At 49.5% G+C, this 57671-nt stretch carries 45 protein-coding genes, 1 tRNA gene and 1 pseudogene (1 of these 47 cut by a window edge); 23 read left to right on the top strand and 24 right to left on the bottom strand.

Annotation, left to right across the window (positions count from 1 at the left end):
- Positions 1-391, bottom strand: partial view of a 1,4-dihydroxy-2-naphthoate octaprenyltransferase gene (menA, locus tag HMPREF0645_RS01910; protein ID WP_007173130.1) — the 5' end (the start) only. The gene continues 521 nt to the left of window position 1, outside the view; only the first 391 of its 912 coding nucleotides appear in the window; its start codon is at positions 389-391; the stop codon falls past the left edge of the window.
- Between the two features lie 68 nt (positions 392-459).
- Here menA and HMPREF0645_RS01905 point away from each other — a divergent pair, with 68 nt between their 5' ends.
- Complete coding sequence (locus tag HMPREF0645_RS01905) at positions 460-1089, top strand: HD domain-containing protein (RefSeq protein WP_007173129.1); 630 nt, start codon at positions 460-462, stop codon at positions 1087-1089.
- A gap of 481 nt (positions 1090-1570) precedes the next feature.
- On the opposite strand, the gene HMPREF0645_RS01895 is transcribed toward HMPREF0645_RS01905, so the two are convergent.
- The 9 genes from HMPREF0645_RS01895 to HMPREF0645_RS01855 form a co-directional block, all read right to left on the bottom strand.
- Complete coding sequence (locus HMPREF0645_RS01895) at positions 1571-2839, bottom strand: hypothetical protein (protein ID WP_007173128.1); 1269 nt, start codon at positions 2837-2839, stop codon at positions 1571-1573.
- A 27-nt stretch (positions 2840-2866) separates the two neighbouring features.
- Entirely contained in the window at positions 2867-3076 is a 210-nt protein-coding gene (locus HMPREF0645_RS01890) for a hypothetical protein (protein ID WP_007173127.1), read from the bottom strand.
- A gap of 36 nt (positions 3077-3112) precedes the next feature.
- The gene (locus HMPREF0645_RS01885; RefSeq protein WP_007173126.1) at positions 3113-4498 is read right to left on the bottom strand and encodes a RagB/SusD family nutrient uptake outer membrane protein; all 1386 of its coding nucleotides are present in this window, start codon (positions 4496-4498) and stop codon (positions 3113-3115) included.
- Positions 4499-4558: 60 nt separating this feature from the next.
- Entirely contained in the window at positions 4559-7870 is a 3312-nt protein-coding gene (locus HMPREF0645_RS01880; protein ID WP_007173125.1) for a SusC/RagA family TonB-linked outer membrane protein, read from the bottom strand.
- 52 nt (positions 7871-7922) lie between these two features.
- Entirely contained in the window at positions 7923-10175 is a 2253-nt protein-coding gene (locus HMPREF0645_RS01875) for a S9 family peptidase (protein WP_044123220.1), read from the bottom strand.
- Between the two features lie 16 nt (positions 10176-10191).
- Positions 10192-11733, bottom strand: coding sequence for a S8 family serine peptidase (locus tag HMPREF0645_RS01870; protein WP_007173123.1), 1542 nt, complete (start codon positions 11731-11733; stop codon positions 10192-10194).
- A gap of 175 nt (positions 11734-11908) precedes the next feature.
- Complete coding sequence (locus tag HMPREF0645_RS01865) at positions 11909-13144, bottom strand: type IX secretion system plug protein (protein WP_044123132.1); 1236 nt, start codon at positions 13142-13144, stop codon at positions 11909-11911.
- A gap of 32 nt (positions 13145-13176) precedes the next feature.
- On the bottom strand, positions 13177-14664 hold the full coding sequence (gene xylE / locus HMPREF0645_RS01860; RefSeq protein WP_007173121.1) for a D-xylose transporter XylE: 1488 nt from the start codon (positions 14662-14664) through the stop codon (positions 13177-13179).
- Positions 14665-14808: 144 nt separating this feature from the next.
- Positions 14809-16944, bottom strand: coding sequence for a M3 family metallopeptidase (locus HMPREF0645_RS01855; protein ID WP_007173120.1), 2136 nt, complete (start codon positions 16942-16944; stop codon positions 14809-14811).
- 413 nt (positions 16945-17357) lie between these two features.
- Between HMPREF0645_RS01855 and HMPREF0645_RS01845 the strand changes: the two genes are divergently transcribed.
- From HMPREF0645_RS01845 to rodA, 6 genes are all read left to right on the top strand, one after another.
- Positions 17358-17954 (top strand): hypothetical protein, encoded by a 597-nt coding sequence (locus HMPREF0645_RS01845; protein WP_007173118.1) that lies wholly within the window; start codon positions 17358-17360, stop codon positions 17952-17954.
- Between the two features lie 193 nt (positions 17955-18147).
- A complete protein-coding gene (locus HMPREF0645_RS01840; protein ID WP_007173117.1) occupies positions 18148-19170 on the top strand; it encodes a rod shape-determining protein in 1023 nt (340 codons plus the stop codon).
- A gap of 141 nt (positions 19171-19311) precedes the next feature.
- Positions 19312-20178: a rod shape-determining protein MreC gene (gene mreC / locus HMPREF0645_RS01835; protein ID WP_007173116.1), complete on the top strand. Its 867-nt coding sequence runs from the start codon at positions 19312-19314 to the stop codon at positions 20176-20178.
- A gap of 2 nt (positions 20179-20180) precedes the next feature.
- Positions 20181-20681, top strand: coding sequence for a rod shape-determining protein MreD (gene mreD, locus HMPREF0645_RS01830; protein WP_007173115.1), 501 nt, complete (start codon positions 20181-20183; stop codon positions 20679-20681).
- Positions 20682-22532, top strand: a complete 1851-nt coding sequence (locus tag HMPREF0645_RS01825) for a penicillin-binding transpeptidase domain-containing protein (RefSeq protein ID WP_007173114.1) — start codon at positions 20682-20684, stop codon at positions 22530-22532.
- Positions 22513-23982, top strand: coding sequence for a rod shape-determining protein RodA (rodA, locus tag HMPREF0645_RS01820; RefSeq protein WP_007173113.1), 1470 nt, complete (start codon positions 22513-22515; stop codon positions 23980-23982). The genes HMPREF0645_RS01825 and rodA overlap by 20 nt, the downstream gene beginning before the upstream one ends.
- A gap of 48 nt (positions 23983-24030) precedes the next feature.
- On the opposite strand, the gene HMPREF0645_RS01815 is transcribed toward rodA, so the two are convergent.
- From HMPREF0645_RS01815 to HMPREF0645_RS01805, 3 genes are read right to left on the bottom strand one after another with little or no spacing between them, the layout of a single operon-like run.
- A complete protein-coding gene (locus HMPREF0645_RS01815) occupies positions 24031-24492 on the bottom strand; it encodes a gliding motility lipoprotein GldH (protein ID WP_007173112.1) in 462 nt (153 codons plus the stop codon).
- Positions 24489-25814 (bottom strand): PSP1 domain-containing protein, encoded by a 1326-nt coding sequence (locus HMPREF0645_RS01810; protein ID WP_007173111.1) that lies wholly within the window; start codon positions 25812-25814, stop codon positions 24489-24491. Before HMPREF0645_RS01810 ends, HMPREF0645_RS01815 begins: the two co-directional genes overlap by 4 nt.
- Position 25815: 1 nt before the next feature.
- Positions 25816-26961, bottom strand: a complete 1146-nt coding sequence (locus HMPREF0645_RS01805) for a DNA polymerase III subunit (protein WP_007173110.1) — start codon at positions 26959-26961, stop codon at positions 25816-25818.
- Between the two features lie 839 nt (positions 26962-27800).
- On the opposite strand from HMPREF0645_RS01805, the gene HMPREF0645_RS01800 reads away from it, so the two are divergent.
- From HMPREF0645_RS01800 to tsaA, 4 genes are all read left to right on the top strand, one after another.
- A complete protein-coding gene (locus HMPREF0645_RS01800) occupies positions 27801-28436 on the top strand; it encodes a hypothetical protein (protein WP_007173107.1) in 636 nt (211 codons plus the stop codon).
- Between the two features lie 74 nt (positions 28437-28510).
- On the top strand, positions 28511-30298 hold the full coding sequence (locus HMPREF0645_RS01795; protein WP_007173106.1) for an LTA synthase family protein: 1788 nt from the start codon (positions 28511-28513) through the stop codon (positions 30296-30298).
- Positions 30298-30996: a phosphatase PAP2 family protein gene (locus HMPREF0645_RS01790; RefSeq protein WP_007173105.1), complete on the top strand. Its 699-nt coding sequence runs from the start codon at positions 30298-30300 to the stop codon at positions 30994-30996. Before HMPREF0645_RS01795 ends, HMPREF0645_RS01790 begins: the two co-directional genes overlap by 1 nt.
- A gap of 19 nt (positions 30997-31015) precedes the next feature.
- Positions 31016-31723 (top strand): tRNA (N6-threonylcarbamoyladenosine(37)-N6)-methyltransferase TrmO, encoded by a 708-nt coding sequence (gene tsaA / locus HMPREF0645_RS01785; protein WP_007173104.1) that lies wholly within the window; start codon positions 31016-31018, stop codon positions 31721-31723.
- On the opposite strand, the gene tatC is transcribed toward tsaA, so the two are convergent.
- The 6 genes from tatC to HMPREF0645_RS01750 all read right to left on the bottom strand — a co-directional run bounded on the left by tatC (position 31652) and on the right by HMPREF0645_RS01750 (position 38267).
- Entirely contained in the window at positions 31652-32452 is an 801-nt protein-coding gene (gene tatC / locus HMPREF0645_RS01780) for a twin-arginine translocase subunit TatC (RefSeq protein ID WP_007173103.1), read from the bottom strand. The two genes, tsaA and tatC, sit on opposite strands and share 72 nt — an antisense overlap.
- Before the next feature lie 22 nt (positions 32453-32474).
- Complete coding sequence (locus HMPREF0645_RS01775) at positions 32475-32702, bottom strand: Sec-independent protein translocase subunit TatA/TatB (RefSeq protein WP_007173102.1); 228 nt, start codon at positions 32700-32702, stop codon at positions 32475-32477.
- Between the two features lie 50 nt (positions 32703-32752).
- Positions 32753-34147 carry a glycoside hydrolase family 28 protein gene (locus tag HMPREF0645_RS01770; protein WP_007173101.1) on the bottom strand — a complete coding sequence of 465 codons (1395 nt, stop codon included), beginning with the start codon at positions 34145-34147 and terminating at the stop codon, positions 32753-32755.
- A gap of 152 nt (positions 34148-34299) precedes the next feature.
- Positions 34300-35472, bottom strand: coding sequence for a double zinc ribbon domain-containing protein (locus HMPREF0645_RS01765; protein WP_007173100.1), 1173 nt, complete (start codon positions 35470-35472; stop codon positions 34300-34302).
- A 41-nt stretch (positions 35473-35513) separates the two neighbouring features.
- On the bottom strand, positions 35514-36233 hold the full coding sequence (locus tag HMPREF0645_RS01760; protein WP_007173099.1) for a glycoside hydrolase family 25 protein: 720 nt from the start codon (positions 36231-36233) through the stop codon (positions 35514-35516).
- 696 nt (positions 36234-36929) lie between these two features.
- Positions 36930-38267, bottom strand: coding sequence for an NADP-specific glutamate dehydrogenase (locus HMPREF0645_RS01750; protein WP_007173095.1), 1338 nt, complete (start codon positions 38265-38267; stop codon positions 36930-36932).
- A 645-nt stretch (positions 38268-38912) separates the two neighbouring features.
- On the opposite strand from HMPREF0645_RS01750, the gene ftsY reads away from it, so the two are divergent.
- From ftsY to HMPREF0645_RS01730, 4 genes are read left to right on the top strand one after another with little or no spacing between them, the layout of a single operon-like run.
- Entirely contained in the window at positions 38913-39860 is a 948-nt protein-coding gene (ftsY, locus tag HMPREF0645_RS01745) for a signal recognition particle-docking protein FtsY (RefSeq protein WP_007173092.1), read from the top strand.
- 7 nt (positions 39861-39867) lie between these two features.
- Positions 39868-41199 carry a 30S ribosomal protein S12 methylthiotransferase RimO gene (rimO, locus tag HMPREF0645_RS01740; RefSeq protein WP_007173091.1) on the top strand — a complete coding sequence of 444 codons (1332 nt, stop codon included), beginning with the start codon at positions 39868-39870 and terminating at the stop codon, positions 41197-41199.
- Complete coding sequence (locus HMPREF0645_RS01735) at positions 41196-41474, top strand: HU family DNA-binding protein (RefSeq protein ID WP_007173090.1); 279 nt, start codon at positions 41196-41198, stop codon at positions 41472-41474. The genes rimO and HMPREF0645_RS01735 overlap by 4 nt, the downstream gene beginning before the upstream one ends.
- 14 nt (positions 41475-41488) lie before the next feature.
- On the top strand, positions 41489-42973 hold the full coding sequence (locus tag HMPREF0645_RS01730) for an HU family DNA-binding protein (RefSeq protein ID WP_007173089.1): 1485 nt from the start codon (positions 41489-41491) through the stop codon (positions 42971-42973).
- A 52-nt stretch (positions 42974-43025) separates the two neighbouring features.
- Here the strand turns inward: HMPREF0645_RS01730 and prmA are convergent, their stop codons facing one another.
- Positions 43026-43892 carry a 50S ribosomal protein L11 methyltransferase gene (prmA, locus tag HMPREF0645_RS01725; protein WP_007173088.1) on the bottom strand — a complete coding sequence of 289 codons (867 nt, stop codon included), beginning with the start codon at positions 43890-43892 and terminating at the stop codon, positions 43026-43028.
- A 177-nt stretch (positions 43893-44069) separates the two neighbouring features.
- Between prmA and HMPREF0645_RS13130 the strand changes: the two genes are divergently transcribed.
- Both HMPREF0645_RS13130 and HMPREF0645_RS01710 read left to right on the top strand, forming a co-directional pair.
- Positions 44070-45071: a hypothetical protein gene (locus HMPREF0645_RS13130; RefSeq protein ID WP_007173087.1), complete on the top strand. Its 1002-nt coding sequence runs from the start codon at positions 44070-44072 to the stop codon at positions 45069-45071.
- Between the two features lie 31 nt (positions 45072-45102).
- Complete coding sequence (locus HMPREF0645_RS01710; RefSeq protein ID WP_044123219.1) at positions 45103-46662, top strand: OmpP1/FadL family transporter; 1560 nt, start codon at positions 45103-45105, stop codon at positions 46660-46662.
- Positions 46663-47419: 757 nt separating this feature from the next.
- Here the strand turns inward: HMPREF0645_RS01710 and HMPREF0645_RS01700 are convergent.
- The 4 genes from HMPREF0645_RS01700 to HMPREF0645_RS01685 form a co-directional block, all read right to left on the bottom strand.
- A tRNA-Pro gene (locus HMPREF0645_RS01700) sits at positions 47420-47492 on the bottom strand.
- Positions 47493-47669: 177 nt separating this feature from the next.
- Positions 47670-48491, bottom strand: coding sequence for a TatD family hydrolase (locus HMPREF0645_RS01695; protein ID WP_007173083.1), 822 nt, complete (start codon positions 48489-48491; stop codon positions 47670-47672).
- Position 48492: 1 nt separating this feature from the next.
- Positions 48493-49467, bottom strand: coding sequence for a polyprenyl synthetase family protein (locus tag HMPREF0645_RS01690; protein ID WP_044123127.1), 975 nt, complete (start codon positions 49465-49467; stop codon positions 48493-48495).
- Between the two features lie 41 nt (positions 49468-49508).
- The gene (locus tag HMPREF0645_RS01685; RefSeq protein WP_007173081.1) at positions 49509-50213 is read right to left on the bottom strand and encodes an energy transducer TonB; all 705 of its coding nucleotides are present in this window, start codon (positions 50211-50213) and stop codon (positions 49509-49511) included.
- 107 nt (positions 50214-50320) lie between these two features.
- On the opposite strand from HMPREF0645_RS01685, the gene porQ reads away from it, so the two are divergent.
- The 6 genes and pseudogenes from porQ (at position 50321) to HMPREF0645_RS01655 (ending at position 57559) form a co-directional block, all read left to right on the top strand.
- Positions 50321-51271 carry a type IX secretion system protein PorQ gene (gene porQ / locus HMPREF0645_RS01680; protein WP_007173080.1) on the top strand — a complete coding sequence of 317 codons (951 nt, stop codon included), beginning with the start codon at positions 50321-50323 and terminating at the stop codon, positions 51269-51271.
- Between the two features lie 21 nt (positions 51272-51292).
- A complete protein-coding gene (cmk, locus tag HMPREF0645_RS01675) occupies positions 51293-51985 on the top strand; it encodes a (d)CMP kinase (RefSeq protein ID WP_007173079.1) in 693 nt (230 codons plus the stop codon).
- Positions 51986-52412: 427 nt separating this feature from the next.
- Complete coding sequence (dnaK, locus tag HMPREF0645_RS01670) at positions 52413-54353, top strand: molecular chaperone DnaK (protein WP_007173077.1); 1941 nt, start codon at positions 52413-52415, stop codon at positions 54351-54353.
- A 339-nt stretch (positions 54354-54692) separates the two neighbouring features.
- Positions 54693-55106, top strand: a pseudogene (locus HMPREF0645_RS01665) (site-specific integrase); the annotation flags it as partial.
- A gap of 80 nt (positions 55107-55186) precedes the next feature.
- On the top strand, positions 55187-57205 hold the full coding sequence (locus tag HMPREF0645_RS01660; protein WP_007173074.1) for an ATP-binding protein: 2019 nt from the start codon (positions 55187-55189) through the stop codon (positions 57203-57205).
- Positions 57206-57286: 81 nt separating this feature from the next.
- Positions 57287-57559, top strand: coding sequence for a hypothetical protein (locus tag HMPREF0645_RS01655; RefSeq protein ID WP_007173073.1), 273 nt, complete (start codon positions 57287-57289; stop codon positions 57557-57559).
- The last annotated feature ends 112 nt before the right edge of the window (positions 57560-57671 follow it).

The raw sequence follows: 57671 nt of genomic DNA, 5'->3' as shown, positions 1-57671 counted from the left end.
CTCCCACCACAATCATTTCCCATCCGCCAATCCATGCGAGTGGCAATCCGACGATACAGCCCAGTCCCGTGGTCACGGCCAATGCGCGTTTCATGGCCACGGGCGTAATCCATCCCATCGTGCACGCCCGGAGCGGACCCAGACGCGTGGCCAGGTCGTCGTTGCCCCGCTGATAATCAAAATAATCGTTCACGAAGTTTGCATCTATCTGCATGATAAATGCAAACAAAAAACACAACACGCAAGGCACCCACCTGACCTGTCCGTCCGAGATCGTCCAAGCCAGTGCTGCACCAATCATCACCGGCACGGCGGCTCCCATCAGTGTTTTGGGGCGCGCGGCCAGCACCCATGCCTGTATCGAATTGGTTTTCACATGAGATTCGTCCATAATTACTTGCAAAAGTAGACATTATTTGGTATATTTGCAAGTGCAGTTCATTTTTTAATACCCGCTCCATGGAAGTCAGTCTCGACTTAATGTCGTTCGTTGAAACGACCATTCTTCCCAAATACAACTCGTTCGACAGTTCTCACGGCTTGGTGCATGTACAGCGTGTCATAGCCAACTCGCTCGTGCTGTCGCGCCAGCTGGGTGCTGATGCCAACATGGCATACGTCATCGCAGCCTACCACGACCTCGGTATGAGTGGCCCGCGTGCCATTCACCACATCACGGGTGGCAAGATTCTTGCGAGCGATCGTCGACTGACCAAATGGTTCTCGCCCGAACAAATCAATATCATGAAAGAGGCTGTGGAGGACCATCGCGCCTCGGCATCTCACGCACCCCGCAGCATTTATGGCAAGATTGTGGCCGAAGCCGACCGCGACCTGCAACCCGACGTGGTGTTCGAGCGCGCCATAGCGTATGGTTTGGAACGATATCCCGAACTGGATCAGCAACAACAATGGGAGCGTTTCAGCAAGCACATGGACGAGAAATACAGTGTTAACGGCTATATCAAGTTGTGGATACCCAACTCACCCAACGAGAAATATCTGAAAGAGGTGCGCGAAATCATCGCAGACCGGGCACGTCTTCGTGCTGTTTTCGAGCAAATCTACCCACGGCTTCGGTCTGTATAACGGCTTATTGTCTGCACGTGAGATTTTCAGCAGCTGATGATAAGCAATACTGGATGTACGAAAAAAATACCATTTTTCGGCCTGTTATTTTTGGAGCATCCAGCGGAAAATGCGCCATGTTTTTGACAGTATTTCCAGTTGTGATCATGGGAAAAAATCAAAGGGGTTGCGACGACGGTCTTATCGCCTGGCGGTTAAGGCTTAGAGGCGACGTGGATGAAGCCTACACGTGCTGTGATTAAGCTTTGGTCGCCATGCCATTCGATACCTCATGGCGGACGATAAAACGGTCTTTATCAATGCTTTTTTATTAAAAAGCTGATTGTCAGCAGTTTATAATTTCTCCCTATTTTCCCGTATTTCCGGCCAACAGGTTCTTATTTTAAAATAAACGAAATACAGCGGGGTGTTTGTCAAAAAAAAGTGGAAACAATGTTGGTTGTTTCCACTTGATGAATAGGGTTCTATCCGATTTGTCTGCTTATTCCTTGCGCGTGAATGCGATACGGATAGGGGCATCGAGCATGGCTGGATCGCCACCACTGTAGGCCATTGACTCGTACACCTCTTTCCACGACATGCCCCAGTCGCCGATAGTAGTGTCGGTGGGTTTATATTCATAAAGCGTCATCACGAGTTCCTCTTGATTGGTATTCTCATTGCTGCGCATGAAGAAGCCTACGCGATAGCTGCCGATGGTCTTGTCGACTGGAGAAATATTGAGATTGACATTGTCTATTTTCAGCACGGTGAGATCCACTTTTCTTCCACTTTCTTCCTGCATTCGTTCGGTTCGCGTACCGATGTTGGTGGCGGTGCCGGCAGCGGTGAAATAGTTTTTCAGCTTACCGGTGAAGTTCGGTGTGAACTGGTAGTTCTTGCCGTCGCCTTTGAGCGTAAACTCGTCGCCCTCAGGAGTACCATCTACGAGAATGGTGGCTGCGATGCCCCAAGATTGTTCCCACCAAGTGTTGTTGATAACACTTGAAAACACCCACGTGCCAGAAAGGTCTGCATCTCCCATGATATTGATGGTCAGGGTGGGGTTGTTTCCGGGTATCATCGACTCGTTCTTGCTCAGTCCCAGCACAATTTTGTCGTGTCCTTCGCGCTTTTTCAGGAATTTTACCGTCACCTGTCCTTCGTCTTTTCCGGCTGGGAAAATGGCTTTTTTGCCATTCACAAACTCAAAGTCGGTGCCCTCCACGGCGGTGGAAGCAGCGTCTACGTCCACATCGAGCGCTGTGGTATCGGGGAAGGCAAACTTGGAGCCGGTAGCGGTTTCCAGTTTGATGTCGAAACTTTTGACGATGGCCAGTTTGTCGTGGCTGTTGGCAAAGCTGTACACATTGGGGCCGATGAGCACCACTTGGGTGTAGTCCATGAGTCCCAACCGAACACCGTCGGTGTTGGCCAAGGTCATGGTGGCGCTTCTCGACTTGCTCACTGCCTTGCGTGTGACGGTGATTTCGGCTGCGGACTCGCCTGCCTTGAACTCAAACTGCTGGGCTGAAACGGTGAGTTCGCCGGCGCCCTCACCGGTGAGGGTGAAGGGCACGGTGAGGTTGGTTTCGGCGGGTGAGGAGGAGACGAGGCGCACGGTGGTGACGGCTCCCACGGAATTATCGACCGTGTAGGCGTTCTGCGCGAATCCCACAATGAACTTGGGCATGTCGTCTTCTTTGTCGGAACATGATGTGATCCCCGCGAGGGTCAGCACCATGGCGAAAAATATAAAGAGTTTTTTCATGATTCGTAATTTTTATGAACGAATGAACTATCGTGGTACATTGTTGTAATACTCGTCTCGAATGTCGCTCACCTGCTTCTGTTCTTGGTCATTGAGCAAGGTGGGATCGGGCAGACGGTAGGAGGCGGAGGCTGTGCTGAAGCCCTCGAGGGACACCACCTCGTCCGAATTGTCGCATGAGGTGAACATCGCTGTGGCCAAGCAAGCGCTGAAGGCCAAGTATATCATTTTTTTCATAATGCGTAGGATTGAATGGTTGTTGTGTATGAGAAATTAATAGTTGAGCTCGGTGTAACCCGGGTTCTGAACCATGCCCTCGGTGATGCGGATGTCGCTCTCGGGAATGGGCAGGGTGTACATGTAGTGCAGGTTGGTGTATTTGCGGCCGTTGTAGGGCACCCAATACTCCGGTCCGCCGTTGCGCTTGAGCTCAAAGAAGCGGTCGCCCTCGAGGAAAAACTCCTTGTGGCGCTCGTTGAGGATGGTGGCCAGCAGTGCTGTCATGGGTTTTCCGTCGCAGTCGGTGGTGAGCAGGGTTGCCTGGGGTGCTGCGGGCAGGGTTTCGCGGGTGTAGGGTTTTACGCCGTCGATGCGATGGGCGCGCAACTCATTGAGCGACTGCAGAGCCTCGTCCTGTTTGCCGAGATGATAGAAGCTTTCGGCCTCCATGAACTTGAACTCGGCGGCGCGCATTCCGCAGTAGATGGGCTTGATAGCCTGGCGCTTGCGGTTGATGCTGATGGCATAGCGCACATCGGTGGTATCCTCTCCATTTTGGAAACAGTCGATAAACCGTTTGCTGACGGGACGGAATTTTATACTGCTGTTGGTGGCGTTGTAATCATCCTCTGCGCTCTGTGCCGCGAGACGATAGACCATGATGAGGTGATTGTTCATCGGTGTGTAGGGCTTGGCAATCATCTCCTTATAGGCGTCGCCCGAGAGCAGCGGGTGGCTCTTGAGCAGTTCCTGAGCCAAGGGCAGGCACTTGTCCCACTGCTCGGTCCAGAAGTAGAGACGTGCCAGATAGCCTTTGGTCACGTTTTCAGTGAATCGATAAAGTTCGTCGGAGCATTTGTAGCTGAGCGACTTCTGCAAGTCGGTTTCGATGAAGTTGATGGTGGCCTGCATGCTGCTGCGGATGGGTCGGGCCTCCATGTCGAAGCGGTCGACCAGCGGCATGCCCGGTTGACTGTCGTAGCTGCCCTTGACCGGGGCTTCACAATAGAGGCGAAGGAGCTGGTAATAGCACACGGCGCGCAGGGCGTAGGCGGCGGCCAGCACGTTGTTGGTCGTCTTGGTGCCTTCGTCGGTCATGTTGTTGATGACGATATTGCAGTCGCGAATTACCTCGTACAGGGCGGCATAGCCCCCCGATAGGTTCCCCATATAATAGGATAGCGTCCGACCCGGTTGCTCGGTGAGGCAGGTTTCAAAGTCGTTGCAGCCGGCCATGTCGAAGTCGATAACCCGCTTGGCATTGTAAATGATAAAATCTTGTTCGCCAACATCGATATCGTTGAGGTGGGTATGGATGAGTGCTGAAAACTCTTCCGGGGTCTTGGGTATGACCTTGCCATAGGGCTTCACGTCGAGATAATCGTCACACGAAGTGAGCAACAGGGTGATGGCACAGGCCAAAAATATGATTTTTTTCATAATCGTTTTCTTGTTTGTTGTCTTCGCCGGTCTCCCTCGGGGGAGTGGGGCGGTGTGAAATTAAAGTCCTACAGACACCCCAAAGGTGAACTGTCGTGCCAACGGATAAACGGCTCCCGGGGTTTCGGGGTCGATGCCGCTATAGTTGGTGATGGTGAAGATATTGTTCATCGTGAACGATACGGAGAGTGACCCCAAGCCCCAGCGCTTGATGAGGCTTTCATCGAAGTTATAGCTCAGTGCGAGAGAACTCAGTTTGAAGTAGGACACGTTTTCGAGCATCGACGCATTGTTGATGACAGACGACAGTGTCATATAGTTTTTCAGTCCGATAAACTCGCCGTAGGCATCGATGATGCGCGGATTGGCATCGGTGCGCGGGTTGGCCGGTGTCCATCGGTCGGTGGCGTCGGTGCGTACGTTGAGGTGGTTCACATACAGGTCATTGATCTGTGCCGGTGGCGTTTCCACCTTTGTTGCGTTGTTGATGTTGGTATAATTCACAGGCGACTTGATGTTGTTCAGCATCTTTCCGTTGATGGAGTAGCTACCGCCGAGTCCAAGAGTAAGTTGCTTATAGCCTACACTCAGGCTGTATCCACCGTTCCATGGCGCATTGCTCGTGCCGAGATAGAACAGGTAGTTGGAGTAGTAGTTGCGGTCGGCAGCGGTCTCAAACACAGCGTCGGGTCGGCGTTCGAAGGTGTAAACCCCCAGTTGTGGGTCGATGTCCTGCAGCTTTCCGCTGAAGATACTACCGAGGGGATAACCCTTGTGAACGCCTGCAGACAATCCGCTCACCGGCGAATTGTAGTCCACCAACTTGTTGTAGTTGTAGGCAATGTTGGCACTGGCCGATCCTCTCCAGTCCTTGGTCTTGAGGAAGATGCCCGTTAGCGAGAGCTCCATACCTGTGTTCTCTAGCGTTGTCGTGTTGTAGACCTGACTTGAGAAACCGGTTGTGTAGGGCACTTTGACACTCGACACGGCATCGGTGGTACGTCGGTTGTACACCTCGCCCGTGAAATGCAACCGCTCATTGAAGAAGCCGGCATCCAACGAGAGTTTCCAGTCGCGTGTCTTCTCCCAACGCAGTTTGGGGTTGGGAGCATTCTTCAGCCATCCCATGCGGAAATAATCGTTATCGGTGCGTCGGTAGGCGTTGTGATAATTCATGATAAGTTCCGGCGAAACGCTCTTGTTGATGTTACCTGTGTAGCCGAAAGAGCCTCGCAGCGACAGGCTGCTCATCCACGTCTTGAGCGGTTGGAAGAACTCCTCCTGATCGACATTCCATGCCAGTCCGAGCGAACCCGTGGGGTTGAACTGCTCATCGCTACCAAAGTTGTTACTGCCATCGGTGCGCGCAGTGAGGCTCAGGATATAACGTTTGAGCAACACATAGTCGAGAGAGAAATAGAATGAGGCAAAGCGGTCTTCAATGATGCTCTGTCCCGAGAGTCCGTCGACAATGCGGGCATACTTCTGCAACTTTTGGAAATCGATATTTGTGCCCTCGCGGTACACGGGAATGGCCGAGTTGCCCGATACGGGATCGTATCCGTAGCGCTTGGTGAAGAGGCTCTTGGCATACTGCCCACGAACCTCCGAACCGAGGAGTGCACTGAAGTAATGAATGTCGTTGAAGGTATTGAAATAGTGCAACTGTCCGCGCAGGTTGTAGCTACGGTTGTAGGTAGAGCTCTGCGTGATGTTGCTGTAGGTACGCTTTGAGGTGAAGGTGTCGTCGAACGGTCGATCCTGCCATGCGGCAAGGGTTCCCCTGTCGTTAAAATTATCGGTGTTGTTGGTCACATAACTGTAGGATGCCAGTCCCTCAAAGCTGAAGTTTTCGAGAATATTGACACTCAGGTTTCCGATAAGCGTAAGACTGAAATTATTGTCCTTCACCGATGTGTTGTTGATTTCGCGCATGACATTGAAGCCATTTTCAGGCAGCGGAAGGTCCACTGCACCGTTGGCCGAGCGTATGGTGTAGTAGGTTTGGTCGGGCGAATAACTGCCGTCGTTGTTGTAAGGACGCTCGTAAGGATTGGCAAAGTAAGCATACTTGAAGGGGTCTACACTGCCTGAGCTACCACGCGACTGTTGCCATCCCATGTCGGCGGAGAGTCCCATTTTGACTCTATTATTGGGCTTGACGTCTATTTTCGACGATATGCTGTATCGGTCGTATTGGGTTTTCTTCACCAATCCGTTGTTGTTGCTGTAGCCGAGGCTGATATAATAGGTGCTCTTCTCCGATCCGCCCGACATCGAGAGGTTGTGGCTCTGCGATAGCGAGTTGCGGAACAGCTCGTCAAACCAGTTGGTGGAGTGCTGTCCGAGCTTTTCGATCTCGGCATCTTGCTCGGCTTTTGACATTCCGGCATACTTGCCGTAGCCCGATCGAATCATACCCACAACGCCGATAACGGGGTATCGACCTTTGGTCTCGAAGCCCGGTTTGGAAAATTCGTCCCATAATTCCTGTTCCCAAGCCAGTTTCTGTTTGGAATCCATGAGGTTGGCATCACGGGGTGGCGAAGTGGTGATCGAGAGGTTGGTGGAGTAGTTGATGCTCATTTTGCCCTGCTTACCGCGTTTGGTGGTCACCACGATGACACCGCCGGCAGCGCGTGAACCATAAATGGCCGCAGCCGAAGCATCTTTCAACACCGTGACGCTTTCAATGTCGTTGGGATTGATACCCGATATGCCGTTGGCAAAGATGTTGCTGAAATCACCAGCCCTCACCTGGTTGCTCGATATGGTGGGCAGGTCTTTCTGCAAGGGCACACCGTCTACTACCCACAGCGGGTCGGCGTTACCGGTAATGGTATTGGTGCCTCGAATTCGAATCTTGGCCGTCTCGCCGGGGCGCCCTGAGAGTGCTTTCACATCCATGCCGGCCACTTTGCCCTGCAACAGCATGTCGATGTTGGCCAGCGGCATGTTTTTCAAATCTTTCTCGGTGATGGTGGCTACCGATCCGGTGATGCGACGTTTGGTGTTGCGCTGATAGCCGTTCACCACTACCTGGTCGAGCGTTGTCTCGTCGTTTTCCAGCACGAAGTTGCCTTCTAAGGGTTTGTTTACTTTCACTGTGCGCGGTTGGAAACCGAGATAAGTCACCTTGATGTTTCTGCCGCGGGGCACCCACAATGATACTTTTCCGTCCACATCAGCCACTACGCCTATTGGCTTGCCGTCCACGTTGACCGTGGCTCCGGCGAGCGGCTCACCTGAGATGTCGGTCACGGTGATGTTCACGAGCACGTCGCTGTCGCTATGCTTAGCTGTTGACTGTGCTCGAAGCTGTAGCGAGAAGACGCTCAGCAGCATCACAAAAATAACTTTTAGTGTTCGCATAAATATTGATTTGATAGGATTTTAATTAATTTCCGAAGAATGATGCATGCTCTTATCTGGCATGCTTGATGATATCCATGTCTCTTTCCGTTGGCTGCAGCAGGTTTTCCTTGAAGTAATAGCGGATGAGATTCACGTAGTAGGGACTCCAAACACCGTGGTCCTTGCCTGGCAACACCATCATATCGAAGCGCTTGTGGTGCTTGATGAGGGCGTCGGCCAGGCGCAGTGTACTGGTCCAAGGCACATTGTCGTCCACATCACCGGAGATAAGCATGAGCTTGCCCTTGAGGTTTCCGGCCAGCTGCATAGTGGTGGGAATGCTGTCTTGGGGCACCAAGCCGTGGAAAGTTTCGCCCCACCACTGTATATAGTTGTTGTTGTCGTAGTTGCCTGAGGCTGCCACGCCCACCTTATAAAAGTCGGGGTAGGTCATCATGGCTGTGGCAGTCATGAATCCTCCGCCCGAATGGCCGTAGATACCGACACGGTCGAGGTCGATGAATGGGTAACGACGAGCCAGAGATTCAATGGTATGCTTGTCGTCGGCCAGTGGATAGTCACGCAGGTTACCGTATCCATAACAGTAAAAATCGCGTCCGCGCAGTGGTCCGCTACCGCGTGGAGCCACGTTGATGACTACAAAACCCATCTCGGCCAGCGCTTGGTTGCCGTTGTCGTCGATGGTGAATCGGCGGGGCAACTGGTCGTCTTGCGGACCGGGATAGACGTTCGAGATGATGGGGTATTTCTTGGTTTTATCGAGGTTGGTAGGCAGATACATCACGCCGTAGAGGTCGGTGACGTTGTCGGCCGCCTTCACCTTCAGCAGCACGGGTGGCTGCCAACCCTTCTCGCGCAATGCCTTGTCGGACGTGCGCGCAAACTCACGTGCCCTGCCCGGATGCTCCACGTCGACAATCTGGTAGACAGGAGGCATGTCCATGCGCGAGTATGAGTCGATGGCATAACGCCCATTTGGCGAGAACTGCAACTCGTGAGTGCCGTTGCCTGGTGTCAGTAGTTGCTGTCGTCGGCCTTTCAGGTCTGCCTTATAATAATAGGTGTAGCCCGGGTCGCTGCTGTTTTCCAGTCCGTAGCCTGTGAAAATCATATACCCAGCTTTCTCATTGATATGTTCGATGCGTCCTGCCACGAGTTTGTCACCGCGCGTCACACGGTTCTTCAACTTCCCATCGACATCGTAGAGATAGTAGTTTCCACGTCCTGTGCGTTCGCTCCACCATAAGATTTCCCTTCCTCCGCGGATGAATCGGTAGCCCGAGAACGTCACGTTGAGGTGGGGTTTGCTCACCTCGGTAATCACTTCCGTGATGGTTCCCGTGGGTAGGTCAATGCGACAGAGCTGGAGCGTGTCCACGCTGCGGCTGCGTCGCGTGAACCACAGTGTGTCGTTGCTTTCGCCGTAGGCCATGGACACGGTGGGGTCAGTCATGCTGCCCTGTACTGGCAGCAGTCGTCCTTGGCGCGTGTCGGCGTTATACCAGAACAGCTTGAACCGCCGCACGCCCTTCTCATTGGGCAGCGGCATCTTCTTGGTGCGCAATTTCGGGCGGTGCCCGCTGATGGCATCGAGAATATAAAGGTCGCCCACCTCCGAGTCGTCGTATACGAAGTCGATAAACACATGGCCGTACCAGCGGCCTGAAACGTTGTTCCCATTCAGTTTCGGTTTAGCGCTATTGTAACAGTATGAAGCATTTTCCTTGCCGTCAAAGGTGATTTGCGTGGTGTCGCCCCGCCGGTTGTCTTTGATATAAAGGTTGTATTGGTCGCCCAGCATGGTGTAGAGCGAGTCGTTGGTATGGGCTGATCGACCAAAGCCTGAGCCACGTCTGCCATGCCGTTTCTCCTTGTAGTCGCGGTCTATAGCCAGTCTGCCGGTTGTGCGGTCGTACACCAAATGCTTGCCGCGACGTGTCCAATAAAGGCGAGTGGGGTTGTTGCGGCGCAGCGATACGCCGTAGAGCTTGATGTCGTCGGCCTTCATCGTCGTGTCGCCCGTGAGTTCTGCGTATTGACTCACCAGGCTGTCGTTGTTCTTAAACAATGGTTGCTTCCTGCCATCGGTTCCCATGATATGGTACAGGGTGCGTCCGTTCTTTTTCCCGCTGTAAATCAAGTATGACGACTGGTTTATCCATGAAGCATCCACCCGGCTCCGGCTGTAGGTGTCGTAGAGTGCACTTTCCGATATACGCTCCACGCGGTTCCAGTCCACCTGCTGTGCCAGGACCGATACCGAGCAAGCTGCCATCCATAGCAAAGTATATATTTTCCTCATCGGTTTCATCTCTCAGCTATTTGCCTTTGGCCATCTTCATGGCTGCACAAGCGTCCACAATTCCACCACTAACGCTCTGCAGTCCCGGCATTTTGTGTACCGTAGCCATCAGTATTTGCTTGATCTCGCAGGCCTTGAGTTTGGGGAAACAGGCGCGCAACATCGCGGCCACACCGCTCACCACAGGCGCTGCCACGCTTGTGCCGTTGGCCATGTCGGGTTTGTCACCGGGATAAAAGCCCGCAATGTATTCGCCCGGGGCATAGAGATCTATCGTTTCGGAACCGAAGTTGGAGATGCTGCTCAGGCTTCCGTCCATAGCCGAGCCTCCCACGCGGATGACATGAGCCATGGGACGTCCATGAGCATCGATGGCTGTGGGATAATAGAATGTGGAGTCGATATTGAGATGGTTGTTGCCCCCGGCCGTAATCACAAGCACATCTTTCGAGGCAGCATATTCCAAGGCAGCGTTGACCATGTCGGCACGGGGTGAGGCGTATTTGCCCAGACTGATGTTCAGCACCTTGGCTCCGTTGTCCACGGCATAACGTATGGCTGACGACACGTCCTTATCGTATTCATCGCCGTTGGGCGCACACCTCACCGTGAGCAGACGAGCGGCAGGCCAAATGCCCTCCCTGCGGCTGTCGGCACTCCTGCCGGCCACCACCGTGGCCACGAAATGACCATGGTCGTGTCCTTCGACGTTCAACGTGTTGTTGCCGTAGAAGCGGTCGTCGGCATCGTCCATGTTGTCGCCCATGAGCAGACGCTTGTCGGCATCGTGCTCAATGCCGCTGATGCGGCGAGCCATCAGCGCCAAGTCATCGTGCTGTTTTTTCACGAAGTCGGTCCACAGTGTCTTGCGGTCAGTTCGCAGCAGGTCGGCGAGAATGGTCTCAGCGTAGGCACTCCAAAGTGTGTCTGCCACCTCCTGATGCATCATTCCGCTCAGTGTCAGCGTGTCGACGGCGAGTTGAGGCTGGACGTGGAGGATGGAGTCCATCTTGTCGATGCACGCATTCTTCTGTCGGGCGTATCCATAAAAACGGATGTAGCTTGCGATGCCGGCTTTCTTCTTCATACGCAGGTAGTATTCGTATTCTTCCTCATCATCCACCTGCGGATCTTTTTCATTCACATTTTTATATTTGGGATACAGTCTCTTGAACTCTCGAAACTCCTCCGTGCCGGCACTGGTCATGTTGAACGTGCCGTCCTTGGTGCCCAGAAAGTTCCAGCCGTGTACATCGTCCACGTAGCCGTTGCCGTCATCATCCTTACCGTTGAGCTTCTCCTTTTTGTTTGTCCACAGACTTCCGGCCACCGACTGGTCGCCCGGTTCTATGCCCGAGTCAATGATTCCAACGATAATTGTTTTGCGGGGTTTTATCCTCTTATCCTTCATATATTGCTGTGCAGCAGTCACGTTGGCGCCTTTTAGCGAGTCGTTCCATTGCTTATGCCAACCGACATAAACATCCATTTTCTGTGCATAGCCCGTGAGCGGTGCACCAGCCAAAAGCAGGCCGATGACAATCTTTAAATATATCATATTGCTTGAGTAGTTTTCAAAAATCTATTCTCTCGTTCTTTTAAACAGTGTGTAAAATTACATAAAAAAGTTTTAAAAAACAAATATCCATGGTTCTTTCCGGCAATAAGCCGGGTAAAAAACCATGGTTCGTCTTTCTGAAAACAGTAGTTTGGGCCATTCAAGCGCAATGCATTCAATCTATTTTGCCATACCCCACTAATCTGTCGGTGCGCTCGCCGATGCCACGGAAATACACCAGCACCTGGTAGGCGTTCTGCGTTTGGTAGAAGTTGCCTTCCGAAGGCACCGGAACCATGCGTCCATCGGCCTGCTGCAGAAGGTATTGGTAGTTGTAATATCCTTGTTTGAGCCACACACTTGCCTCATAGCGTTGTGTGGTCTCGTTCCATTCCATTTTGTATTGCGGAAGAAAGCGGTCGTGGGTCCATGCTCCATTGAGATATACCTCGCCCGGCAGTCGCGGGGAGGCAAGGCGGAAGTGCACCATGGCATATTCCGAAAGCACGTTGTTGTCCCAGTTGTCAGCGTTGCGTATGTAAAACCCGCCATCGGCATCTTCGTCATAGACGTAGCTCGGTCGTGGCTCATCCGTCCATATCGTGGCATGATACATCTTGCCGTCCCATGTCATGCTCTCCAGCCCCATGGTGGTATGCCTCATGTCGAGCATTTCGAATTTTCGGTATTCGTTTCCCCCATTGAAAATCAAATCGCGGTTATGATTCCATATCAGTCCGTTGTTGTTGATATACTGCGGTTTGACATTCACCACGGCATTGTCCCACCTTCCGTTTTGCATCATCACCGTCTTGACCTGTACCGACGGGTCGGTCACCCTCACGCTGCCGTATCCCACTTTCACCGACAGTTGCTGATGGCGGCCGTTGATGTCGGCATCGGTGTTGGTGGTCAGTTCCATGCCCACGCTCATCCGGGGCTCCAGCACCATAAAGCAAGCCGTAAACGCCACGTTGTTTTCGTCTTCCTGATCATACACGGTAACCTTATAATTGCCCCCAATCCTGATCCTGCATCTTTCGTTGGGTAGGCTTAGACGGTAGTGCGTGTACAATTGGTTGGTGTTCAGGGATTGCTTAAAGTCGTCTATCGTGTTATCGCGAGCAAATCCCTCGCAATAATCACTCTCGAAGATTTCTTCCGACACCGTCCAATCGGCCTCGCAATGCTCCAGCTTGTAGACGTATCGGTGGTAGTCGTGCGTCAGGTCGTCGAAGGAGATGACCACGGGAGTCTGCTGCCCCAGCGTTATCACGGGCAATTCCGTCCAGTTGTCGCCCGCCACCACCTGCAGCGATGCAATACGATTGCTCACCACCTCATGACGTTGCCCACACACCGGGAAAGCCATGCATACCAATAATATGATCAGCGAAAATCTATTTCTCATTTTCCTATTATGCCACAAGCCAGGCCTGACCTCTACTTGCGGGTGTCTTCTTGGTCGGGGCGCCACAGTTTGTTCATGTCTTCGAGCGTCTTGCCCTTGGTCTCGGGCACCATCTTCCAAACAAAGATTGCTGCAATGATGCATATTGTACCATACAGTCCGTAGGTAAACCAGTGGCCAAAGTGGTCGCCTTCGCGCAGGTGCATGTTGAACATGGGGACAAACGAGCTACTCACAATCCAGTTGAAAATCCATTGGAATGCCACGGCAATGGCCACAGCCTTTCCACGGATGGTGTTGGGGAATATTTCAGCGATGAGCACCCAGCAGATGGGTCCCCAGGAGAACATGAAGCTGGCCGAATACACCATGATGGAGAGCATGGTAACCAGGCTGAGTGCTTCGTTTCCGAAGGTGATGGCCACGCCCAGGGCACCGATGGCCATTCCGATGGACCCCCAGATAAGCAGAGGTTTTCGCCCGAGTTTTTCCACCGTGAACACGGCCACCAGCGTAAACGAGATGTTGACTATACCCATGATGACGGTTTGCATCATGGGGTCTGCCATGCCCATATCCTGGAAAATGCGCGGTGCGTAGTACAGTACGGCGTTAATACCCACGGCCTGCTGAAACACACTGAGCATGATGCCGACAAAGATACAAACCCATCCGTAGGCCATCAGGCGTTCGGTCTTCTGGGTCATGGTGTTTTTGATGTCGCGTATAATATCATCGGCAACAAGGCTACCGTTGATACGTGTCAGGATATTCCGCGCACGTTCGGTTTGTCCGCTCATAACCAGATAGCGGGGAGTTTCCGGCACAAAACAGATCAGCAGCGTGAAGAGTCCGGCTGGCACGGCTTCACTGCCAAACATGTACCGCCATCCCGTGGCTATGGTCCAGGTCGAGGCTTCGGGATTCATCACCTGATTCACACCGTTCACCATTTCGATAATGGGATTGATATTGTCGCCAAGGATGATGAAGTTAATAAAGTAGACGACCAACTGTCCGAATATAATGGCAAACTGGTTGAAACTGACAAGCATGCCCCTTATGCCACTGGGAGCCACCTCTCCTATATACATGGGGCAGATGGCAGACGCCAGTCCCACACCGATGCCCCCGATGATGCGGTAGATGTTGAATGCGACAAGGAGGTTCATGGTGGGTACGCCGTGTTCGAAGAAAAGAAATTCGGGCGTCATGCTTCCCAATGCCGAGACAAAGAACAGCATACCCGCAATGATTAAGCTTTTCTTACGCCCGAGGTTGGATGCGAGCAACCCCGACAGGGCAGACCCGATGATACAGCCGATCAGCGCACTCGCACAGGTGAACCCGTGCATTCCGTTGGTATAGGTAAAGTTCTCCGAACCCATGAAGAAAGCTTGGAGCCCCTTTTCCGCACCGGAGATGACAGCCGTGTCGTATCCGAAGAGCAGACCTCCAAGGACGGCTACCATGACGATGGAGGCAAGATAGGCTTTGCTGCCTTTATTGTTTGTTGACATGATGTGTAAATTTAAGATCTTTCATACTGTGCTCGCCCAATTTATAAAAGGTCCTGCACTTCACAATCTGAAAAAGTTGTCGTGTGTGCCGGCATTTTTCAGTGTGATTCGACTTCAGGGTGGCGTTGTATTTATTGATGCGGGCTACAGTCCGCGAGCCTTGAGCAGGGCAGAAGCATCAGGCGACTGCAGTCCGGTGAACTCAGTAAAGCTCTTCATCAGGTCGCGGGTGTTGCCCCGGCTCAGAATGATGTCGCGGAAGGCCTGTCCCACCTCGGGCTTCAGTGCACCCCGCTTGGCAAAACATTGAGCGATGTTGTCGGCCAGCACTTCCGTCCACAGGTAGCTGTAGTAGCCGGCGGCATAGCCCCCTCCCCATACGTGATTGAAATAGGATGTGGAATAGCGGGGCGGAATCTGGCGGTTGAGCAGTCCGATTTCCTTCAGTACGCGGGTCTCAAACTCGCTCGCCTTGTCGGCCGAAGGAATGTTTTGGGAGGTCAGCGTATGCCAAGCCAGGTCGAGGCAGGTGGCAGCCAAGTTCTCGCCCAGTGCGTAGGCCGAGTGGAAGTTGATGGAGTTGAGCATCTTGTTCTTCAGCTCTTCGGGCATGTGGCGACCTGTTTCGGTGTGTCGGGCGAAGTTGTTGAATACTTCCGGGATTGTGGCGAACGACTCATTGAACTGCGACGGCATTTCCACGAAGTCGCGGGCGACAGCTGTTCCGCTCAGCGAGTTGTATTGGCAGTTAGACAAGAATCCGTGCAGCGCATGACCGAACTCGTGGAACAGTGTGGTTACCTCGTCCCAGGTGATGAGGGTCGGTTGTCCTTCGGGAGCCTTGGCATAGTTGCACACATTATAAATAACGGGCAACTGGTTGCGCTCGTGACTCTGTTTGGCAAAGGTGCTCATCCATGCTCCGCCGCGCTTGGTGGGGCGACGGAAGTAGTCGCAATAGAACAGTCCCATGGGCTTGCCATCTTTGTCGAACACCTCGTAGACCTTCATGTCCTTGTGGTAGGTCGGGATGTCGGTGCGCTCGTTGAACGACAGGCCGTAAACGCGGTGGGCAGCATAGAACACACCGTTGGTCAGCACGCTGTCGATGTTGAAGTAGGGCTTCACGTCGTCTTCCGAGAAGTTGAACTGTTCGTTCTTCATCTTGGCCGAATAGTAGAATCGGTCGTAGGGCTGCAGCTTAAAGTTGTTGCCCATGGTCTTACGGGCATAGGTCTCAATGGCTTGTGTTTCTGCGTCGGCCTTGGGACTGTAGGCACTGATGAGCTGCTTGAGGAAGGCATAGACGTTGTCCGAGGTTTTGGCCATGGTGCGCTCCAAGGAATACGAGGCAAAGTCCTTATAGCCCATCAGCTCCCCTTTTTCTGCGCGCAGTTTGGCCATTTCCACCACGATTGGGAATGTGTTGAACTTTCCAGAGCCGTCAGCGCGGTGTATGGAAGCTTCGAACACCCTGCGGCGCAGGTCTCGGTTTTCGAGATTCGTTAGTATGGCCTGCTGGGTGGTATTCACGATAACAATGCAATAGGGAGCCTTGCCGCCGCGACTCTCGGCATCTTTCCTGCATTGGGCAATGTCCGCATCGCTCAGTCCGGCCAACTCGTCCTTGCTGTTCACCCATACCACAGCGTTGTTGGTGGCATCGGGAAGTCTGTTGCCCCAGTCTTGCTGAAGGGCAGAGATGCGCTTGTTGATTTGCTCCATGCGGGCTTTCTTGTCGGCCGGGAGCAGTGCTCCTGAACGCACAAAGTTTTTATAGGTCTCCTCCAGCAGCTTTTTGTTCTCCCCCTGCAGGGTCGTATATTCGTGGTCGTAGACATATTTCACGCGTTCGAACAACTTGGCATTGAACGATATCTCGTTTTCCAAATCGGTCAGCAGCGGGGTGATTACCTTCTCTGTTGCAGCTATTTCGGGCGTCTTGTCGGCACTGACCAAGCCGTAGAACACGCTGGTCACGCGGTCGAGCAGCACCCCCGTGCGCTCCAAAGCCAACACAGTGTTGGCAAAGGTGGGCTTTTCCTTGTTGTCCACGATACGCTGTATTTCAGCCCTTTGCTGCCTGACGCCCTCCTTAAGGGCTGGCAGATAGTGTTCGTATTTAATCTTGCTGAAGTCGGGCGCACCATAGGGGAGCGTGCTTTTTTGCAGCAGCGGGTTGCTGTTGCCCGACTGTGCCGACGCGGAGTCTGTGCCCGTAATCATCACGGCTGAGGCCAGTGTGGCACTCAGCAGGGTTTTCTTCAAGTTGCTGTTCATTGTTTTATAGTTGTTTAAGTTTTATCATCCATGTTGCCGGATGGCCGTCAGGTTCACAGGCTCCGACACGCTTCTGTTTTCTTCATGAACCCGGCCGTCACAGGTCAAGGCCGGATGAGGGTTCACGGATAAATCGTTGCAAATATAAGAAATACTGATGAAAGCGCCAAGCAAACCTTTATTTTTTGTGCGGCGGCCGTGGTGCGTGCGTTTGGCGGCCGTCATACACGTGTCCGGCGGCCGTGAGACAGATGCCCATCGGCCGTCATACGATGCTGAACTCACGCTTGACGCATCGCAATTTAACGGCTGTTAGCTATAAATTCTATGCAAACATCGCATTCATTGTCAAAAAATTAGTAACTTTGCACTTTAGTTGCAACTTATTAATTATATAAACGTACGTGAACGATATGTCTGAAACAAAAGAAATTAAGACTGCACTGATATCCGTATTCCACAAGGACGGTTTGGAGGAGCTGCTGGCAGCACTGAACCAGGAGGGTGTGCAGTTCCTGAGCACCGGTGGCACACAAACATTTATCGAGGGTTTGGGCTATAAATGCCGGAAAGTAGAAGAAGTGACAACCTATCCCTCGATTCTCGGGGGGAGGGTGAAGACGCTGCATCCCAAGGTGTTTGGCGGGATTCTTGCTCGCCGCGACAACAAGGGCGACCAGGAGCAAATGAAGGAATACGACATTCCGTCCATCGATTTGGTCATCGTGGATCTCTATCCCTTTGAACAGACGGTGGCGAGTGGTGCCGCAGAGCAGGACATTATCGAGAAGATTGACATCGGCGGCATCTCGCTGATCCGTGCCGGTGCCAAGAACTTCAAGGATGTGGTGATTGTGCCCAGCAAGGCAGAATATGACGTGCTGCTTGACCTGCTCAAGAAGAACGGTGCCAAGACAGAACTCTCCGACCGTAGAATGTTTGCCGAGCGTGCCTTTGGCGTGAGCAGCCATTACGACACGGCCATTCACAACTGGTTTTGCAAGAAGTAAGCAGACTTGAGGCTTGGGAAACGGGGACAGGCTCGATGAAGAAAGCTTTGCTCCACGCCGAGCCTGCACCGGTTTGCCTGAGACAAAACACAGCGTGTTATAAAACAAATTATTCATTCAAGGGCTGCACGACTTGACCGCTGTCATGTGTTGACACAGCGTGTGAAAACCTGCAGACCAATTATTTCGAACAATGGGATTTTTTTCGTTTATACAGGAAATAGCCATGGACCTGGGCACGGCCAACACGATCATCATCAGTGATGACAAGGTTGTTGTCGACGAGCCTTCGGTGGTGGCTTTGGATCGTCGCACCGACAAGATGATTGCTGTGGGCGATGCTGCCAAAATGATGTATGAGAAGACGCATGACAATATCCGCACCATCCGTCCGCTACGCGACGGTGTGATAGCCGACTTTACGGCCTGTGAGCAGATGATGCGTGGACTTATCAAGATGGTACACACGGGTTCGCGCCTGTTCTCACCGTCGTTGCGCATGGTGATTGGCGTGCCCTCGGGGTCAACCGAGGTTGAACTGCGTGCCGTGAGAGACTCGGCCGAGCATGCCGACGGGCGCGACGTGTATTTGATTTTCGAGCCGATGGCAGCCGCCATTGGTATCGGTATTGATGTTGAGGCACCCGAGGGCAACATGATTGTCGATATCGGGGGCGGGTCTACCGAGATTGCTGTCATTTCTCTTGGCGGCATTGTGAGTAACAACTCCATTCGCGTTGCCGGCGACGATTTGACTGCTGATATTCAGGAATACATGAGCCGCCAGCACAACGTGAAGGTTTCGGAGCGTATGGCCGAGCGAATCAAGATTCACGTGGGATCTGCACTCACCGACCTTGGCGACGAGGCTCCTGAGGACTATATCGTTCATGGGCCTAACCGCATTACGGCACTGCCCATGGAGGTGCCCGTCTGCTACCAGGAGATTGCTCACTGTCTGGACAAGACAGTGGCCAAGATTGAGAATGCGGTGCTCTCGGCTTTGGAGTCCACTCCTCCGGAGCTGTATGCCGATATTGTGAAAAACGGCATCTACCTGTCGGGTGGGGGCGCCCTGCTCCGTGGTCTCGACAGGCGATTGAGAGACAAAATCAACATCCCGTTCCACATTGCGGAGGATCCCTTGCACAGTGTGGCCAAGGGAGCCGGTGTTGCATTGAAAAATGTAGGCCGATTCTCTTTCCTCATGCGATAAACTTTCCAGCCTTGAACCTTGAGCACAGGGTTTGGACTTGATGATATCCGGCTGATGCAGTATGCAGCATCGCCGGGATGTCATGAAGTTCAGATCCCAGAGTCAAGGTTCAAAATTTAGGTAGGTTTTAGATTTCACGACATGCGCAACCTGTTAAACTTTCTTGCCAAATACAATCACTGGTTTGTCTTGCTGTTGCTGGAGGTGATCAGCATGGTATTGCTGTTTCAGTACAACAGTTATCAGGGCAGTGTATGGTTCACGTCGGCCAATTATGTTTCGGGCAGCCTGTTGGCATGGAAGGCGGAGGTCGAGTCGTTTTTCTCGATGGCGAAGGTCAACCAGGATCTGATGCAGCGCAATCTCTATCTCGAGCAGCAGATGAACGACCTCGCGGCCAAACTCACCGAGGCCACCAAGGACAGCACGTGGATGCGCAAGGCCCAGTCGGAGTCTTTGAAGCACTATAACCTGATACCTGCCAAGGTGGTGAGCAACAGGCTCAACAGTCCCGACAACCTGATTACCATAGACAAGGGGACGGCCGATGGTGTGGACCGGGATATGGGTGTGGTCTGCGGAACTGGTGTGGTAGGCATTGTCTATCTGGCCGCGACACACTATTCGGTGGTGATTCCCGTGTTGAATTCCCGATCCAACATCAGTTGCCAGATACGGGGTCGCAGCTACTTTGGCTATCTGAACTGGACGGGAGGAGACAACAAACTTGCCTTCGTGGACGATGTGCCCCGACACGCCCATTTCAAACTCTACGAATGGGTGGAGACGAGTGGCTATTCGTCGGTGTTTCCGCCGGGCATCTCCGTGGGCAAGATTCTGCACGTTTACAATTCCCCCGATGGACTTTCCTATCGCTTACAGGTAGAACTTGCCACCGACTTTTCGCGGTTGCGCGATGTATGTGTGATCGACAATAAGCCGATGCAGGAACGATTGGATGTCTTGCGCGCGGCTCAGGATTCATTGAAAATTGAGGAGGTGAGATAGCTATGAACATTAATTTCCTATATCGCCTTTTGCTCTTTGTCGTGCTGTTGCTGGCTCAGGTGCTGGTGTTGAACCATATACATCTGTTTCATGTCGCCACGCCACTGCTCTACATCTACTTTGTCTTGAGTTTCAGGCGCAACTATCCCAGATGGGGAGCGATGGTCTGGAGTTTCCTGATGGGACTCGGCGTGGATGTGTTTTCAAATACTCCGGGTGTTGCGGCGGCTTCGATGACGATGGTGGCATTTCTGCAACCTTATATGCTCGAGATCTTTGTTCAGCGAGACAGTGATGAAGACTTGCGACCAAGCATTCGCACCCTCACATTTTCGGGATATCTTGGTTATGCTTTTCTAATGACCCTGACCTACTGCCTGTTGTTTTTTACGATAGAGACCTTCAATTTCTTCAACTGGGCACATTGGGGAATGAGTATTCTGGGGAGTTTGGTACTGTCAGTTGTACTTATAATAGTGGTGGAAAACCTGAGAAAGGATTAAATGAAGGATTTTGACCTTGAAAGCAGGAAGCTCGTGATTGGTGGTGCTGCCATTGTTATCGTGACAGTGTACATCATCCGTCTGTTCACGCTCCAGCTTCTCAGTGACGACTACCGCAAAAGTGCCGACTCGAATGCTTTCCTGAAGAAAGTGGAATATCCCTCGCGTGGTATCATACGAGACCGGAACGGGAAACTGCTGGTCTACAACCAGCCATCTTACGATATTATGGTGGTGATGAACGAGGAAAAAGGAACACTCGACACGACTGATTTCTGTCGTACCTTAGGCATCACGAAGGAGTTTTTCGTTCAGCGCATGAACGATATCAAGGACCGGAACAAGAACCCCGGTTATTCCCGCTTTACCCAGCAACTGTTCTTGACACAGGTTGACGACAAGGATTTTAGTGCTTTCCAGGAGAAGATGTATCGTTTTCCGGGATTTTATGTGCAGAAACGCAGTATTCGGAAATACGAATATCCAAATGCGGCGCATGTATTGGGTGATGTGGCGGAGGTATCGCAAGGTGATATTGATGACGACGACTATTATCAGCTTGGCGACTATATCGGAAAAACCGGCGTGGAGCGCAGTTATGAGAAGGAACTCCGGGGAGAGAAGGGGGTGCAGGTGTTGCTTCGAGATGCGCACGGTCGGATTCAGGGGAAATATAAGGATGGGGAGTATGACCGGAGTCCTAGTGCAGGAAAAGACCTCACTTTGGGCATCGATATCAACCTCCAGGCGCTCGGAGAACGCCTGCTTGAGGGAAAAATAGGGGCGATTGCGGCCATTGACCCTCAGACAGGACAGGTGCTCTGCTTGGTGTCTTCGCCCAGTTACGATCCCCGTCTGCTCGAAGGAAAGAAGCGAGGCAAGGTGCATCGTGTTTTGGCCAGAGACCCGTGGAAACCCCTGCTCAACCGTGCCATCATGGGACAATATCCTCCCGGTTCAACTTTCAAGACCTCACAAGGACTCACTTTCCTGACCGAGGGAGTCATCAACAGCCACACCCAGTATCCTTGTCATCATGGATTCTCCTACCGTGGACTCCATGTGGGATGTCACGGACATGCCTCTCCACTGTCCATCGTTCCGGCAATCAGCACCTCGTGCAACGCCTTTTTCTGCTGGGGACTCTACCGGATGATCGGCAACCGGCGGAAATACAGGAATGTGCAGGAAGCCATGAACATGTGGCGTGACTATATGGTGAGCATGGGGTTTGGCTATAAGCTGGGCATCGACCTTCCTGGCGAGAAGCGGGGACTGATTCCCAATGCGGAGTTTTATGACAAAGCCTACAAGCGATCGTGGAATGGGCTGACGGTCATCAGTATTTCGATAGGGCAGGGTGAGGTGAACCTGACACCCCTGCAGATTGCCAATCTGGGTGCCACGATAGCTAATCGCGGATATTACTACGTGCCGCACGTGGTGAAGGAGGTGCATGGTGAACCGCTCGACACGACCTTTACGCGTCGTCACTACACCCGTGCCAATCGTCGGGCTTATGACTTGACCGTGGCCGGCATGCGGTCGTCGGTGCTGGGTGGAACATGCCGGCATTTGCGCAACTTACCTTTTGAGATCTGTGGCAAAACCGGTACGGCACAGAACCGGGGACACGACCACTCCGTGTTCATGGGGTTTGCTCCGATGTCGAATCCGAGGATAGCCATAGCTGTGTATGTTGAAAATGGCGGTTTCGGAGCTGATTTTGCCGTGCCAATTGCCGGAGTGCTCATGGAACAATATTTAAATGGCAAGCTCTCCCCTGAACGCGAGCGGGAGGCTGCCGTATTACAGAAACGGAGAATAGGATATGGCTCAAGCAACAGATAGGCAACACAGCATCTTCCGCAACCTTGATTGGTGGACAATAGGCATTTATCTGGCATTGCTCGTATTTGGCTGGATCAGTGTCTGCGGTGCGAGTTATACGTATGGCGATACCGACATCTTCACGCTCGACTCACGTTCCGGCATGCAGATTGTGTGGATTGGCACGTCGCTCGTGCTGGGCTTCGTATTGCTGATGCTCGACGATCGATACTTCGATACCTTTGCGTATGTGATCTATGGGGTTCTTGTCTTGCTACTCTTTGTCACAATCTTTAACCCGCACGAGATCAAGGGGTCGCGGTCGTGGCTCGTGCTCGGCCCCATGAGACTGCAGCCGGCCGAGTTTGCCAAGTTTGCCACGGCCTTGGCCTTGGCTAAACTGATGAGTACATACGGCTATAACATACACCAATGGAAGCACTTCGCAGCAGCATTGGGTGTGGTTCTCCTGCCCATGTTGCTGATTGTCGGGCAGAAGGAAACGGGATCCGCCTTGGTTTACCTGTCGTTCTTCCTGATGTTTTATCGCGAGGGGATGCCGGGTAGCATCTTGTTCACCGGAGTGGCAATGGTGGTGTATTTCGTGGTGGGAATCAAATACGAACCCGATTTGCTATGGGAAACGCCGACGTCGCTGGGCAAATTTGTGGTGTTGTTGTTGGTGCAGCTCTTCACCTCGGGTATGATTTATTTGTATTGTCACGAAAAAGGGAAGGCTCTGGGGATGAGCTTGTTTTGTCTTGGTGTGACCCTATTGGCCCTGTTGTTTGCCAAATTTGTGATACCTTTCGATGTGGTTTGGGTGCAGCTGGTCATCAGTTTTTTGGTCATCGTCTACCTGTTGTTCCAGAGTTTGGCCACCCGCTTGTCCAACTATCTGCTCATTGCATTGTTCGCGGTGGGTTCCATTGTTTTTTTCTACAGTGCCGACTATGTGCTTAACGATGTGATGAAACCTCACCAACGGGTTCGCATCAACGTGCTGTTGGGACTGGAAGAAGATCTTGCCGGGGCGGGATATAATGTGCATCAGAGCGAGATTGCAATCGGCTCGGGTGGTTTGCGGGGCAAGGGTTTTCTCAATGGGACACAAACCAAACTGAAGTTTGTGCCGGAACAAGACACGGATTTCATTTTCTGCACCGTGGGCGAGGAAGAGGGATTCTTGGGTTCGGCCGGCGTTCTGCTGCTCTTTTTAGCCTTGGTTCTCAGACTAATCCATTTGGCAGAGCGACAAACGTTTAAATTCGGACGGGTCTATGGCTATTGTGTGCTCAGTATATTCCTGTTCCATTTGTTTATCAATGTGGGTATGGTGCTGGGTCTAACGCCCGTGATCGGAATTCCACTTCCGTTCTTTAGCTATGGGGGCTCCTCACTGTGGGGGTTCACGATCCTACTGTTTATCTTTATGCGCATTGACGCAGGGCGCAACTTGGTGAGGACATAAAAAGGAAAGCACGCGAATCCTCCATGTCTTGTGCTTTCCAAAGAAGTTTTATTTCAGTCGGGTCAAGGCAATACCCACGTCTGAAATTCCAGGCAATATTTCCCGCCTCATGTTGTGCCTTACGGTGATATGGAGCGAATCGGACTGATGAAGTTTCATTCGTGAAATCGGATATCGGTATTGATAATAGCTGACTCCCTGCCCCTTGAAGTTGCCATTGCGGTCGGCTAATTTGCAGTTGATGGTGTCAACATGATGTATCATGGCCGGATATACGGTTTGTTCGACGATTAAAGTGAGGCTGACAAAAGGAAAGAGGCCGTTGATGCGCAGCCCTAAATCTGTGCTGTAATAACCGGAATCGGGCACCGCGGGCACTTCATAGATGAGTGTGTCCACCCGTTCCCACCCCATAACCGGCGTGTGGTTATAGTGGTGAAAGACCTTGTCTTGAGTACATGCCATGCAGGCGACAAGGCATATCAGGGTTGTTACCCCCCATGTTTTCATTCCTGAGCAGGCTTGTTGTTATTTTCCGAACGATTGTTGCGGTTGTTGTTACGAGGGTTTCGGCCTTTGTTCCTGCGTGGTTGACGTTTTTGATTGTCCCTGTTCTGGGCCGTTTGTCCGTCGGAATCGGTGGAATTGTTGTCTCCCTGGTTTTGCGGAGCATTGCTCTGTGTTGCCTTCTTGCTATACGGCTGAGCGTTCTGATCGTTTCTGTTCTGACGGTTTCGGTTTCGCCTTTGGTTGTTCTTGCGTTTCTTTTTAGCCTTGTCAAAACGACTGACATCAGCGTCGGCCAAGAGGTCTGTTGGCTGTTTCTCTGGTTTGGCTTGGTCATCTTGCAGCAGCGACATGGGCTTTTCGCCCTTCTTGTTCATGGCAATAATCTCGCGCACACGGTCCACGTTTATGGTTTCTAAGTTGGCAGCCATGTTCTTGTCGGTGGAATAGGTGCACTGGCCGGTAAGGATGTCGGTTTTGAACAGATAATAATCATTATCTGAAGTCTGTAGAATGATGTCTCTACCCGGTATTTTCTTACTGGCCTCAAGATACTGATCGGTTTCATAATTGAGACAACATTTCAGTTTCGCACACATGCCTGCCAGTTTCTGCGGATTGAGCGAGAGGTCCTGAATGCGTGCGGCGTTGGTCGATACACTGGAGAAATTCTTAATCCATGTGGCACAGCACAATTCACGTCCGCACGGACCGGTTCCGCCGATACGGCCTGCTTCTTGGCGCGCACCAATCTGTTTCATCTCAATACGCACATGAAAGGCATCGGCCAGCACCTTGATGAGTTGGCGGAAGTCTACGCGCTCGTCAGCAATGTAATAAAAAATCGCCTTGTTGCCATCGCCCTGATACTCCACGTCACCGATTTTCATCTTCAGGTTCAGGTCTTTCGCAATTTGCCGACTTTGTATCATGGTGCTGTGCTCAAGGCTTTTGGCTTCATTGTATTTGTCTATGTCCACGGGCTTGGCCAATCGATAGATGCGCTTGATTTCATCGGATGATTTCAGGTTAGCCTTCTTGATTTGATGCTTGACAAGTCGTCCGGTGAGTGTGACCACTCCGATATCGTGTCCGGGACTGGCTTCCACCGCCACCACGTCACCCTTCTTCAGGTCAAGATTGTTGACGTTGTGAAAATATCCTTTGCGTGTATTTTTGAATTGCACTTCAACCAAATCGGTCGACTCGGCATTGCCGGGTATGCCGGCCAGCCAATCGTATGTGTTGAGTTGCTTGTCCTGTCGTCCTACCGAGGCTTTTGTGAGCCCACGGTCACAACCGGAGCATATATTAAAGTTTCCCATATTATCGTCTTAAATAAATGATCATATCCGTGGCCAGATTGAAGAATTGAATCTTCGCATTGGCATTCTGCGCAATGTCACGGATGGTGCGTTGCAGCATCTCCGAAATCTCCACCACGTTGCGTTCGTTAATGAAACGGGCGAAGTTTTGTGCAAACGCCTCTTCTTCCCGAGTCATATAGTTAATCTCTTGCTGCCGAAAATTATACATGAAGTTTTCCCTCACGATGTGCATGAAATAAATCAGCATACGACGTTGCTTTTCCCTTCCAAATGAAGATACATCTTCACTCCAACTCTTCAATTCCTTCAGGTCGCGGGTATAAGCCTTTCGCATGAGGACTACAAAAAGGTCGAAAAACTGCTTGTTCTCGTTTTCTGCATCGAGTTGTTCCAATGCTTTGAGCCAATTGCCGTTTGACGTGCGGGCGATTCGCATGGCATCGTCACTGCCTATGCCCCGTCTTTCCACCAAAGCACGGCTCATGTCGGCTGTGTCTATGCGATGGATGTCAAATCGCTGAACTCGGCTTCGTATGGTTTCCAGCAGTCGTTCCGGTTCTTCTGAAACAAGCAGAAACACGGTTTTTGCGGGCGGCTCCTCCAGAAGTTTCAATAGTTTGTTAGCGCTGGTAAGGTTCATTCGCTCTGGCAACCAAATCAAGCTTACCTTGTATCCACCTTGTCTCGACTTGATGTTGAGCTTATGATTCAGCGCGTCGCTTTCGGCTTCGTAGATTACGGCTTGCTGATTCTCGGCGTCCATGCAATTCATCCATTGATTGATCGTGAAATAAGGACCACGATGAAGTAACTCCCTCCATTCTTTCAGAAAGTCGTCGCTCGTCACCTTATGGTCGCTTGAGATGCCCTTGGGACGTATCACGGGAAAGGTGAAATGCAGATCGGGATGTTGCCATTTGCTTAGCATAGCTTCAGCATTCCGCAAGGCCGCCTCACTCTGAAGGAGAGTTTGCCCATCCGCGCGTTCCCCCAGCAGATAGGAGGCAAAGGCAAGAGCCAGGGCCATTTTTCCACTTCCCGACGGACCAGTGAACATCAAGGCATGAGGTACGCGTTGATCCGCCACCATTTGTAGCAAACGGTGACAGGCTTCCTGTTGTCCTATGACTTCACTAAACTGCATGATATTTCAGGCGGCTTTTGTTTGCAAAGTTATTAAATTTTTACATCAAAAACGAAAGAAACTTATCTTTTATGCTTGCCTCATGCCAGTGGTGTCATAAAAAATATGAGGTTCATCCGACATCTCGAGTGATACGACAGTCATGTAGTGCATATTCTTCATTCTTCATTCTTCACTTTATAAAATATTATTACCGTTTCCGGCCATTTCCTTTCGTCTCATCTGGACAGAAATGCGCCATGTTTTTGCGGATAATTCCAATCCCGAAGAGTATCAAGAACACAAGACCGATGCGGTTAAAGCCTTGTGGCACCGCGATTCGAGCTTATCGATTGCGCGACCAAACCTTTGTCGCATCGTGATTAGAGTTTAACCGCAGTGGCATTTGATATCTATTCGTAGACAACAAAAATCGTATAATAAGATCATATTTATTAAAGCCCTGATTGTCAACCCACTACAAACTATCTCAAATTTCTCGAATTTCAAGCCAATGGATTTTTATTTTTAAATTCGCGAAATACAGAGAGTTGTTTGTCAGAAAAAATATCAGTATCTGTTGTCTCAGGATTCATCCTGAATAACTGTTGATGAGTACAAAACTGCATGGATGAATGATGATCCATTTTAGTTGATGTAAGAGGACACAGGAGGCATCCTCGTCAGGAATAATCTTGCTTCTCGTGTTAAAGATTATCACTCCAAAAGTCGGATGAACCAAATATGACATAGAATTATTTACCATTCCTTGGTGTTACAAAGTTATATTAGTATATTTGCATATTCGCTAACTTCAAAACGTGATGCCAAGAGCATGACATTTTTTCGGAGGTAATATTATGAAAGGTATATTTAGAGAAGAAATTGAGACGCGCCAGATAGACAAGTTTTTTTGTGACGAAATGGGGCGACAGATACATCGTTACATCAAGGCCATGCATGGCTCACTGGCTATGTTAGAAAAGTTCGAGGCGCGTGTCAGACAGTTTGATATCCCCGAACGGGAGGAGGCCTTTGCCCGATACATCGATCTGAATCGTAAGGTAATCAAAAACTTAGACTGGCGCATGCTGATAGCGAGAGCTATGGCCAACTTCTGCGATTCCTATTCATACTTCTGTGATATGGTGCGCGATGAGGATACGATAAAGTTTTATGAAGAGCGGATGAAGGCCAAGTATATCCATTTTCATGAAGTGTTTGAGGAAAATGGCTATTATGGCATCAAGGATCATGAGGGCAAGGTTATTATTTCGGCCAGCTACACCTTCCTTCGCACACCCTACGTCTATGTGGATGACTTGCTCACCATGCCGGTCATTGCACAGAAAGACGGCAAGATGGGACTGGTGTTGCCCGATTATCAAGACACGGTTGTGGTTCCCTTTGAATATGATGACATCTCCTTGAGAGATGAAGAGCCTTGGTTCGAGTTGCACAAGAATGGTGTGGTGAGCCTTTGGCCGGCTGATTAAGTGGTATAACAGTGACATCTTCTATTCTAAAAGACAAGCTGTTTTTCCTACTATCCATTTATGGATTGTGGGTGATGTTGTTTGTTTTGCAGAAGCCCGTATTTCTCTTGTTCTACAACGGAGACGTCAGCCAAGCCCTGTCGGTGATGTGGCACGGCCTCCCGTTGGATTTGTCGATGGCCGGCTATTTGTCTGCCATTCCGGGCTTACTACTTTTGTGTAGCAGTATTCCACTTCGAATATTGCATACCAGACGTGCCGAAAATTTCGTCAACAAATTATTCCGATGGTGGTTTGTCATTGCTGCCATCGTTGTTGCTGTGGCTTTTGTTGCCAATTGTGCACTATATGACTATTGGCGCTTCCCCTTGGACGCCACTCCTGTATTCTTCCTTACGTCCTCGCCCAAGGATGCCCTGGCCAGTGTACCCTGGTTGGCGGGGTTGGCCGGCATTATTGCCGTGGTAGCGGTTGCATTCTTGATTCAGTGGCTTTTTAAGATTCTCACCAGATTTTTCAGCCCTACCGCCTACAAGGCGACATCGCCCTTGGGAATCATCGTCATCCTGTTGGCTGTAGCTTCTCTGTTTCTTCCCATTCGCGGCGGAGTCACCGTTTCATCCATGAACACAGGAAAAGTATATTTTTCTGAAAATCAATTGCTGAATCACGCCGCAGTGAATCCTTTGTTTTCATTCATGGAAAGTATGCTGCACCAAAAGGATTTTGCTTCTCAGTATCGGTTTATGGATGATCAAAAAGCCCATCAGTTGGCTAAGGAGTTGTTGCAGCCTGCCGGCGTTCCAAACGACACCACCCACATCTCGGTTCTCTCCAACCAGCGCCCGGATATATTTTTGATCATCTTAGAGAGTTTTTCCGACACACTCATGAAGAGGAATGGGGTGACACCTGGCTTGAATCGCCTCAAGCAAGAAGGTGTTTTTTTTTCCCGGTTTTATGCGAACAGTTTCAGGACAGACCGTGGTCTGGTGTCTATTTTGCAAGGATATCCGTCCCCAGCAACAGTCAGTTTGATGAAATTTCCAAAGATAACGGAAAACATTCCCTCCTTAGCGGAACACTTGGACAAGGCAGGCTGGGCGCTCAGCTATTATTATGGAGGCGATGCTGACTTCACCAACATGAGGTCTTTCTTGGTGAATCAGGGCTTCCGCAACATCACGGAGGACGTCGACTTTCCTATTGCCGACCGACTGAGCAAGTGGGGTGTGCCCGACCATCTGTTGTTTCGTCGCGTGGAGGAAAACCTCGCGAACGACCATTCTTCTGTTCCTCAATTCCGGGTTATCCAGACATCCAGCTCGCACGAGCCCTTTGACGTGCCATACAACCGACTAGAAAACAAAATCCTGAATGCCTTTGCCTACACTGACAGCTGTATCACTGGCTTTGTAAAATTCCTCAAGGCATCGGGGAGGTGGGAGAATTCATTGGTTATTCTTGTGCCCGATCATCTGGGTGCTTGGCCTGAAGGGGCTGACAATTTCGCTTCTTGGAGGTATCATATACCCATGATTTGGACAGGTGGAGCCATCAAATCGCCAGTTACGACAGACACATACGCTTCCCAACAGGATCTTGCCGCAACTTTGCTTGCCCAGTTGGGTGTTGCCCAGCATAACCTGTTGTTCAGCAAGGATATTTTTAACCCCCAGTCTCCACATTTCGCTTTTTTCATGATGAATGACGGCTTTGGACTCATCGACGATCAAAACCAACTCATTTATGACAACAAACAGGGAAGAGTTGTTGTCGACGAGGGACCTGAGCGAGGCAAGAATCTGCCTTTGGGACAGGCTTATGTGCAAATCATTTTTGACGACATAGCATCACGATAATGACAGACTGTTTATTATATATTCTACACACGCTTATAGGTTGGGATACCAACCTCACCCTTTGGATTAACGGTATACATTCGGATTACTGGGATAACTTCATGGAGATGTACAGCATGAGGTTTGTCTGGCTGCCGTTTTACTTGTCGTTTGGGTATGTCTTGTTCAGACATTATTGTTGGAAAGTTGCGTTAATTTGCATTGCAGCTGCCATCATCCTTTTGATATTGAACGACCAGTTGTGCTCGTCGGTCATCCGGCGTAGTATCGGTCGACTGCGCCCCAGTAATCTGGACAATCCCATGTCGGCTTTTGTACATGTGGTCGACGGCTACCGGGGTGGCCGCATGGGATTCCCGTCAGCCCACGCCAGCAACAGCTGGGGCACCGCGTTTTTTGTTATTTATATGTTCCGCCACCGCCTGCTTAGCCTCACGATGGTTCTATGGAGCGTCATGATGTGTTATTCACGATTGTATCTCGGCGTCCATTATTTAGGAGACACTGTGGCCGGACTGTTGTTGGGATTAGTCAACGCAACCCTTGTCTGCTATTTGCTCAAGCGCTGTGCGCCCCAAGTGGTGGCTGCCTTTAGACCCGAGAAAGAGGGACATGCTGCTTTCTGCCTGCCGGCCATTGTTTTCTGGATTTCCGTGACAGGCATGTTGGTCTCGGCCTTTTTTGTGGATCCTTCATGATGATTACCAAGTACACACCATGGAAATTCAACCAATAGCTGTTTTTCATTCTCCCTTCAGCTCCAAGTTTGGCATTCCCAAACAGAGCGGATTGGTGGAGGAATTGGCTGGTACAGTAGTTTTCAACTCCGAATACCGCAATGCCGATGCCCTGCGAGGCATAGACGGCTTCAGTTTCCTATGGCTCATCTGGGGCTTCTCGGCTAACAAACACAATGCGACGAGTCCTGTGGTTCGTCCTCCGCTGTTGGGTGGCAATGTCCGGATGGGCGTCTTTGCCACTCGCTCTCCGTTTCGCCCCAACCCCCTTGGCTTGTCATCGGTGAGGCTGGAACGGGTCGAGTGGGAGAGTGCCAAGGGGCCTGTGCTGCACGTTTTGGGTGCTGACCTGATGGATGGCACACCGATTTACGACATCAAACCCTACGTTGGATACACGGATTGCCATGAGCATGTGCGATCCGGCTTCACCGATGTTCATCCCATCCGACGACTAAAAGTGATCGTTCCGGACGACATCAGAAGCCGTTTCAGCGAGGAAAATCTCAAGGTTCTTGTCAAGACTTTAGAACTCGACCCACGTCCCCGATACCAGCAAGATGCCCAAAAGGTTTATGGCATGCCCTTTGGGAAACAAGACATCCGTTTCACAGTGTCAGTCGATGGCGTCCTTCGCGTGGTTGGTGTTGGTCAACTTCACGATAACAATGCTCAACTCGTAAAGTAACCAGATAGGCAGGGAGACAATAAACAATGTGAAAACATCTCCCGTTGGGGTGATCACGGCAGCAATGATGACGATGGTCACGAGGGCGTGGCGCCAATAGTGTTGCATCCATTCGGCCTTGAGCAATCCAAACACGGCCAGCAACCAGCTGATAACCGGTATTTCAAAGAGTATTCCGAAAACAAGGCACATCATCAGCAGAGTGTCCATATACGATTGCAGCGAGAGCAAGTTGTGAATCTCGGTGCTCACTTGATACGTACCCAGAAACCGCACCGTCAGGGGGAAGATGATGAAATAGTTGACCAATATACCTATAATAAACATCGTATACCCACCCGCTATAATCCGGAAGGCATACTGCTTCTCCTTGCGGTAGAGTGCCGGCGATATAAATTGATAGAGTATATAGAATAGGTAGGGCGATGCTGCCAGGATGCCGAAATACAGCGCCGTCTTCATGTGAATCATGAACTGCTCGGTGAGTCCGATGTTGACTAACTGAATTTCAAACGGTTCGGCGTGCATCAGCCGGTAGGTGATGAAGTCCGACCGACTGGGTGCCAGCACAATGTCGAACAGCAACTCCTTACAGGCAAAGGCGACAACGAAGCTGACCAGGGCCACGACAATCATGCGAATCAGGTATCCTCGCAAAATGTCTAAGTGTCCCCAAAACGTTAGATCTTCTTGTTCCATGGCCGCATCCGGAGCGTCTTGCAAATCCATTGCTTATCTGAGAAACAATGGGTTATGCGTTTTCTGTTTTCTTTTCTTCTTCCCGCGCCGCCTGGTTTTTTGTGGTGTCGGCTTTTGTATCGTCTGTCTTGAGGTCGGTTTCAATCTCGTTGAGGCCTTCCTTAAAACTCTTCACTCCCTTGCCCAAACCTTTCATGAGTTCGGGAATCTTCTTGCCGCCGAACAGCAACAAGATGATGAGGACGATGACAATAAGCTCTGTGGTGCTTAATCCAAACATAGGTCGTATCAATTAATTGTGTTATATCTTCTTGACGTTACGTCTCATTGCTACAAAGTGCTGAACTTCACATTGTCCAGCTTGATCTCACATTCGGGATCGATGGCCTTATCGGTTTTGGTGTAGATAATGGTGCTGTTGCTCACCTCGATGCCATGTATCATGCCCTTGGCTCCTGTAGCCTTGATTCCGGTCTTCGCCCCGTAACACACCACATCGGAGATGTGAATGTCGGTGAAGTTGGGCGAGAACGATGTCGGCTTGTTGGTTTGAGCCTTGGCTCCCACGGCGCGGTCCACGTAGTCACACTGGAACACGATGGCTTCATCCTTAATGTCGGTCATATAGATTTTTGAAATATAGATGTCGCTGGTTGTGCCGCCGCGGCCCACGCCGCTCTTGAATCTCAAGCCCGTATCCGTGCCTGCAAACGTGTTGTTGTGGACAAATATGTTTTTCATCCCACCACAAAATTCCGAACCGATCACAAAACCTCCGTGTGCGTGATAGACGATGTTGTCTTGTATGTTGATGTTCTCGCAAGGCCCGTCTTTCACTCCTTTCTGCCCGACGCCACCCTTCATGCAGATGCCGTCATCGCCTGCGTCTATCGTATTGTTGACAATGAGCACATTCTTGCAGTTGCCAATGTCAATTGCATCGCCGTTCTGTGCGTTCCATGGGCATATCACCTTGACGTTGTCTATAATCACATTGGTGCAGCGCTGGGGAACGAGGTGGAACTTGGGCGAGTTTCTCAGGGTCACTCCCTGAACCAGCACATTCTGGCAATCGGTGAATCTGACGAGGTGTGTGCGCATCTTTTCCTGTGCATCGTAATTGTCGGCCACGTTGGGCAGATGCTTCAGGTTGAAGGGATACCACAAGTCGCCTTTCTCGGTTATCGTTCCGCCCATGGCCTTATACTGATTCCACTCTGTGTCGCTCACCTTGCCTCGCTTCACGGGGCGCCAGTATTCTCCATTACCGTCAATGATGCCTTCACCGGTAATGGAAACGTTTTTCCGCTTGGATGCCCTGATGCAGGGGGCAGCCTTGGCATCCGGCTTCCCGTCCTTGACGGGGATCAGGTCTCGCTTATCCGGCGAGAACACAATGACAGCGTTTCGCTCCAGATGTAGGTCGATGTTGTCTTTCAGGGAGATAAGCCCCGTCAGCCATATTCCTGCCGGAACAACCAAACGTCCCCCACCTTGCTTATTGAGTGCAGATATGGCTTTGCTGAAAGCTTCGGTGTTCATCGCTGTGCCATCGCCCGTCGCGCCAAAATCCTTCAGGTTGACCGTGTTGCAGGGTATGACGGGAGCCTGTACGGTGGGCATGGGCTTGGGCAGGTTTTGATAATACCGGCTATAGTCGGTCTGAGCATGAAGCAGGAATGCATAGACCAATACGATACAAGATAGAACAGCTCTTTTCGTCATTGATAGTTTGGAGTTTGTTTATTGCTCACAAAGTTAATCATTTGTAGGAAAAGTTTACCACGGCTCGTGCGTTTTAACTTTACTTTGCATCATTCGCACTCGTGTCCGTGGACGAAATCCTTGGACGACAAACGACCCAAGTCCTCTCGTTTCTACTCCAATATCTTCGTCATGCTCATGGCCGATATCAGGCCGTCGGGGTTGATGGTTGCCTTGATTTGATAGTGAGCCTCTTTCTCCTTGCTCTGATCCGTGCGCTCTATCTTCTGTATGGCCGAGAAGTTAACGGTATATTCGTATTGTTCGTCGCCAACCTCCTTTTTGGTGATTTGGTAGTCGTTGTTCGTGCGCCAGTCCATACCGATGACGTCCTCCTTATAAATCTTGTTCATGAAGGTCACCACATCGGCTTGCGTGGCATCTGTCTTTCCCAGGAAATTGCTGAGTATCGGCGTCACCGAGGCCATCAGCATTTTCCCGTCGCCCGCACTGAGGCCTAGGAAGAATCGCCTCAGCGACAAGGCCACGATTTTCCGATCCTCGTCCTGAATGGTTTTGGTCTTGATTTCCTTGATGGTGGCATTGGCCTCGTCCACGTGCTCGCCATTGGCATGCCGCGTAAGGTATAGCTGCATGGCCTCCACGGTGTTTTCCCTGGCGGCATCCGCCCAGTCGATGGAGTCCATCTTGTGCCTGGCCTCCAGACTGTGTTCCGAGTCGGGGTGTTTGGCCAGATAGTCTTCCAAGGCTGTTCTTGAACCGCTTACCAAGGCGTTGGTCCAATCATTGTCTTGTTTTTTCAGGAACTCAAGTCGTGCTGTTATCGATTCCCGATGGTCTGCAGGAGCGTCCGGGTTGTTGTCGAGGTAGTTTTGCAACACCATCGGCTCGTCGCTTTCGATCGCAAACGCAAACGCCTCATTCTCTTTCGCCGCCTTGGCATCGTTGTAGAAATAAAAGCACACACCGCCAATCACCAGTGCAATGCACAACGATACGATCAGTGCAATGGTTTTGCCTTTGCCCGATTTTTGACGAACCGGCTTGGCCGTGTCAGCCGTGTCGCGTTGGTTGTCGGTTGCGGGGTCTTCGTGTATCGGTGGTTCCTCTTTCCGCACGCGTTCTTCCGCACCCTCGCCGACAGCTTGTTCGGGCGCGTGTGTTGGATGCTGGCACTTGGGGCAGCGTGCCAGATTACTGAAATAAATCTCGCCACATTGTGGACATCTGATAATTTTTCCCGCGATTTCAACCCCGCAGTTCGGGCATACAGGCGCTTTGTCGCTTACCTGCCGTCCACATTCCGGACATTTAATGATAGCCATAATATCTAAATATCATTGTCGTTACGTATCTCATTCATTCCTTATTGCTGCTCCTCCTCAGTCCTCAAGGCCTTGTGCCTGAATCTGATCTCCCTCAGCACATGGTTGCCCATGAACCTGCTCTTGTCCACATAGCCACTGATTCCGTCAAGGTGTCCCTTGCTGGTATACTGCCACAGTATGAAGTCGAGGTCGTCTTTCAGCACCGGGATTCGTTCGGTGTATTGTGCAATCATGACCTTGTGGTCTTTCAAGGCTCCCAGCAAATATCGGTCATAGAAGTTGGCCCCGGTATAGATCAGGGGTTTTTGCTGATAGGCTTTTTCCACCAGGTCGATAAATTTGAACAGGGAGTCGCGGAATGCGTCAATCGACAGACCACTGGTTGTCTCCACATCGATCATCGGAATGAGGTCTTGGTCGTAGGGCCTGCACTGTGCCATAAAGTTCACCAACTGTGTTTGCTGGGGTGTTTTGGGACGGTAGAAGTGGTATGATCCCACCTTCAGCCCGTACCGATGAGCCAAATCTATGTTCTGCTTGTATCTGGCGTCAATATGGTCGCCGCCTTCTGATGCCTTCAGGTAGACAAAGGCCATTTTGCTCTTGCCCACGGCTTCCCAGAACACTGTGCCCTGGTAGTGGCTCAGGTCGATGCCATGGATGTGGCTGCACGTATCTTCGCATTCCACGTATTGCATCTGGGCCATGGCAGTGGTGTATATCAATATGCTAATGATGAAAATAATTGTGCGCTTCATGTTGCAAAGATAGACAAAAGAATCAAAAAGCAAGCATGTGCATCAAACATTTATAATTATTTTAAAATGGGAGGCGTTCAGAGCGTTCGAGGCCGAACAGCAAGCTGCCCAGAATCGTTGTTTTCGTGGGATTGGAAATGATAGGAATCTGGTGTCAGGTGACAGAGAATGTCAAGTTTTGCTCATAAAAAACGGGCTCTGATTTTTTTCAAACCAGGTTTCGATGGGCTTGTTTTCGCCATTATTTCCGACAGAAAGTCTGTTCAATCGCCATGCCTCGTGTTGGAAAAATCGCATCGGTTTGCCGTTAGGGTCAGATCGCACCGCGGTTCAAGCCTTCCCGGATCGCGTGTGGGCTCTTCTCGCCACGCGTTTAAGCTCTTGCCGCATGACCGTTGCATATGCTTTCGCAAGCCCCGGAGCTGCCGAAATCTGTGCGAAAAAGCGTGTTGAATTGCAAAGGCCTGTTAGCCAGGGAGTTGTCAAATGGGCTCAAAACTCGCGTATTTCGCGCTCCTGCCTTTTTATTTTAGAATACGCAAAAACTGAGCGACCTTTTATCAAGCTTTTTGGTCTTATTTTTAAGACGGCTCAGCCATGTGGTATGCGCGATGCCCCCATCTGCTTGTCACAAGAAAAACCCGGACAACGGTAGATCGTCCGGGTTTTGCTGTCAAATCAAGGTTAATTTTTGCTTTAAATAACGCCTTGTGCCATCATGGCCTTGGCCACCTTGAGGAAGCCTGCCACGTTGGCGCCTTTTACATAGTTGATGTAGCCGTCAGGCTCTTTGCCATACTTCACGCAGTTGTCATGAATGTCGTTCATGATGCGGTGGAGCTGGGCATCCACCTCCTCGCTGGTCCATTTGATTCGCTCTGAGTTCTGCGTCATTTCGAGTCCCGATACCGACACACCGCCTGCGTTGCTGGCCTTGCCCGGACAGTAGAGCAGTTTGGCATCCTGGAACACTTTCACGGCCTCGGGTGTGGAGGGCATGTTGGCACCTTCGCTCACGGCAATCACGCCGTTGGCAACCAAGGCCTTGGCAGCCTCCTCGTTGATTTCGTTTTGTGTGGCGCAGGGGGTTGCAATGTCAGCCTTTTCAAACCAAGGTTTCTTGCCATCCACATATTTTGCCGTGGGATATTCTTCTACATATTCCTTGATGCGTCCCCGCTCAATGTTTTTGAGTTCCATAATATAGGCGAGCTTCTCCTCGTTGATGCCGTCGGGGTCGTAGATGTATCCGTCGGAATCCGAGCAGGTCATCGGGATGGCACCCAACTGGATGAGTTTCTCCATGGTGTACTGAGCCACGTTGCCGGCACCCGACACCAATACCTTCTTGCCTTTCAGATCCATGCCTTGGGTTTCGAGCATGTTTTTCAGGAAATACACGTTGCCGTAACCCGTGGCCTCAGGGCGGATGAGCGAGCCTCCGAACTCCTGTCCCTTGCCGGTGAGGATGCCCACAAACTGGTGGGTCAGGGCCTTATACTGTCCAAACATATAACCCACTTCACGTCCGCCAACGCCAATGTCGCCGGCAGGAACGTCGCAGTCGGGACCGACGTAGGTCCACAATTCACGCATGAAAGCTTGGCAGAAGCGCATGACTTCAGCATTCGACTTGCCACGGGGCGAGAAATCGGAACCGCCCTTGGCACCTCCCATGGGAAGTGTGGTCAGGGAGTTTTTGAAAGTCTGCTCGAATGCCAGGAACTTCAGGATGCTCTCGTTCACCGATGCGTGGAAACGCACACCTCCCTTGTACGGGCCGATGGCGTTGTTGTGCTGGATGCGGTAACCCATATTGGTGCAGACGTTGCCCTTGTCGTCCACCCAGTTCACACGGAACTTGATGATTCTGTCGGGTATACACAGTCGCTCCACGAGGTTGGCGCGGTCAAATTCAGGGTGCTTATTGTACTCCTCTTCAATGGATTCGAGTACCTCCCGGACAGCCTGGAAATACTCAGGCTCGTTGGGGAAGCGTTGTTGCAATCTCTCTACGATTTCTGCTGCTTTCATAACAATACTTTTTTAAGTTATCAATAATCTTTTTACGAAACGCCAATTATAATCTAAACGCGGTTGCAAAGTTACACACTTTTAGCAAAAAACAAAACAAAAAGATAACTTTTTTCATAAAAAAGTATGAAAAAGTAATATTTTAGGCGTTTCGGGTGTGAATCGAACCGTACGGATATCTTGCGAATCCATCTTGACACCTATCTTAATAGGCGTATGGGTTGTGTGGGCAGAGCGTGTGACTGGGTGGTATAAAAAAAGAAAAAGCGATGGCCTTCACAGGCAACCGCTTCAAATCTTCAATAGGTATTAGTTTCCTTTAAGGTAAAAAGATTGTTTTCAGGATAACGGTTGCAAAGATAATATAAATTTAATGAGATTGCAAGCTTTTGTTTCATTTTCTTTAAATAAATTTTTCAGGCCTAAATATTTTTTAGTATTCTGTAAGCGTTGCCTCATGGTTGATGTGGTATCGTGTTGAGCTTCATTTCACAAGCTCTCCCGAGTCACCTCTCGTCAGGGAACGAGGGTATGAGACGGATGTGAACTTGCGCTGCTGATTATCGGAGTTAACTTTTTGCCGTAACTCTCGGGAAGTTCGATATTTTTTCGTAAGTTTGCATACAAATTAATGAATTGCATGACATGGGATTATTCGGACTATTTAATCAGAAAAAAAAGGCCACGCTCGACCAGGGACTCGAGAAGACCAAGCAGAGCGTCTTTGGCAAGTTGGCACGTGCCGTTGCCGGGAAGTCGGAGGTAGACGAGGATGTGCTCGACAACCTTGAGGAAGTGCTCATTACTTCTGATGTGGGCGTGGATACAACGCTGAAGATTATTGAGCGAATCGAGGAACGGGTGGCTCGAGACAAATATGTCTCCACATCGGAGCTGAACGGAATTCTTAAAGATGAAATTGCATCGTTGCTCACGGAAAACAACTCTGACGACAATGACAACTGGGAGTTGCCCGCCGACCATAGCCCGTATGTCATACTGGTCGTGGGGGTCAACGGCGTCGGCAAGACGACCACCATTGGTAAACTGGCCTACCAGTTCAAGGCTGCCGGCAAGAAAGTATATCTCGGGGCAGCCGACACCTTCCGTGCGGCCGCCGTGGAGCAGATCTCCATTTGGGGTGACCGTGTGGGCGTACCGGTCGTGAAACAGCAGATGGGGGCCGACCCCGCCAGTGTGGCTTTCGACACCCTGCAAAGTGCCAAGGCCAACGGCGCAGACGTGGTGTTGATTGATACGGCCGGGAGGCTGCACAACAAGGTGGGACTGATGAATGAGCTGAAGAAGATCAAAGATGTGATGAAGAAGGTCGTTCCCTCTGCCCCGGACGAAGTGCTACTTGTTCTCGACGGCAGCACGGGTCAGAATGCCTTCGAGCAGGCCCGGCAGTTTTCAGCCGTCACGCAAATCACGTCATTGGCCATCACCAAACTTGACGGAACGGCCAAGGGCGGAGTGGTGATCGGTATTTCCGACCAGCTGAAAGTTCCGGTGAAATATATCGGACTGGGCGAGAAAATGGAAGACTTGCAGTTGTTCAACCGCAAGGAGTTTGTGGATTCGCTATTTTAAACCATAGATGAAGAAAAACCAAATAGACTTTGTCACGATGGGGTGCTCGAAGAATCTTGTAGATACCGAACACCTGATGCGACAGTTCGAGAATCTGGGGTATCGCTGCGTGCACGACCCTCAGCGTGTGCAGGGCGAAATAGCCGTAGTTAACACGTGCGGATTTATTGATGCTGCCAAGGAAGAAAGCATCAACACCATCTTGGAGTTTGCAGAGGCCAAGAACGAGGGACGGCTGAAACGGCTCTATGTCATGGGCTGTCTGTCACAACGCTATCAGGATGAACTCGAGAAGACGATTCCGGAGGTGGATCGATTCTATGGGAAGTTCAACTTCAAGCAACTCTTGCAAGACCTTGGTCCATCGGAAGATCCGAAGGATAGCGATGCCCTGTTCACCCAACGGCGCAAGGAACTCTCGGCGGGAAGGAAACTCACCACACCCCGACATTACGCCTATATCAAGATTGCGGAAGGATGTGACCGCCATTGTGCCTATTGTGCAATACCACTGATGACGGGCAGGCACACATCGCGAAGCATGGAAGACATCTTGGAAGAGGTGAAACAGTTGGTTGCCGAGGGTGTCAAGGAGTTCCAGATCATCGAGCAGGAGCTCACTTATTATGGGGTGGATATCGACGGAAAGCCCCGAATCGCCGAGCTAATAAGTCGCATGGCCGATATTCCGGGGGTGAAATGGATCAGGTTGCACTATGCCTATCCCAATCAGTTCCCACTCGAATTGCTCGACGTGATGCGTGAAAAACCCAATGTCTGTAAATACTTGGATATCGCGCTGCAACACATCTCTGATCATGTTCTCAGCCGTATGCTCCGACATGTGAGCAAGGCCGAGACCTTGGAGCTGATCAGGAAAATCAGGCAGGAGGTGCCGGGCATCACCTTGCGCACCACGCTGATGGTCGGATTTCCGGGTGAGACAGAGGAGGATTTTCAGGAACTGCTCGACTTCGTGCGCGAAGTGCGGTTTGAGCGAATGGGTGCCTTTGTTTATTCTGAGGAGGAAGGAACTTATTCAGCCCTCCATTATGAGGACGACGTGCCTGCGGAGGTGAAGCAGAGACGGTTGGACGAGCTGATGGCTGTGCAGCAGGATATCAGTGCGGAGATCCAGGCCGCGAAAATAGGCAAGACGTTCAAGGTGATTATTGACAGAAAGGAAGGGAACTATTATGTAGGTCGTACGGAGGCCTCCTCTCCCGAGGTGGATCCTGAGGTGCTCATACCAGTGGGCAAGCGAAACCTGCGCACGGGCTGTTTTTATGAGGTGAAGATAACGGACAGTGACGAATTTGATTTATACGGAGAGGCATGAACAACAAGGAATTTATCGCAGAACTGGCACTTAGAGCTGGGTATACGCAGGCAGACACTCAGAAAATGGTGACTTACCTCGTTGAGGAGATGGGAGATCGCTTCGAGAATGGCGACTGTGTGCAGATTGCAAACTTCGGAACCTTTGAAGTGAAGAAACGTCTGGAGCGCATCATTGTGAACCCCGGCACACAGCAACGCATGCTGGTGCCACCCAAGTTGGTGCTGAATTTCAAGCCCGTGGCTGCCATTAAGGAAGAATTGAAGAACACTTAATTAATACATTAAATATGAATAAGATAGGTAACAAGGAGCTCGCCCGTTTACTCGTCGATAAGTTTGGATTGGACAGAGCGGCTTCCGAGGATTTTGTGAGACTCATATTTGATGTTGTGAACGATGGGTTGAAAGACGACAGTCAGGCCAAGATCAAAGGGCTTGGTACTTTCAAGATAACCCGTGTGGCGCCTCGAAAGAGTGTGGATGTCAACACGGGGGAACCGATCATCATTGAGGGTAGGGACAAGATGAGCTTCACAGCTGATGTGTCTATGCGCAATCAAGTGAACCGTCCGTTTTCCCAATTTGAGACGGTGGTGGTGAACGATGATGTTGATTTTGAGGAAATAGACCAAAAATATGCTGAAAGTATGAATGAAATAGATGAACAGGAGGATATGGAAAAGGAGGGTAGAAAAGACGACACTCCAAAAGTGGAAAGCCAATCCCAACCCATGGAAACCACCGAAGAGGAAAGCCCGGAGACCGATGATGCCTTGGTGGAAATTGTGGAGGAGTCCGAGACGGCAACCGAAACAACGGAACAATCTTTGGTGGTGTCTCCGACTCAGCTGGCCATGCTGAACGAAGAAGAAACGGTAGAAGATTTGCAGGATGATCGTGAGGAAACATCCGCGCAGGCTTCGGCAACATCAGATGAGCGGCAGACTGATGACGCGGATGAAGATTTGGTCGTTTCTGCTGCCCAGTTGGCTGCGCTGAATGGTGAGGAAGAACCGGTTGTTCGAACGGAGAAGACGGTAGTTGTTGACAACAATGACAATCCCGAGTTTGTAAGAGTCAGGAAACAAGCTATGGAATACCGTGAAGAAATGGTCAGGCAACACCGACACATCAAAAGGCTCATGGCTGTAGGTTCGTTTGTATTGCTGGCATGCCTTTGCGGAATAGCCTATCTGGCCACACAGTTGCAAAAACGGGATAACAGGATCGAGCATTTGGAAACGTTGAATGCCTACGAACAGGCTATGGCAACTTCCCAAATAGCAAAGCAGTCCGCGGCGACTGGGCTGGAGAACGGACAGGAATCGGCAGACAGCATGGAAACCGTGCCGGATGTTTTGACTGACGCAGAGCAAAAAATTGGAACTGAAAAGCAGGCTCAACAGCAGACCGAGCCGGAGCAACCCGTCACCAAGGAAGCTGCTGCAGCACAACCCCGTCGATCAGACGCGAGCACCAAGCCACACGAGGCCAAGCCGGCCGAGGAAACGAAAAAGGCGGTGACACCAAAGGCAACAGACAGCCAGCAGGCCAAATACAACAATGACGTGAGGATTCGCACGGGTGCATACGACATTGTAGGAATAGACCACACCGTGACAGTTCTCAAGGGTCAGACGCTGTTCAGCATCAGCAAGGCGCACCTTGGCTCCGGAATGGAATGCTATGTTGAGGCCGTCAATGATGGAAGGACGGATTTCAAGGCCGGCGAAAAGATAAATATCCCCAAACTGAAACTCAAAAAGAAATAAATGGGAGACGATCGGTCACCCTACGCTTTATCGTTACGGTGACGAGAAAGGTTTACTCGTCCCGCTTGAATTGGAGACAACACCAGTTGTCCTCTGACAGTTGTCCTACTTGGCGAAGCATAAGGTTGTTGGCCGCCTTCAGCAGTATGGGGCTATCCTCTTCATAAAATCCGCTGAGCACCAGCGTGGCATCGGGAGCCATGACGGCTTTGAAGGCCGGTAGGTCTTGCAGGAGAATATTGCGGTTGATATTGGCCAGAACGACATCGAAAAGCCCTTCCACATGGTCGAGCACGGATGCGTCGCCATGGATGACCTCCAGATTACTCACTCGGTTTTGTTCAGCATTGTGTCTGGCATTGTCTACGCTCCATTCGTCGATGTCGTAGCCTATCACGGACTTGGCTCCAAATTTTGATGCCACAATGCCTAAAATGCCACTTCCGCAGCCACAGTCCAACACCCGTTTGCCCTGAAGCGGCAGGTTGAGCAGTGTGGAAATGATCATCCGTGTGGTTTGATGGTTGCCGGTGCCGAAAGCCTGGCGGGCATAAATGTAGACGGGAATCATGCCCGGGGCAACATCCTGCTTGCCTTGACGAGCGTCCAAAACTACAACACGGTTGTTGATGTTGATGGGCGCAAAGCCCGCCTGTTCCCATTGTTCGTTCCAATCCTTGTTTTCTGCAGCGCTCAAAGCGTAGGTGACCGTGGTGTCCTCGAGCAGCAATTCCTCGAGACTTTGGTTCAGTTTGTCAAGGTCTAAAAGCTCTTTCTGCACATATCCCCTGAGTCCACGGGGCGTGTCTTCAAAGGATTCGAATCCGGCTTCTGCCGAGGCATCAGCCACCAAGTCGCGTGCCACCTGCATGAGATGCGCGGGACAAGATATATCAAACTCTGCTACAATATATTCCATAAGATTCCTTAATTATGCCTACAAATATAAATAAAATAGGGAAAAGCCTATCATGGTTTAGGGTTTTTCCGTATATTTGTAGATAAATATAGTGTATATTTGTCGTATAAAAGAATAGGTGTTAGAGAAAAAGAAGTGAATACACAGTTAAAGAACAATAATAAAAGGAGTAACAATATGAAAAGGCTCTTTCTACTTTTACTTATAGCAGGTTCGGTTTCCGTGTCAACCTTGGCACAGAGTGATGACCTTTATTTCGTGCCGCAAAAGACGACGAAGCCTGCTCAACCAGGTACTTCGGACGATAGGCCGACTTATTACCGTGGTTTTAACAGGAGAGTGGATGAATATAACCGCGCAGGGAGATTCCGTAGCTATTATCAGAAAATAGGTATAGATTCCTTAGGTAACGATATCATCACCTTCCAAAGTGGGAAAGGTGTAGGTCCGGACACTTCTTATATCGACACAGCCTATGTTTACCCGGGCAGTGTGGATTTTGATGATGACTTCGAGTACACCCGTCGGATGAGTCGTTGGGACGGATATTACGACCCATGGCTCTATACCCGTGCTCCATGGAGATTTGGATGGTACGGTGGCTGGTACGACCCGTGGTATTATGGCTATAGCGGTTGGTACGATCCGTGGTACTACAGCTGGTATGGTGGTTGGTACGATCCGTGGTATTATGGTTATGGTGGTTGGTACAGTCCCTATTACAGAGGCTGGTATGGCTACCCATACGGTTGGTACGGCTATTCAAACGGTTGGTATGGCGGAGGATATACGCGCTATGATGGTGGCAATCCGCGGGGACTGACGGGCGACAGAACTTGGTCGTATGGTAATCGCAGAACCTCGGCAAATAGCGGACGATTTGAGCGTAGAGCTGTAAATGGCAGCAGATCATCAACGAATACTTATACCACCCGCAGCAGAAGAAACCGCTCTTTCGGTGGGAGGTCAAACTCTTCACGACCTAATTCGATGGACAGTCGGAGGAATAGCTCTTTTGGTAATTCCACAAGATCCACACCAAACTATAACAGCGGAAGCTTCGGTGGTTCTCGCCCATCTGGCGGTAGCTTTGGTGGAGGTCGCCCGTCTGGTGGAGGCTTCGGCGGAGGACGTTCTGTTGGTGGTGGCGGAGGTCACTTCGGCGGAGGCAGAAGATAAGGAAATAGTACTTAAATAGACTTAGAACATGATGAAAACAAAATATTGTATGATGGCCGCCGTGGCACTTATGTCAGTGCCACTGGCAGCACAAGAGACATACCAAGATACAAAACTCGTTGAAAACGAGCTGAATGGAACAGCTCGTTATGTGGGCATGGGAGGGGCTATGGAGGCTCTCGGTGCCGATGTTTCCACGGTTGCCACCAATCCTGCGGGTGTGGGACTCTTCCGTTCGAGTCAGGTCTCGCTGTCCGGTGGGTTGATTAGCCAGCAAGGTGAAACCACAACACCTTCCTTCAATGGTATCAGTGCAAACATTAATGGTAACAAGACCAATCCCAGCTTTGACCAAGTGGGATTCATATATGCCATGCCTTCGGGAAGAAACGGGTATCTGAACTTTGCGTTCAACTACCGCAAGAGTCGTAATTTTGACCAAATAATGACAGCTGCAAGCGCACTGACCTATGCCTCGCAAAATAAGTTGACAGCACTCAAGTACGCTGGTGCAAACGATTATAACTGGAATGGGGTGGATGCCAACTATGTTCAGTTGATGACTCCAATCAAGGATGCCCAAGGCAAGCAGACGGGTATGGAATACCTTGATGGTACGGCATACGTGTTTGGGCAATATCAGAAGGGGTACATTGGTGAGTATAGCTTTAACTTAAGCGGTAACATCAATGACCGGGTGTTCCTGGGACTAACCATGGGACTGCGTGATGTGAACTACCGGAGCAACAGCTATTATACCGAAAACTTGGACCATAATGCAGTGTCAGAGTCGTGGGAGGATCTGCGTATTGACGGTAGTGGCTTTGATGTCAAGGCGGGTGTTATTTTCCGTCCGATAGAGACCTCTCCTTTCCGCGTTGGTGTTTATGTTCATACACCGACATGGTACGACTTGAGTTTAAGCGGAGCCAACGATATAACCATGAGCGACCCTGCGGGAAAAGTGGACAAAGGGCAGCGTGCAACGTATGACTTCAAAGTCTATACGCCTTGGAAATTTGGTTTGAGTCTCGGTCACACGATAGGCAAGCAGTTTGCTTTGGGTGCAACTTATGAATATGCTGATTATAGCACCATAGACAATCGCGTGAACGATGGTGAATATTATGATTACTGGACTGGCGGCTATTATGAGAATAGCTACAGCGATGGTGGCATGAACGATCATACCAAGGCGACCTTGAAGGGGGTGAGCACCCTGAAGTTGGGAGCGGAATATAAGCCTCTTGACAACTTGGCCATTCGACTTGGGTATAACTATCAGAGTCCGATGTTCAACAAAGATGGTTTTCGTGATGGCAGCATTTCCTCGGCAGGAAGTGCATACGCGACCTCCACAGACTACACCAATTGGAAAAGCACGAACCGTGTAACCTGTGGATTCGGTTATACTGTTAAGCACTTCTTTATGGATATGGCTTACCAGTATTCCCAAACCGATGGAGAGTTCTATCCCTTCATGAGCTACTATTCTCCCTCAAACAATCCCAAGGAAAGCAACATCGCCGATGCAGTGAACGTTAGCCACAAGCGCCATCAGCTCTTGTTTACGCTGGGTTATAGATTCTAATAAGGTTGCTATAAATTAAAAGACATAAGGCGGAAGACATTCTGCCACATCAAAAATCATTCAAAACAAGATGAGTTTTTTATGATAGAATAGGTTTTAGTAAGTGTTGAAAGTGGGACATGTTGAGAGACATGTCCCATTTATCTATCTATTCTCATTGGGCTCAGCTCTCACTTCCTGCCGGCATGCGTGACGAATGGCCGGAAAATGATTGTCATCAAGAACGCAACACGGTGCCTTTTCCTTGGCAAGAAGACATGCAAGATAATCAAAGAAAGACCAAACTACTTTCAGCTGCTTATAATTTGAAAAGATTCGACGAATTGTTAATTAGAAAGACTTGCTAATCGTCACTGTTTATCATGCTGTTGTAGCAGTCGTCAATAAGTCGCTTTAGGAATATAATCAACAAAACAAATAAGATTCCGCCGGATATAACTACAACACCCGGAATGTCGACAACCAGGCCAAGTATCATCAGTACCGCTGCCAGAATAGTGACAAGAGTCAATATTGGTTTCCTCTTTTGCTTTTCCCTTTTCATTTGGTAATTATACGAGTTTATTATTAATTAAGCAACCAAAGAGGTGTAAAAATGGCGAAAGAGATAATTGGATTTGCTGAAAATTTGCTGATTTATAGTCCATCTTTCACCCAAATTATACCAAATGAGCCACGTTCGACCCTGCATGGGGATTTCTAAAAGCAAGAAAAAGGGCTAATATCCATTAGGATATAGCCCTTTTTCACTACTAAGTCGGGATTACTGGACTCGAACCAGCGACCTCGCGCCCCCCAGACGTGTGCGCTACCAACTGCGCCAAATCCCGAACTTGCGAGTGCAAAGATAGACAAAAGAGATGATACTACCAAATTTATGGGCAACTTTTTACGTCGGGTAGATTCAACTCCAAAATCTGAAGAACAATCCATGGACAAACAGGCCACAGCTCCGACAGGCTAAACCCAGAGGTTGACTATCATAAAAGATGTGTAGCTGTTCCTAATCAGGCAGGCTTAATCCCAAACAAACGGCATACGTTGTCATTGGTTGTCATGGCCACTTCTGATTCTGACACGCCATAGCTCTGGGCCAGATTGGTCAGGATATGTGCTACAAATGCGCTTTCGTTGCGCTTGCCTCTCTGAGGCACCGGAGCCATATAGGGACTGTCGGTCTCCAAGACAAGTCGATTCAGAGGAACCGATGCCGGTAGGTCTTCGCGCAGGTGACTGCTCTTGAAAGTCGAAACACCGCCGATGCCTAAGCAAAATCGTTCCATTTGCAAGAAGTCTTCAGCCTCCTTACGGTTACCCGTAAAGCAGTGAAACACGCCTCCGGGCAATTCCTTGGCGTAAGGTTTCATGAGATGCAGCATCTCGTTTTGAGCCTTACGGCAATGAATCATGAGGGGCAATTGGTATTCCACAGACCATTCCAACTGTCGCTCGAAAGCCTTGATCTGCTCCTTTTCAAATTCGCGCGACCAATAAAAATCGAGTCCACACTCACCCACGGCTATATATCTGAATGATGTGCCCGCCTCTTCGCGCAAATTCTTGTCAAGCACCTGTTTCATATCGGCCAACACCTCTTCCCAATCTTCCTTGACCTCCTCCGGCTGCAAACCAAGCATGGGGAAACAGTAGCCGGGGAATTGCCGGCAAACTTCCATCACCGACACTATCGACCCCCTGTCGACAGCCGGAATCATGATTGCACCGACACCTGCCGTTTTGGCACGTTCGATCACTTCGGGCAGATCGTCTTTAAACTCTTCGCCGTCGAGATGTGCGTGCGTATCCACAAACACTGTATTTTCCTGCATCTTAAGATTTTCTGTCAATCATCGCTTCTGCGTATGCCCTCAGCTCCCGCTTTCGCTCTTCGGGCACATCAACTTCGTCCAGATATTGCTTGCTCTCCTCAAAATAGTGAAGTATTTTTTGGTGTGCCAGTTTGTCAATTCCTATTTCGTCATAGAGTCGGGTCATGGCTTTCACCTTTTCATCGCGGTCAAAAGTTTCTGCCGTCACCCATTTGCGGAGTTCCGCTTTCTGCTCTTCATTGGCACGGTTGAACGCATTGATGAGCATGTAGGTTTTCTTGTTGGAGGTGATGTCGCCACCGATGGCTTTGCCAAACACCTTCTCATCGCCATACACATCCAAATAATCGTCTTGAAGCTGAAAAGCCAAACCCATCTTTTCGCCAAACTTGTACAGCTTGTCAGCATCGCTTGGGGAAGCCCCTGCCAATATTGCGCCTATTTTCAGGGCACAAGCAAGCAATACGCTGGTTTTCAGGCGAATCATCTCGATGTACTCATCCTCACTCACATCGTTGCGCATCTCAAAGTCTATGTCATACTGCTGACCTTCCCCAATTTCCAAGGCTGTCTCCGTAAATAGCCCGAGCACTTTCTCTAATTTGTCAACAGGACAGTCCATCATGCGCTGATAGGCCAGCACGAGCATAGAATCTCCCGACAACACAGCTTGGTTGGCATTCCACTTTTTGTGTACAGTCTCGTGTCCACGCCGCAGGTCGGCATTGTCCATCAAGTCATCGTGCAGGAGCGTATAGTTATGATAGGTCTCCAGACCAACAGCCTGCATCAGAATACTTTCGGGGTCGTCCTTGTAGAGGTTATACCCCAGGAGCATCAGGGTGGGGCGGATGCGCTTGCCTCCCATGGAGAGTACATACTTCACTGGTTCATAGAGGGCTGCGGGAGTTCTGTCGTATGGCAGTTGTTCTATAAAACTATTGATTTTCTGCAAAATTTCATCGGCAGTGTACATCATATTTTTTCGTCTTAATTTATGTTTCTAAAAATAGTTCATTACAGTTTGAAGTTGATGGGGATGGCAAACATGGTCCTGCATGGTTTTTTGTCGATCATCCCGGGTTTCCATTTGGGCATCATTCTGACAACGCGCAGTGCCTCTCCGTCTAAATACCTGTTGACCGGTTTCTGCACTTTCGGATTGGCTATTGTGCCATCCTTGTTCACAATGAAAGTCACCACCACTTTTCCCTCGATGCGCTGCTTTTGTGCGATGTCGGGATAACGCAGGTTGCGCGTCAGCCATTTCATAAACTCCACCATGCCACCCGGAAATTCCGGCAACTGTTCCACCACGCGCATCACCTCGTCCCCGTTTTCCACCGTGGTCTGCGGCAAGGCTGCCGTCTCGTGGGCATCAACAACAACATCTCCACCCATGTCTACCACTAACTTACTGGTTATGGGAGAAATCTTGTCCTGATGTTCGACCGGCGTTTCCACCTCTCTCACCTTCTCGGTCAGCGCCTTAGAGGCTGGGGTGGGGGTCGCCGAAATCATGTCTCGCATATCCATGGCCGGCATGAGCTCCATCTCTTCTGTCAAGTCATCGAGCTGTCGGTCGGTATCATCCTCAGCGGCAGGTCGCGTGGTGTATTCCAACCCGGCAAACAACAAGGCCAAGGCAAAGACCAGTCCAAGCAGGAATCTCTCCATCCACTGCTTCTCCAGATCAGCCTTTTCTGCCTTCTTGTTTTCCATGTTGCAATATTCTTCCAGCGTTACCGTTTATTTAACGAATCTCTTTTGCAAATGTACAGCTAATCTTGTAAAAAGGAGTATCTTTGTCGAATAATTAGATTAAATAAATGAAAAAAGCCCTTTTTGCTTTTCTCTTCACGCTTTATGCCATTGCCGCCAGGGCACAGACTGAAAGCCAGACGGAATACAACTTCCTGAGGTTGCCTGTGAGTGCTCATGCCGCAGCTTTGGGAGGCGACAACATCACACTCGTAGAAGACGACGAGGCGCTCATTTTCCACAATCCTGCACTGCTTTCCACGGTGACCGACAAAACCATCAACCTGAACTATATGAACTATATGTCCGGAGCCAACACGGCCAGTGCAGCCTTCAACCGTGTGGTGAAGGAGCGGGCATCGTGGGCTGTCTCGGGACAATTCATCGACTATGGAAAGATCAAAGAGGTTGACGAGAATAACATTCAGACAGGCGATTTCTCAGCGCGCGATATTTCCGTGGCAGGCTATTTCTCGTATATGCTCACCGATCGCATCGCCGGAGGCATCTCGGCCAAGTTCATCACGTCCTATCTGGGCGGCTACAACTCCATAGGTTTTGGTGTGGATTTGGGCGTCAACTATTATCATCCTGACAAGGAATGGTCACTCTCGTTTGTGCTAAAAAACCTTGGCGGACAGCTCAAGGCCTACGACGATAACTACGAGAAGATGCCCATTGATGTTCAAATGGGCGTCAGCAAAAGGTTTACAAGTTTCCCACTCAGGTTGTCGCTCACGTTGGTAGACCTCAACCATTTGGACTATGCCTTCTCCGACCATATTGTGTTGGGCACAGACTTCATGCTGACAGAAAACTTCTGGATTGGCGGAGGATACAACTTCCGACGGGCAAACGAAATGAAAATTCAATCTGCCGATGGCAAGAACAACAGCCACAGGGCAGGCCTCTCTTTGGGAACGGGCGTCAACTTGGAGCGGTTCAAAATTAATTTGGCTTACGCAAAATACCATGTGTCAAGCTCAAGCGTGGTGTTGAGCCTGGCTTACAATCTCTAAAATAAAATAAAAGACACGATCATGAAAAAGATAACAATAGCCATCGATGGTTTCTCCTCCTGTGGGAAAAGTACCATGGCCAAAGATTTGGCAGAACGAATAGGATATGTTTACATCGACACGGGAGCCATGTACAGGTCGGTTACGCTCTTCGCCATCCGCAATCGATTGTTCAATAGCGACGGTAGCGTGAAGGCAAATGAACTCGAAAATCATATGAAAGACCTGCACATCTCGTTTAGATTGAACGAGGAAACCGGTCGTCCGGATACCTATCTGAACGGCGAACTTGTTGAAACCGAAATCCGCGGCATGGAGGTGAGCAACCACGTGAGCGCCATTGCTGCCCTGCCTTTTGTGCGAACGGCGATGGTGGCACAGCAACAGCAGATGGGCAGAGACAAGGGTGTGGTGATGGACGGGCGTGACATTGGCACAACCGTCTTCCCCGATGCCGAACTTAAGATATTTGTCACCGCCTCCGCCGAGGTGCGCGCGCGCCGACGTTACGATGAAATGCGGGGCAAGGGCCAACCGGCCGACTATGCCGAAATTCTGAAAAACGTTCAGCAACGCGACTATATCGACACGCACCGCGAAGTTTCTCCACTTCGAAAAGCTGACGATGCCATAGAACTTGACAACAGTTCGCTGACCATTGAGCAACAAAACGCTTGGCTCATGGAACACTATCAGCGTGCCGCACAAGACTGATCAACAATTCTCATTTCCCATAGGCATGACGGTCGTTTTTGCACGACAGTCATGCCTTTTTCTGTAGCCCTTGCTCGCTGGTCGCGGAGGTCGGCATGCTTCGCCGCTTCTATCGACTGACTTCGCAGCCGCTTCTTCCTCTTTGTCAATGATATAGCCGGTCTGCCCCAAGTCCTTGCGACTGCGCATTGCGGTCGTCAGACGCGCGTATCGCGGCCGTTAAACATGTGTCTGCCGGCCGTCGGACATGTGTCTGTCGGCCGTCAGACGCTTATTTCTTTCTGCCAACTTGTCACCTTTTTGTCACACCACCTTACTCGGCACACCGTTTGTTATTTGGATAGCAGACCACCGGACAGCATGTGGAATTTGAACAACTCGTCCGATTGTCATGAACAAGAAATAATTAAAATATAAATATACTATTATGGGAAAAATTATTGGAATCGATTTAGGAACTACAAACAGTTGTGTTGCCGTTTTTGAAGGCAACGAACCGGTAGTGATTACCAACGCAGAGGGTAAGCGCACAACGCCTTCCGTGATTGGATTTGTGAAAGATGGTGAGCGCAAAGTAGGCGATCCGGCCAAGCGACAGGCTGTGACCAACCCGAAGAACACCGTCTATTCTATTAAACGCTTCATGGGCGAAACCTATGAGCAGAGTCGCAAGGAGGCCGAGCGCGTACCTTATACGGTGATCAACGACAATGGTTACCCCAAAGTACAGATCGAGGGAGCTGCTCATCCTTACACGCCGCAGGAAATCTCGGCCATGGTGTTGCAGAAGATGAAGAAGACCGCCGAGGACTACCTTGGTCAGGAAGTGACCGACGCAGTGATCACTGTGCCTGCTTATTTCTCAGACTCTCAGCGTCAGGCTACCAAGGAGGCTGGCCAGATTGCAGGCCTCAACGTGCAACGCATTGTGAACGAGCCTACTGCTGCAGCTTTGGCTTACGGTGTGGATAAAGCTCACAAGGACATGAAGATTGCCGTGTTCGACCTTGGTGGTGGTACGTTCGATATCTCCATTCTTGAGTTTGGTGGTGGTGTGTTCGAGGTGCTGGCAACCAATGGTGACACCCACCTGGGTGGCGACGACTTCGACCAGGTGATTATCGACTGGTTGGCCAACGACTTCCAGAGTAACGAGGGTATCGACTTGCGCAAGGACCCGATGGCCATGCAGCGTCTGAAGGAAGCTGCCGAGAAGGCAAAGATAGAACTGTCGTCTACCACAACGACCGAAATCAACCTGCCTTACATTTCTGCTGAGGGTGGTGTGCCCAAGCACCTGGTAACGACTTTGACCCGTGCGCAGTTCGAGCAGCTGGCACATGATCTGATTCAAAAGTGTCTCGTGCCCTGCCAAAATGCCATGCGCGATGCCGGGTTGCAGCCATCAGAAATCAACGAGGTGATTCTCGTGGGTGGTTCAAGCCGTATTCCTGCCGTGCAGACACTGGTGAAAAATTATTTTGGCAAGGAGCCTTCAAAGGGTGTGAATCCCGATGAGGTGGTGGCCGTAGGTGCTTCTATTCAGGGTGCCATTCTGAACAAGGAGAGCGGCGCAGGCAACATCGTACTCTTGGACGTAACGCCATTGACGCTTGGTATCGAGACCATGGGTGGTGTGATGACCAAACTGATTGATGCCAACTCAACCATTCCTTGCAAGAAGAGTGAAACATTCTCCACCGCAGTGGACAACCAGACGGCTGTGACCATTCATGTGCTGCAGGGCGAGCGCCCAATGGCTGCCCAGAATAAGAGCATTGGCCAGTTCAACCTTGAAGGAATTGCTCCTGCCCGTCGTGGTGTGCCACAGATTGAGGTGACGTTCGATATTGACGCCAACGGTATTCTGAATGTGAGTGCCAAGGACAAGGCTACAGGCAAGGAACAGCAGATTCGTATTGAGGCTTCGTCCGGATTGAGCGAGGAGGAAATCGATCGTATGCGCAATGAGGCCAAGGCCAACGAGGAAGCTGACAAGAAAGAACGCGAGAAGGTGGACAAGATGAATCAGGCCGACTCTCTGATTTTCACGACGGAGAACTTCATGAAGGACAATGCCGACAAGATTCCGGCTGACCAGAAACCTGCCATCGAGTCTGCTCTCCAGCAACTCAAGGATGCTCATAAGTCAGGTGATGTGGCTGCTATAGACACCGCAACTGCAGCCTTGAATCAAGCTGTTCAGGCCGCCAGTGCCCAGATGTATCAAGGTGGACAGGCCGGACCTCAGCCCGGCGCACAGGACAGTGCATACCAAGGCTTCCAAGGTGGTGCCGGCGCCCAGGGTGGGCAAGACCAGACCAACAAGGACGACATCCAGGATGCCGACTTTGAGGAAGTGAAATAAAAGTGCTAATAAACGCTAATTAAAAATAGGTAAATCCCAGTAACATAATAAGTTGCTGGGATTTTTATTTCTTAATAATAATTAAATCTTATCGTTTTTAATCGTTTTTGTGCTTATATTTGTACCGCGACTTAATGGGAGATAAAGTGCGACTTAATTTAAAGACAAAATTGAACATACACAAGGGGATTAGTATGGAAAGAAGAAAAATCTTCATTCAAGACTTTATAAAGGCCCATTCCCCTAAGAAATAAAAGGGGAATGGGAGTTTTCGAGCACATTTTTGTCACATAAGAGAGAACGACTCTAAAATAAGCACATTTTTGTCATATAGGCCTAAAATTGAGATGGTCGGAAGTGGAGAATTTCAATGGAGGTTATCGCTTGAACTTTACTCAACATAAGACAAAAGGTGTTGAATATATGCCAATTTCGGAACAAGCATTCAATCTTTGTGGTGAGCAGCAGGAGGGAGAGCTTCCTGTGTTTGCCGGACTGCCAGACCCTTCATGGATAAATCGTCCTGTCAAGAAATGGGTTGAAGCAGCCGGAATATCCAAACACATAACATTTCATTGCTTTCGTCATTCCTATGCGACCCTGCAACTGGCTGGAGGTACTGATATTTATACAGTTAGCAAAATGTTAGGGCATACCAATGTGAGAACTACCCAAGTGTATGCAAAGGTGGTTGATGAAAAGAAAGAGAAAGCTACAGAAACAATTAAATTGGATTTATTACCAACAAATTAAAAAAGTCCTATATAATTCATCCGAAATGAGATTATTGCCTTATCTTTGTACTAAATTAGGGTATGTAATATCAATTTGAGATGAGTAAGATTAATATTGATAGAATCGTCAAGGATATTAAGTCTAAAACGACAAGTTTAACACCAGTCATTGAAGCTGTGTGTAATTCAATTGACGCAATTGGTCCAGAAAGAACCGATGGTGTTATTGATATTATAGTAAAACGAACTGGCCAACGATCTTTAAATTTAGACAACGCTCATACTCTGTCTGATATTGTATCAATAGATATAGCTGACAATGGTATAGGTTTTACTGAGGAAAACAAAGACTCTTTTGACACCTATCGAAGTGGATTTAAGATGTCAAAAGGAGGTAAAGGTTTTGGACGATTTATGTATCTAAAATACTTTAATAATGTTTCTATTGAAAGTGTTTTTTGCGAAAACGATAAATACAAACAACGTAGTTTTACATTTGGTCATGCAGATGAAATAATAGAAAATGAACAAATAATAGATATTGAATCCAACCCCGACCTGCATACAGGTACAGTTCTGCATCTTTCTTCTATCAAGTCTTTTGATTTGGATAAAGGACTTGAAGTTATTGCCAGAAAGCTTGTGGAACGTTTGCTAGTATTCTTTGTTACGGGAGGAAAGTATACTCCAAAAATTACAATCAAAGAAGAAGACGAGTCCAATTCAATAGTATTGAACGATTATATCGGAGAAAATTCCGATATTCAGCAGATAGGTAAAGACGAAGATTTTACGATAAAAGGTCGTGAGAATGAATGGGATTTTGTAGTCAAAATTTATAAAATATACTATTCTGCAATAACAAATAAAATTTGTCTAACTGCAAATTTTAGAGAAGTTACAGAGTCTGCATTGCACAACTATGTGCCTGAGTTTAAAGAAACGATGTTTGAGATAACAGAAAATGGTACTCAGAAGAACTATATGATAAAAGCGTATGTTCAAGGTAAATATCTCGATGACAATGTAACAACAGAAAGAGATGGCTTCAATTTTGGTAAGGATGATGATATATACTCAGATTTATCTGAGAGGCAAATAATGAAAACAACTTCATTAATCATTAAAAAGTATTTTTCTGATGATATAGAAAAACGATATAATGACAAGAAACAAAAAGTTGAGCATTACGTATATACTACAGCGCCTTGGAATAAAACTTTATTAAAAGATGTAGATATGGAATCTATTCCTATTGGAATCTCAGATTTTGATTTGGAGATGCGCTTCCAAAAAATAAAGTTCGACAAAGAACAGAATGCTAGAATTGCATTAAAGGAGTTGCAGAACAGATACTCAGATACTGAAGATGATAGTGATTCATCATTAGAGGATGAAGTAAATGAGATTTTAAAGAATGTGACAGAAACAGCAAAAAACGATTTAGCTCATTATGTCTGCCAGAGGCGTAGAATCATTGAATTATTCGATGATTTACGTAAAAGGATTGATGGTGGGAAATCTCACAAAGAGAGCGAAATGCACAATCTGATATTTCCTATGATAAAGGATGACAGAGAGGTTGAATATGAAGAGCATAACTTATGGTTACTTGATGAGAGATTTAATTTCACTCAATATATAGCATCAGATAAAGTAATTTCTAGTTCTGATCACAAGGAGCCAGACCTTGCTATATTTTATGAAAGTGGGTTGTTTTATCGAAATGGTGATAATGCGATTACATCTCCTATTGCTATTGTTGAATTCAAGCGACCTAAACGCAGCAACTATCCAGATGAGGAGAATCCAATAAACCAGGCATTGCGTTATGCTGGTAAAATTCTTGCAGGCAAATATGAGATGCCAGAGGGATTAGAAGAGGTTATTGTAGATAAGAGTGTAACACCTGTATATATATACATTGTATGTGATATAGTGCCTAAAATTCAGGAGTTTGCCGATTTGGCCGGATTTGCTCTAAGTCCTGACAGACAAGGATACTTTGGTTATAACTCCAAGTATAATGCATATATTGAAATAAAAAGTTTTAAGAAAGTTATTGATGATGCAAAAATGCGCAATCAAATATTCTTTAAGAAATTAGGATTTTCATAGAAATATCATATTTACAAAAAATATAAATCTATCAACTTTTTCATTTGTTATGATTAGTGTATTAGGATAAAATTTAAAATTATGAAATATAAAGAAGCACAGGAAGTTATAAGAAATTATTCTCATTTGATAGGCAAAATCAATGAGAAAGGGTTTGTTATAAATGAGTTAATAATGGTTCCTCAAGACGAAGATAAGCGGAATCGGTATATACAATCATATATCCAAACGAAGGATGCTAATCGTTCAATTGAACCTTATATTGATGAAGAACTTTCAGTTTGGGCTATAGACACCAAACACTTATTGGAATCTAACGTTTTGTTTTACCAAGAAATAGTTAGGGTCTGCTAATTTATTTCTTTCATACAGCCTTGTGGTGTGGGTAATACAGCCTCCATGCTGTCAAAAAAAAGCTCATAATTCTCTTCTGGAAGGTCTTCAAGCCCGATTTTTCGAAAATGAG

The sequence above is a fragment of the Hallella bergensis DSM 17361 genome (assembly GCF_000160535.1).
Taxonomy (GTDB): domain Bacteria; phylum Bacteroidota; class Bacteroidia; order Bacteroidales; family Bacteroidaceae; genus Prevotella; species Prevotella bergensis.
The sequence above is the reverse complement of the archived record's forward strand: the minus strand, read 5'-3'. Positions and strand labels throughout refer to the sequence as shown.

Excerpts from the sequence above, each read along its gene's own strand:
- HMPREF0645_RS01905 (WP_007173129.1), top strand. The coding sequence starts at position 460 with ATGGAAGTCAGTCTCGACTTAATGTCGTTCGTTGAAACGACCATTCTT.
- HMPREF0645_RS01895 (WP_007173128.1), bottom strand. The coding sequence starts at position 2,839 with ATGAAAAAACTCTTTATATTTTTCGCCATGGTGCTGACCCTCGCGGGG.
- HMPREF0645_RS01890 (WP_007173127.1), bottom strand. The coding sequence starts at position 3,076 with ATGAAAAAAATGATATACTTGGCCTTCAGCGCTTGCTTGGCCACAGCG.
- HMPREF0645_RS01885 (WP_007173126.1), bottom strand. The coding sequence starts at position 4,498 with ATGAAAAAAATCATATTTTTGGCCTGTGCCATCACCCTGTTGCTCACT.
- HMPREF0645_RS01880 (WP_007173125.1), bottom strand. The coding sequence starts at position 7,870 with ATGCGAACACTAAAAGTTATTTTTGTGATGCTGCTGAGCGTCTTCTCG.
- HMPREF0645_RS01875 (WP_044123220.1), bottom strand. The coding sequence starts at position 10,175 with ATGAGGAAAATATATACTTTGCTATGGATGGCAGCTTGCTCGGTATCG.
- HMPREF0645_RS01870 (WP_007173123.1), bottom strand. The coding sequence starts at position 11,733 with ATGATATATTTAAAGATTGTCATCGGCCTGCTTTTGGCTGGTGCACCG.
- HMPREF0645_RS01865 (WP_044123132.1), bottom strand. The coding sequence starts at position 13,144 with ATGAGAAATAGATTTTCGCTGATCATATTATTGGTATGCATGGCTTTC.
- xylE (WP_007173121.1), bottom strand. The coding sequence starts at position 14,664 with ATGTCAACAAACAATAAAGGCAGCAAAGCCTATCTTGCCTCCATCGTC.
- HMPREF0645_RS01855 (WP_007173120.1), bottom strand. The coding sequence starts at position 16,944 with ATGAACAGCAACTTGAAGAAAACCCTGCTGAGTGCCACACTGGCCTCA.
- HMPREF0645_RS01845 (WP_007173118.1), top strand. The coding sequence starts at position 17,358 with ATGTCTGAAACAAAAGAAATTAAGACTGCACTGATATCCGTATTCCAC.
- HMPREF0645_RS01840 (WP_007173117.1), top strand. The coding sequence starts at position 18,148 with ATGGGATTTTTTTCGTTTATACAGGAAATAGCCATGGACCTGGGCACG.
- mreC (WP_007173116.1), top strand. The coding sequence starts at position 19,312 with ATGCGCAACCTGTTAAACTTTCTTGCCAAATACAATCACTGGTTTGTC.
- mreD (WP_007173115.1), top strand. The coding sequence starts at position 20,181 with ATGAACATTAATTTCCTATATCGCCTTTTGCTCTTTGTCGTGCTGTTG.
- HMPREF0645_RS01825 (WP_007173114.1), top strand. The coding sequence starts at position 20,682 with ATGAAGGATTTTGACCTTGAAAGCAGGAAGCTCGTGATTGGTGGTGCT.
- rodA (WP_007173113.1), top strand. The coding sequence starts at position 22,513 with ATGGCTCAAGCAACAGATAGGCAACACAGCATCTTCCGCAACCTTGAT.
- HMPREF0645_RS01815 (WP_007173112.1), bottom strand. The coding sequence starts at position 24,492 with ATGAAAACATGGGGGGTAACAACCCTGATATGCCTTGTCGCCTGCATG.
- HMPREF0645_RS01810 (WP_007173111.1), bottom strand. The coding sequence starts at position 25,814 with ATGGGAAACTTTAATATATGCTCCGGTTGTGACCGTGGGCTCACAAAA.
- HMPREF0645_RS01805 (WP_007173110.1), bottom strand. The coding sequence starts at position 26,961 with ATGCAGTTTAGTGAAGTCATAGGACAACAGGAAGCCTGTCACCGTTTG.
- HMPREF0645_RS01800 (WP_007173107.1), top strand. The coding sequence starts at position 27,801 with ATGAAAGGTATATTTAGAGAAGAAATTGAGACGCGCCAGATAGACAAG.
- HMPREF0645_RS01795 (WP_007173106.1), top strand. The coding sequence starts at position 28,511 with ATGTTGTTTGTTTTGCAGAAGCCCGTATTTCTCTTGTTCTACAACGGA.
- HMPREF0645_RS01790 (WP_007173105.1), top strand. The coding sequence starts at position 30,298 with ATGACAGACTGTTTATTATATATTCTACACACGCTTATAGGTTGGGAT.
- tsaA (WP_007173104.1), top strand. The coding sequence starts at position 31,016 with ATGGAAATTCAACCAATAGCTGTTTTTCATTCTCCCTTCAGCTCCAAG.
- tatC (WP_007173103.1), bottom strand. The coding sequence starts at position 32,452 with ATGGATTTGCAAGACGCTCCGGATGCGGCCATGGAACAAGAAGATCTA.
- HMPREF0645_RS01775 (WP_007173102.1), bottom strand. The coding sequence starts at position 32,702 with ATGTTTGGATTAAGCACCACAGAGCTTATTGTCATCGTCCTCATCATC.
- HMPREF0645_RS01770 (WP_007173101.1), bottom strand. The coding sequence starts at position 34,147 with ATGACGAAAAGAGCTGTTCTATCTTGTATCGTATTGGTCTATGCATTC.
- HMPREF0645_RS01765 (WP_007173100.1), bottom strand. The coding sequence starts at position 35,472 with ATGGCTATCATTAAATGTCCGGAATGTGGACGGCAGGTAAGCGACAAA.
- HMPREF0645_RS01760 (WP_007173099.1), bottom strand. The coding sequence starts at position 36,233 with ATGAAGCGCACAATTATTTTCATCATTAGCATATTGATATACACCACT.
- HMPREF0645_RS01750 (WP_007173095.1), bottom strand. The coding sequence starts at position 38,267 with ATGAAAGCAGCAGAAATCGTAGAGAGATTGCAACAACGCTTCCCCAAC.
- ftsY (WP_007173092.1), top strand. The coding sequence starts at position 38,913 with ATGGGATTATTCGGACTATTTAATCAGAAAAAAAAGGCCACGCTCGAC.
- rimO (WP_007173091.1), top strand. The coding sequence starts at position 39,868 with ATGAAGAAAAACCAAATAGACTTTGTCACGATGGGGTGCTCGAAGAAT.
- HMPREF0645_RS01735 (WP_007173090.1), top strand. The coding sequence starts at position 41,196 with ATGAACAACAAGGAATTTATCGCAGAACTGGCACTTAGAGCTGGGTAT.
- HMPREF0645_RS01730 (WP_007173089.1), top strand. The coding sequence starts at position 41,489 with ATGAATAAGATAGGTAACAAGGAGCTCGCCCGTTTACTCGTCGATAAG.
- prmA (WP_007173088.1), bottom strand. The coding sequence starts at position 43,892 with ATGGAATATATTGTAGCAGAGTTTGATATATCTTGTCCCGCGCATCTC.
- HMPREF0645_RS13130 (WP_007173087.1), top strand. The coding sequence starts at position 44,070 with ATGAAAAGGCTCTTTCTACTTTTACTTATAGCAGGTTCGGTTTCCGTG.
- HMPREF0645_RS01710 (WP_044123219.1), top strand. The coding sequence starts at position 45,103 with ATGAAAACAAAATATTGTATGATGGCCGCCGTGGCACTTATGTCAGTG.
- HMPREF0645_RS01695 (WP_007173083.1), bottom strand. The coding sequence starts at position 48,491 with ATGCAGGAAAATACAGTGTTTGTGGATACGCACGCACATCTCGACGGC.
- HMPREF0645_RS01690 (WP_044123127.1), bottom strand. The coding sequence starts at position 49,467 with ATGTACACTGCCGATGAAATTTTGCAGAAAATCAATAGTTTTATAGAA.
- HMPREF0645_RS01685 (WP_007173081.1), bottom strand. The coding sequence starts at position 50,213 with ATGGAAAACAAGAAGGCAGAAAAGGCTGATCTGGAGAAGCAGTGGATG.
- porQ (WP_007173080.1), top strand. The coding sequence starts at position 50,321 with ATGAAAAAAGCCCTTTTTGCTTTTCTCTTCACGCTTTATGCCATTGCC.
- cmk (WP_007173079.1), top strand. The coding sequence starts at position 51,293 with ATGAAAAAGATAACAATAGCCATCGATGGTTTCTCCTCCTGTGGGAAA.
- dnaK (WP_007173077.1), top strand. The coding sequence starts at position 52,413 with ATGGGAAAAATTATTGGAATCGATTTAGGAACTACAAACAGTTGTGTT.
- HMPREF0645_RS01660 (WP_007173074.1), top strand. The coding sequence starts at position 55,187 with ATGAGTAAGATTAATATTGATAGAATCGTCAAGGATATTAAGTCTAAA.
- HMPREF0645_RS01655 (WP_007173073.1), top strand. The coding sequence starts at position 57,287 with ATGAAATATAAAGAAGCACAGGAAGTTATAAGAAATTATTCTCATTTG.